At 72.1% G+C, this 57115-nt stretch carries 50 protein-coding genes, 2 pseudogenes and 1 riboswitch (2 of these 53 running past the window's edge); of the genes and pseudogenes, 35 read left to right on the top strand and 17 right to left on the bottom strand.

Annotated elements, in window-relative coordinates:
• Positions 1 to 520: the beginning of a leucyl aminopeptidase gene (locus HTV45_RS08525; protein WP_215205038.1), read on the bottom strand. It extends 1025 nt beyond the left edge of the window; the window shows 520 of its 1545 coding nt (coding positions 1-520); its start codon is at positions 518 to 520; the stop codon falls past the left edge of the window.
• Between the two features lie 895 nt (positions 521 to 1415).
• Between HTV45_RS08525 and ctaD (HTV45_RS08530) the strand changes: the two genes are divergently transcribed.
• Together ctaD (HTV45_RS08530) and HTV45_RS08535 are read left to right on the top strand one after the other, a co-directional pair.
• A complete protein-coding gene (gene ctaD, locus HTV45_RS08530; RefSeq protein ID WP_215205039.1) occupies positions 1416 to 3143 on the top strand; it encodes a cytochrome c oxidase subunit I in 1728 nt (575 codons plus the stop codon).
• Between the two features lie 28 nt (positions 3144 to 3171).
• Positions 3172 to 3513 carry a hypothetical protein gene (locus tag HTV45_RS08535; RefSeq protein WP_215205040.1) on the top strand — a complete coding sequence of 114 codons (342 nt, stop codon included), beginning with the start codon at positions 3172 to 3174 and terminating at the stop codon, positions 3511 to 3513.
• 21 nt (positions 3514 to 3534) lie between these two features.
• Here HTV45_RS08535 and HTV45_RS08540 read toward each other — a convergent pair whose 3' ends face one another.
• On the bottom strand, positions 3535 to 4341 hold the full coding sequence (locus HTV45_RS08540; RefSeq protein WP_215205041.1) for an adenosylcobinamide-GDP ribazoletransferase: 807 nt from the start codon (positions 4339 to 4341) through the stop codon (positions 3535 to 3537).
• Between the two features lie 69 nt (positions 4342 to 4410).
• Here HTV45_RS08540 and HTV45_RS08545 point away from each other — a divergent pair, with 69 nt between their 5' ends.
• The gene (locus HTV45_RS08545) at positions 4411 to 5169 is read left to right on the top strand and encodes a hypothetical protein (protein ID WP_215205042.1); all 759 of its coding nucleotides are present in this window, start codon (positions 4411 to 4413) and stop codon (positions 5167 to 5169) included.
• Positions 5170 to 5324: 155 nt separating this feature from the next.
• Here the strand turns inward: HTV45_RS08545 and cobT are convergent, their stop codons facing one another.
• Entirely contained in the window at positions 5325 to 6428 is a 1104-nt protein-coding gene (gene cobT / locus HTV45_RS08550; RefSeq protein WP_215205043.1) for a nicotinate-nucleotide--dimethylbenzimidazole phosphoribosyltransferase, read from the bottom strand.
• A 242-nt stretch (positions 6429 to 6670) separates the two neighbouring features.
• Between cobT and HTV45_RS08555 the strand changes: the two genes are divergently transcribed.
• The gene (locus HTV45_RS08555) at positions 6671 to 7720 is read left to right on the top strand and encodes a class I SAM-dependent methyltransferase (protein ID WP_215205044.1); all 1050 of its coding nucleotides are present in this window, start codon (positions 6671 to 6673) and stop codon (positions 7718 to 7720) included.
• Between the two features lie 51 nt (positions 7721 to 7771).
• Here the strand turns inward: HTV45_RS08555 and HTV45_RS08560 are convergent, their stop codons facing one another.
• Positions 7772 to 8971, bottom strand: a complete 1200-nt coding sequence (locus HTV45_RS08560) for a bifunctional adenosylcobinamide kinase/adenosylcobinamide-phosphate guanylyltransferase (RefSeq protein WP_215205045.1) — start codon at positions 8969 to 8971, stop codon at positions 7772 to 7774.
• A 126-nt stretch (positions 8972 to 9097) separates the two neighbouring features.
• Between HTV45_RS08560 and HTV45_RS08565 the strand changes: the two genes are divergently transcribed.
• Entirely contained in the window at positions 9098 to 9340 is a 243-nt protein-coding gene (locus tag HTV45_RS08565; protein WP_215205046.1) for a hypothetical protein, read from the top strand.
• A 196-nt stretch (positions 9341 to 9536) separates the two neighbouring features.
• Here the strand turns inward: HTV45_RS08565 and HTV45_RS08570 are convergent, their stop codons facing one another.
• Together HTV45_RS08570 and HTV45_RS08575 are read right to left on the bottom strand one after the other, a co-directional pair.
• The gene (locus tag HTV45_RS08570) at positions 9537 to 10205 is read right to left on the bottom strand and encodes a methyltransferase domain-containing protein (protein WP_215205047.1); all 669 of its coding nucleotides are present in this window, start codon (positions 10203 to 10205) and stop codon (positions 9537 to 9539) included.
• 83 nt (positions 10206 to 10288) lie between these two features.
• On the bottom strand, positions 10289 to 10966 hold the full coding sequence (locus HTV45_RS08575; protein WP_215205048.1) for a DUF3043 domain-containing protein: 678 nt from the start codon (positions 10964 to 10966) through the stop codon (positions 10289 to 10291).
• Between the two features lie 238 nt (positions 10967 to 11204).
• On the opposite strand from HTV45_RS08575, the gene HTV45_RS08580 reads away from it, so the two are divergent.
• The 5 genes and pseudogenes from HTV45_RS08580 to HTV45_RS08600 form a co-directional block, all read left to right on the top strand.
• Positions 11205 to 11981: a PspA/IM30 family protein gene (locus HTV45_RS08580; protein ID WP_215205098.1), complete on the top strand. Its 777-nt coding sequence runs from the start codon at positions 11205 to 11207 to the stop codon at positions 11979 to 11981.
• A 20-nt stretch (positions 11982 to 12001) separates the two neighbouring features.
• Complete coding sequence (locus tag HTV45_RS08585; protein ID WP_215205049.1) at positions 12002 to 12283, top strand: hypothetical protein; 282 nt, start codon at positions 12002 to 12004, stop codon at positions 12281 to 12283.
• A 131-nt stretch (positions 12284 to 12414) separates the two neighbouring features.
• The gene (locus tag HTV45_RS08590; protein WP_215205050.1) at positions 12415 to 13638 is read left to right on the top strand and encodes a sensor histidine kinase; all 1224 of its coding nucleotides are present in this window, start codon (positions 12415 to 12417) and stop codon (positions 13636 to 13638) included.
• 59 nt (positions 13639 to 13697) lie between these two features.
• Positions 13698 to 14384: a response regulator transcription factor gene (locus HTV45_RS08595; protein ID WP_215205051.1), complete on the top strand. Its 687-nt coding sequence runs from the start codon at positions 13698 to 13700 to the stop codon at positions 14382 to 14384.
• Positions 14347 to 14715, top strand: a pseudogene (locus HTV45_RS08600) (hypothetical protein); the annotation flags it as partial. The gene HTV45_RS08595 and the pseudogene HTV45_RS08600, both read left to right, overlap by 38 nt.
• A gap of 75 nt (positions 14716 to 14790) precedes the next feature.
• Here the strand turns inward: HTV45_RS08600 and nadA are convergent.
• Positions 14791 to 15987 (bottom strand): quinolinate synthase NadA, encoded by a 1197-nt coding sequence (nadA, locus tag HTV45_RS08605; RefSeq protein WP_215205052.1) that lies wholly within the window; start codon positions 15985 to 15987, stop codon positions 14791 to 14793.
• A 285-nt stretch (positions 15988 to 16272) separates the two neighbouring features.
• On the opposite strand from nadA, the gene erpA reads away from it, so the two are divergent.
• Positions 16273 to 16629 carry an iron-sulfur cluster insertion protein ErpA gene (gene erpA, locus HTV45_RS08610; protein WP_030859125.1) on the top strand — a complete coding sequence of 119 codons (357 nt, stop codon included), beginning with the start codon at positions 16273 to 16275 and terminating at the stop codon, positions 16627 to 16629.
• An 83-nt stretch (positions 16630 to 16712) separates the two neighbouring features.
• On the opposite strand, the gene HTV45_RS08615 is transcribed toward erpA, so the two are convergent.
• Together HTV45_RS08615 and HTV45_RS08620 are read right to left on the bottom strand one after the other, a co-directional pair.
• The gene (locus HTV45_RS08615; RefSeq protein WP_215205053.1) at positions 16713 to 18608 is read right to left on the bottom strand and encodes a hypothetical protein; all 1896 of its coding nucleotides are present in this window, start codon (positions 18606 to 18608) and stop codon (positions 16713 to 16715) included.
• A gap of 142 nt (positions 18609 to 18750) precedes the next feature.
• Positions 18751 to 18960, bottom strand: coding sequence for a hypothetical protein (locus tag HTV45_RS08620; RefSeq protein WP_215205054.1), 210 nt, complete (start codon positions 18958 to 18960; stop codon positions 18751 to 18753).
• A 129-nt stretch (positions 18961 to 19089) separates the two neighbouring features.
• On the opposite strand from HTV45_RS08620, the gene HTV45_RS08625 reads away from it, so the two are divergent.
• Entirely contained in the window at positions 19090 to 20064 is a 975-nt protein-coding gene (locus HTV45_RS08625) for a carbohydrate kinase family protein (RefSeq protein ID WP_215205055.1), read from the top strand.
• 267 nt (positions 20065 to 20331) lie between these two features.
• Here the strand turns inward: HTV45_RS08625 and HTV45_RS08630 are convergent, their stop codons facing one another.
• Positions 20332 to 21723, bottom strand: coding sequence for a cysteine desulfurase/sulfurtransferase TusA family protein (locus tag HTV45_RS08630; RefSeq protein WP_215205056.1), 1392 nt, complete (start codon positions 21721 to 21723; stop codon positions 20332 to 20334).
• A 367-nt stretch (positions 21724 to 22090) separates the two neighbouring features.
• On the opposite strand from HTV45_RS08630, the gene coxB reads away from it, so the two are divergent.
• From coxB to HTV45_RS08650, 4 genes are all read left to right on the top strand, one after another.
• On the top strand, positions 22091 to 23011 hold the full coding sequence (gene coxB / locus HTV45_RS08635; RefSeq protein ID WP_215205099.1) for a cytochrome c oxidase subunit II: 921 nt from the start codon (positions 22091 to 22093) through the stop codon (positions 23009 to 23011).
• Positions 23008 to 24744 carry a cytochrome c oxidase subunit I gene (ctaD, locus tag HTV45_RS08640; RefSeq protein ID WP_215205057.1) on the top strand — a complete coding sequence of 579 codons (1737 nt, stop codon included), beginning with the start codon at positions 23008 to 23010 and terminating at the stop codon, positions 24742 to 24744. The genes coxB and ctaD (HTV45_RS08640) overlap by 4 nt, the downstream gene beginning before the upstream one ends.
• Positions 24741 to 25139 (top strand): cytochrome c oxidase subunit 4, encoded by a 399-nt coding sequence (locus HTV45_RS08645; RefSeq protein ID WP_215205058.1) that lies wholly within the window; start codon positions 24741 to 24743, stop codon positions 25137 to 25139. The genes ctaD (HTV45_RS08640) and HTV45_RS08645 overlap by 4 nt, the downstream gene beginning before the upstream one ends.
• Before the next feature lie 128 nt (positions 25140 to 25267).
• Complete coding sequence (locus tag HTV45_RS08650; RefSeq protein ID WP_215205059.1) at positions 25268 to 26548, top strand: Ig-like domain-containing protein; 1281 nt, start codon at positions 25268 to 25270, stop codon at positions 26546 to 26548.
• 83 nt (positions 26549 to 26631) lie between these two features.
• Here the strand turns inward: HTV45_RS08650 and HTV45_RS08655 are convergent, their stop codons facing one another.
• Positions 26632 to 27033, bottom strand: coding sequence for a hypothetical protein (locus tag HTV45_RS08655; RefSeq protein WP_215205060.1), 402 nt, complete (start codon positions 27031 to 27033; stop codon positions 26632 to 26634).
• Positions 27034 to 27281: 248 nt separating this feature from the next.
• On the opposite strand from HTV45_RS08655, the gene HTV45_RS08660 reads away from it, so the two are divergent.
• From HTV45_RS08660 to HTV45_RS08685, 6 genes are all read left to right on the top strand, one after another.
• Complete coding sequence (locus tag HTV45_RS08660) at positions 27282 to 27893, top strand: heme-copper oxidase subunit III (RefSeq protein ID WP_215205061.1); 612 nt, start codon at positions 27282 to 27284, stop codon at positions 27891 to 27893.
• 79 nt (positions 27894 to 27972) lie between these two features.
• The gene (locus HTV45_RS08665; RefSeq protein WP_215205062.1) at positions 27973 to 28785 is read left to right on the top strand and encodes a c-type cytochrome; all 813 of its coding nucleotides are present in this window, start codon (positions 27973 to 27975) and stop codon (positions 28783 to 28785) included.
• Positions 28782 to 29840, top strand: coding sequence for a ubiquinol-cytochrome c reductase iron-sulfur subunit (locus HTV45_RS08670; protein WP_215205063.1), 1059 nt, complete (start codon positions 28782 to 28784; stop codon positions 29838 to 29840). The genes HTV45_RS08665 and HTV45_RS08670 overlap by 4 nt, the downstream gene beginning before the upstream one ends.
• Positions 29837 to 31474 (top strand): ubiquinol-cytochrome c reductase cytochrome b subunit, encoded by a 1638-nt coding sequence (locus tag HTV45_RS08675; protein ID WP_215205064.1) that lies wholly within the window; start codon positions 29837 to 29839, stop codon positions 31472 to 31474. Before HTV45_RS08670 ends, HTV45_RS08675 begins: the two co-directional genes overlap by 4 nt.
• Before the next feature lie 156 nt (positions 31475 to 31630).
• Positions 31631 to 32695, top strand: a complete 1065-nt coding sequence (gene trpD / locus HTV45_RS08680; RefSeq protein ID WP_215205065.1) for an anthranilate phosphoribosyltransferase — start codon at positions 31631 to 31633, stop codon at positions 32693 to 32695.
• A 78-nt stretch (positions 32696 to 32773) separates the two neighbouring features.
• A riboswitch (SAM riboswitch) is annotated at positions 32774 to 32890 on the top strand.
• Between the two features lie 180 nt (positions 32891 to 33070).
• Positions 33071 to 34444 carry an aminotransferase class V-fold PLP-dependent enzyme gene (locus tag HTV45_RS08685; RefSeq protein ID WP_215205066.1) on the top strand — a complete coding sequence of 458 codons (1374 nt, stop codon included), beginning with the start codon at positions 33071 to 33073 and terminating at the stop codon, positions 34442 to 34444.
• A 169-nt stretch (positions 34445 to 34613) separates the two neighbouring features.
• On the opposite strand, the gene HTV45_RS08690 is transcribed toward HTV45_RS08685, so the two are convergent.
• Positions 34614 to 34895, bottom strand: a complete 282-nt coding sequence (locus tag HTV45_RS08690; protein WP_215205067.1) for an Lrp/AsnC family transcriptional regulator — start codon at positions 34893 to 34895, stop codon at positions 34614 to 34616.
• Entirely contained in the window at positions 34892 to 35626 is a 735-nt protein-coding gene (locus HTV45_RS08695) for a rhomboid family intramembrane serine protease (protein ID WP_215205068.1), read from the bottom strand. The genes HTV45_RS08690 and HTV45_RS08695 overlap by 4 nt, the downstream gene beginning before the upstream one ends.
• Positions 35627 to 35782: 156 nt before the next feature.
• Here HTV45_RS08695 and HTV45_RS08700 point away from each other — a divergent pair, with 156 nt between their 5' ends.
• The 5 genes from HTV45_RS08700 (at position 35783) to HTV45_RS08720 (ending at position 41188) form a co-directional block, all read left to right on the top strand.
• Complete coding sequence (locus HTV45_RS08700) at positions 35783 to 36022, top strand: hypothetical protein (protein WP_215205069.1); 240 nt, start codon at positions 35783 to 35785, stop codon at positions 36020 to 36022.
• A 104-nt stretch (positions 36023 to 36126) separates the two neighbouring features.
• On the top strand, positions 36127 to 37470 hold the full coding sequence (locus tag HTV45_RS08705; RefSeq protein WP_215205070.1) for an NYN domain-containing protein: 1344 nt from the start codon (positions 36127 to 36129) through the stop codon (positions 37468 to 37470).
• 230 nt (positions 37471 to 37700) lie between these two features.
• Positions 37701 to 38741, top strand: a complete 1041-nt coding sequence (locus HTV45_RS08710; protein ID WP_215205071.1) for a C40 family peptidase — start codon at positions 37701 to 37703, stop codon at positions 38739 to 38741.
• Between the two features lie 203 nt (positions 38742 to 38944).
• On the top strand, positions 38945 to 39964 hold the full coding sequence (locus HTV45_RS08715; protein WP_215205072.1) for an NlpC/P60 family protein: 1020 nt from the start codon (positions 38945 to 38947) through the stop codon (positions 39962 to 39964).
• 33 nt (positions 39965 to 39997) lie between these two features.
• Positions 39998 to 41188: a hypothetical protein gene (locus HTV45_RS08720; RefSeq protein WP_215205073.1), complete on the top strand. Its 1191-nt coding sequence runs from the start codon at positions 39998 to 40000 to the stop codon at positions 41186 to 41188.
• A gap of 21 nt (positions 41189 to 41209) precedes the next feature.
• On the opposite strand, the pseudogene HTV45_RS34165 reads toward HTV45_RS08720, so the two are convergent.
• Positions 41210 to 42358, bottom strand: a pseudogene (locus HTV45_RS34165) (SWIM zinc finger family protein); the annotation flags it as partial.
• Positions 42359 to 42490: 132 nt separating this feature from the next.
• Between HTV45_RS34165 and HTV45_RS08730 the strand changes: the two are divergent.
• The 5 genes from HTV45_RS08730 (at position 42491) to sucD (ending at position 49987) form a co-directional block, all read left to right on the top strand.
• Positions 42491 to 43732 carry an AAA family ATPase gene (locus HTV45_RS08730; protein ID WP_215205075.1) on the top strand — a complete coding sequence of 414 codons (1242 nt, stop codon included), beginning with the start codon at positions 42491 to 42493 and terminating at the stop codon, positions 43730 to 43732.
• Positions 43729 to 46083 (top strand): DUF5682 family protein, encoded by a 2355-nt coding sequence (locus tag HTV45_RS08735; RefSeq protein ID WP_215205076.1) that lies wholly within the window; start codon positions 43729 to 43731, stop codon positions 46081 to 46083. The genes HTV45_RS08730 and HTV45_RS08735 overlap by 4 nt, the downstream gene beginning before the upstream one ends.
• A 29-nt stretch (positions 46084 to 46112) precedes the next feature.
• Positions 46113 to 47276, top strand: a complete 1164-nt coding sequence (locus HTV45_RS08740; protein WP_251691787.1) for a VWA domain-containing protein — start codon at positions 46113 to 46115, stop codon at positions 47274 to 47276.
• A gap of 626 nt (positions 47277 to 47902) precedes the next feature.
• Entirely contained in the window at positions 47903 to 49081 is a 1179-nt protein-coding gene (sucC, locus tag HTV45_RS08745; protein WP_215205078.1) for an ADP-forming succinate--CoA ligase subunit beta, read from the top strand.
• Positions 49082 to 49102: 21 nt separating this feature from the next.
• Positions 49103 to 49987 (top strand): succinate--CoA ligase subunit alpha, encoded by an 885-nt coding sequence (gene sucD, locus HTV45_RS08750; protein WP_215205079.1) that lies wholly within the window; start codon positions 49103 to 49105, stop codon positions 49985 to 49987.
• A gap of 170 nt (positions 49988 to 50157) precedes the next feature.
• Here sucD and HTV45_RS08755 read toward each other — a convergent pair whose 3' ends face one another.
• The gene (locus tag HTV45_RS08755) at positions 50158 to 51450 is read right to left on the bottom strand and encodes a helix-turn-helix domain-containing protein (protein WP_215205080.1); all 1293 of its coding nucleotides are present in this window, start codon (positions 51448 to 51450) and stop codon (positions 50158 to 50160) included.
• 96 nt (positions 51451 to 51546) lie between these two features.
• Here HTV45_RS08755 and HTV45_RS08760 point away from each other — a divergent pair, with 96 nt between their 5' ends.
• Positions 51547 to 53262, top strand: coding sequence for a DUF6350 family protein (locus HTV45_RS08760; RefSeq protein WP_215205081.1), 1716 nt, complete (start codon positions 51547 to 51549; stop codon positions 53260 to 53262).
• Between the two features lie 115 nt (positions 53263 to 53377).
• On the opposite strand, the gene HTV45_RS08765 is transcribed toward HTV45_RS08760, so the two are convergent.
• Positions 53378 to 54175: a hypothetical protein gene (locus tag HTV45_RS08765; protein WP_215205082.1), complete on the bottom strand. Its 798-nt coding sequence runs from the start codon at positions 54173 to 54175 to the stop codon at positions 53378 to 53380.
• A gap of 389 nt (positions 54176 to 54564) precedes the next feature.
• Here HTV45_RS08765 and purN point away from each other — a divergent pair, with 389 nt between their 5' ends.
• Together purN and purH are read left to right on the top strand one after the other, a co-directional pair.
• On the top strand, positions 54565 to 55203 hold the full coding sequence (purN, locus tag HTV45_RS08770; RefSeq protein WP_215205083.1) for a phosphoribosylglycinamide formyltransferase: 639 nt from the start codon (positions 54565 to 54567) through the stop codon (positions 55201 to 55203).
• Positions 55200 to 56786, top strand: coding sequence for a bifunctional phosphoribosylaminoimidazolecarboxamide formyltransferase/IMP cyclohydrolase (gene purH, locus HTV45_RS08775; RefSeq protein WP_215205084.1), 1587 nt, complete (start codon positions 55200 to 55202; stop codon positions 56784 to 56786). The genes purN and purH overlap by 4 nt, the downstream gene beginning before the upstream one ends.
• Before the next feature lie 117 nt (positions 56787 to 56903).
• Here purH and HTV45_RS08780 read toward each other — a convergent pair whose 3' ends face one another.
• Positions 56904 to 57115, bottom strand: the 3' end of a protein-coding gene (locus HTV45_RS08780) for a peptidoglycan-binding protein (RefSeq protein ID WP_215205085.1). It continues 220 nt past the right edge of the window; only the last 212 of its 432 coding nucleotides appear in the window; its start codon lies beyond the right edge, outside the window; it ends in the stop codon at positions 56904 to 56906.

Below are 57115 nucleotides of genomic sequence, written 5' to 3' on the forward strand. Positions count from 1 at the left end.
TGCCGCCGAGCAGTACGGCCTCGGCGAGCGGCGCCTTGCCGCTCTTCGCGTCCTTGCCGCCGTTCTTGGCGGTGTCCTTGTAGGCGTCGAAGGAGTACGCGCCCAGCAGCACGCCCTCGGCGGCCGCGCCGGCGTCGTCGGCGTCCGTCAGGGGCAGGGCGAACGCGGCCTTCTTGGAACCGGCGAGGGCGCGGGCGGCCACACCGGCCGCCTTGCGCAGCGCCTCGGTGCCGTAGCCGGATCCCTTCTCCGGCTGGGCGCCGAGGCCCACCGCCACCACGAGCGGTGCCTTGAAACCGGCCGGCGCGGGGAGCTTCGTCACCTCGCCCTCGGCGCCGGACGCGCCGAGGGTCTCCAGGACGCCGGCGAGCCTGCCGTCGTACGCCTGGTCCACGGACTCGGCGCCCGGTGCGACGACGGGACCCTGGGACTTCGCGGCAGAGCCCTTGGCGACACCGATGACGATCGCGTCGGCCCGCAGGCCGGGGACCGCGGCGGTGCTGAGAGTGAGAGCAGTCACGGTGGTGAAATCTCGCTTCCGATGTGAAGTTGCGGTGGCCGAAAGGTGTGGGTCGACCGGGCCCGGCAGCCGACCCTAGTTGCGCTGTGCGGGTGCGGTCCCGTCGGGGCCTTTCCCGGTGCGGCGGACACTCGGGACGAGCCTACGCGCGTATGCGCGTTCACTCGTTCACGCGGGTGTTCACCTTTCGGTGACGTCGCGGCCGTCTCCGGGCCCCGCCACCGGAACCACCGGACGGTGACGATCATCCCTGGTAGTGCACGGTGGTCCCGCGTCGTGCCGCATGGTCCCGCGCCGTCCCGTGCGCCCGCCCCGCCGCCCGCCCGCCCCAGGAGACCGCCGGTGAGACGCCCGTTCCCGCTCGTCCCGCTGCTCGTCCTGCTGTCGGCGGCCTGCGCCACCGCGCCCGGACCCGGCCAGGAGCCCTCGTCCGGGGACCGCTGGCGGCCCCGGCCGGGGACGCGCGGGGTGACCCGCAGCCCGGTCACGCCCTTGCCGACGGTGCGTCCGGCCAGGACGAGACACCCCCACCGGTGGAGGAACGTCGCGACGACCAGCAGCCCGAAGGCGTGTTCGGCGTAGAGCGGGGTGAGCGCCGTGAGCGCCGCGGCCGGCGTCACCACCAGAGCGCAGCCGATGACCCAGGCCATGGCCGAACGCGGTCCCGGCATCAACGTCCCCCGTTGCCGCAGCGGTTCGGCCGACCACGGCAGCGGGCAGGACCCGCGCGGCCACCGGGAGCCCCCGCGACCACACACACGTACGAGACAAGTCGGACGTCACCCGAATGCCGAGTGGGAAAGCGCGCCACGGTGCCCGGCTTCGGACCCAGCCGGTCGTCGCCCCGCCATGCTGATCCGGGGACTCTCCCCGAGCCCGTAGGAGGACGTGGACAGTGGTGGACAAGAGCACGGTGGACTCACTCGATCAGGAGTCCTACGAGGACGAGCTGCCGGTACGGCGCAAGAGTCCCGGCAACGTCGTGATCAAGTGGCTGACGACCACCGACCACAAGACGATCGGCACGCTCTATCTCTGTACCTCGTTCGCGTTCTTCGTGTTCGGCGGGATCCTGGCGCTGGTGATGCGTGCCGAGCTGGCCCGGCCGGGTCTGCAGATCGTGTCGAACGAGCAGTTCAACCAGGCGTTCACGATGCACGGCACGATCATGCTGCTGATGTTCGCCACGCCGCTGTTCATCGGCTTCGCGAACTGGATCATGCCGCTGCAGATCGGCGCGCCCGACGTGGCGTTCCCGCGGCTGAACATGTTCTCCTACTGGTTGTTCCTGTTCGGCTCGCTGATCGCGGTCGGTGGCTTCCTCACCCCGGACGGGGCGGCGAGCTTCGGCTGGTTCGCCTACACCCCGCTGTCGGACGCGACCCGCACGCCGGGCCTCGGCGGTGACCTGTGGGTGATGGGTCTGGCCTTCTCCGGCTTCGGCACGATCCTCGGCTCGGTCAACTTCATCACCACGATCATCTGCATGCGCGCGCCCGGCATGACGATGTTCCGCATGCCGATCTTCACCTGGAACGTGCTGCTGACCGGTGTGCTGGTCCTGCTCGCCTTCCCGGTGCTGGCCGCCGCCCTGCTCGCGCTGGCCGCGGACCGCAAGTTCGGGGCACACATCTACGACGCGGCCAACGGCGGGCCACTGCTGTGGCAGCACATGTTCTGGTTCTTCGGCCATCCGGAGGTGTACATCATCGCGCTGCCGTTCTTCGGCATCGTCTCCGAGATCATCCCGGTCTTCTCCCGCAAGCCGATCTTCGGCTACATGGGACTGATCGCCGCCACGATCGCGATCGCCGGTCTGTCGGCGACGGTGTGGGCGCACCACATGTACGCCACCGGCGGTGCGCTGCTGCCGTTCTTCTCCTTCATGACCTTCCTGATCGCGGTGCCGACCGGGGTGAAGTTCTTCAACTGGATCGGCACCATGTGGAAGGGCAGCCTCTCCTTCGAGACACCGATGCTCTGGGCCACCGGCTTCCTGGTCACCTTCCTCTTCGGCGGTCTGACCGGTGTGGTCCTGGCGTCGCCGCCGCTGGACTTCCACGTCACGGACTCGTATTTCGTGGTGGCGCACTTCCACTACGTGGTCTTCGGCACCGTCGTCTTCGCGATGTTCGCCGGCTTCCACTTCTGGTGGCCGAAGTTCACCGGCAAGCTGCTCGACGAACGCCTCGGCAAGATCACCTTCTGGACGCTGTTCCTCGGCTTCCACGGCACCTTCCTCGTCCAGCACTGGCTGGGCGCCGAGGGCATGCCCCGCCGGTACCCGGACTACCTCGCCGCGGACGGCTTCACCGCGCTGAACACGGTCGCCTCGATCGCCTCGTTCCTGCTCGGTCTGTCGCTCCTGCCGTTCTTCTACAACATCTGGAAGACGGCCAGGTACGGCAAGCCGGTCGGCGTCGACGACCCCTGGGGCTACGGCCGTTCGCTGGAGTGGGCGACCTCGTGCCCGCCTCCGCGGCACAACTTCCTCACCCTGCCGAAGATCCGCAGTGAATCCCCGGCGTTCGACCTGCACCACCCGGACGTCGCCGCGATCGACGACCGCGAGAACCGTCCCGAGACCTCCGAGACCATCGCTCCCGGTGACAAGCAGCGCTGAGAGCACGCCCCGGAACCGGGAGGAGCGCATGAACCCCCATGAGGACAGCGCCGTCGGTCTCAACCGGCTCGAGGGCCATCTCCTGTGGGCCGCCGAGGTCGAGGAGGCCCGGCGGCGGGCCGACCTGTTCACCAGGGAACTGCCGTGGCTGACGACCGCGCAGCGCGAGGAGGTGGAGCGCGTGTACCGGGCCGACCGGATCGCCGCCTCCCGGGCCGCACTGGTACGGATCCGCGACCGGGCGGCCGAACTGCGGGCCGAGTACGAGGCCCGCTACCGGCAACTGCGGGCGCGCTGTGTCGCCCTGGCGGTCGTGGCGCTGACGAGCGGCGTGGGCACGGCGGTCACCGTCCTCCTCAGCCGGCCGTGACCGTCCGGTTCCGGTGGGGCCTCAGCCCAGCACGGACACGACGAGCGCGGTCGTCGCCGCCGTCTCCGCGAGCCCGCCGAACACATCGCCGGTGACCCCGCCGAAACGGCGGACACAGTGGCGCAGCAGCAGTTCGGCGACGGCGACGGCCGCCACCACCGCGAGCACGGCACGCAGGACGTCGTACGCCCCCAGGAACGCCCCTCCGGCCGCGGCGAGGGCGGCGACCGTGAGCGCGGCGCCCACCGCACCCGGTACCGGCACCACCCCCGCGACCGCCGCGCCCAGCCCCTCCGGCCTGGCGGGCGGCACACCCCGGCGGGCGGCCAGGGTGAGCGCGAGCCGCGCGGCGACCGCCGACAGGACGGCGGCGAGCGCGCCCCGCGCCCAGCCCTGGCCGTAGGCCTGCGCCAGCGCGGCCACCTGCGCCAGCAGCACGAGGACCAGGGTGAGCACTCCGAACGGGCCGATGTCGGACTGCTTCATGATCCGCAACGCGTCCCCGGCGGGCCGGGCACTGCCGAGCCCGTCCGCGGTGTCGGCCAGCCCGTCGAGATGCAGACCCCGGGTGAGGGCGGCCGGTACGGCGACGCTCGCGACCGCGGCGAGCAGGGCGCCCGCGCCGAGGAGCAGCAGGAGGAGACCGGCCCCGGCGGCCAGGGCGCCGGCCACCAGGCCCACCGCCGGGGCGCACAGCATCCCGGCGCGCGCGGCCGGCCGGTCCCAGCGGGTGACCGTGACCGGAAGCGCGGTCAGCGTGCCGAAGGCGAAGCGGAGGCCGTCGGAGGCGGAGGCGGAGGCGGGGGTCTCGGGGGAGGGTGCGGGCACCGGCGCAGATTACCCGCCCCACGCCCTGCTGGGCCGGGCACCCTCGACGGCTGTGGATAAAGTGCCCATATGGGACATTGGTTGGACCGGAACATCATCGAACCGGGCAAGCTCCCGCTGCTCCTCGCACTGGCCGCCTTCGTCCTCACCTTCCTGATCACCCGGGTCATCACCCGTCTGATCCGGGCCGGCAAGGGGCCCTTCGGCAACGTCAAGGCGGGTTCCCTGCACGTCCATCACGTGGTGCCCGGTGTCGTGCTCACCGTGATCGGCGGGTTCGGCGCGGTGGCGGGCGGACGGCACGGCTTCGGTTCGGCGTTCAGCGCGGTGGTCTTCGGCATCGGGGCGGGGCTGGTCCTCGACGAGTTCGCGCTCATCCTGCACCTCGACGACGTGTACTGGAGCGAGGCCGGACGCAAGAGCGTGGAGATGGTCGTCCTCACCGCCGCGCTGGTCGGGCTGCTGCTGGCCGGCTTCGCGCCGTTCGGCGTCAACGACCTCTCCGAGGAAGAGCTCCAGAATCGCGCGGGCGCCGTCGCGAGTATCAGCGTGAACTTCCTCTTCGCCCTGATCGCGCTGAGCAAGGGCAAGGCGCGGACCGCGGTGTTCGGCGTGATCATCCCGGTGGTGGCGCTGATCGGGACGCTGCGGCTGGCCCGGCCGGGGTCGCCCTGGGCGCGGCGCCTGTACCGGCGGCGGCCCCGGGCGCGGGCCCGGGCGACCCTGCGGGCCTACCACCACGACCGCAGGTGGTCCGGCCCCCGCCGCGCCATCAGCGACTGGCTCGGCGGCAAACCGGATCCCCCGCACGCCCTGGAACGCGACTGAGCCCCGCCGCCCCTGAAGGGGCGCGGGGAACTGCGCGAGCAACCCCCACCCACCCGCACGTCCGGGGTCAAAGGGGCGGAGCCCTTTTGAGGAAGGGACGGGAAGGGACGGGAAGGGGCGGCGGGGACGAGGTGAGGAGGCAGGTGCCCCCTGTGTCACTCCGCGTCCGCGGCGTCCTTGACGTCCTTGACGTCCGCCGCCTCCGCCCCACCCCCCGGCCGCTCCGGCAGCTCCGCTGCCAGCGCCGCCGCCGCCTGCACCAGGGGCAGGGCAAGCAGCGCCCCCGCACCCTCACCCACGGTCACCCCTTGCGGCAGCAGCGGTTCCAGGGCCATCCGGTCCAGCGCCTTCGCCTGCCCCGGCTCACCGCTCGCGTGCGCGGCCACCCACCAGTCCGGTGCCCGGAACGCCACCCGCTGCGCCACCAGCGCGCACGCCGCCGTCACCACCCCGTCCAGCACGACCGGCAGCTTCCGCACCGCCGCCTGCAACAGGAAACCCGTCATCGCGGTCAGGTCGGCCCCGCCCACCGTCGCCAGCAGACGCAGCTGATCGCCCAGTACCGGCCGCGCCCGCCGCAGCGCGTCGCGGATCGCCGCACACTTGCGCATCCACGCCAGGTCGTCGATCGCCAGCCCTCCGCGCCCGGTCACCACCGACGCGTCCGTCCCGCACAGCGCCGCCACCAGCACGCCCGCCGCGGTGGTCCCGCCCACGCTCACATCGCCCAGCACCACCAGATCCGTACCGGAGTCGGCCTCCTCGTCGGCCACGGCCATCCCCGCGCGGAACGCCGCCTCGGCCTCCTCCGCGCTCAGCGCGTCCTCGATGTCGATGCGCCCGCTGCCCCGCCGCACCCGGTGCCGCACGACGTCCTCGGGGAGGGACTCGGGGTCGCAGTCCAGGGCCATGTCGACCACCCGCACCGGCACCGCCAGCCGCCGCGCCAGCACGGACACCGGGCGTCCGCCGTCCAGCACCTCCCGCACCAGCTCCACGGCGCTGCCCGCGGCCCGCGCGGAGACATCCAGCCCGGCGATCCCGTGATCACCCGCGAACAGCACCACCCGCGGCCGTTCGATCGGCCGCACCGGCACCGCGGACTGCGCCGCCGCCAGCCACTCACCCAGGTCGTCGAGCCGGCCCAGTGACCCGGGCGGCACAGCCAGGCGTTCTCGCCGGGCCTCCGCGTCACGGCGTACCCCGCCGTCCGGACGCTCGATCAGATCGGTGAAGTCGTCGAGATTAAGCGAGCTCATTCGCCGAACAGTACCGGCCCTGATCGAACACCACGCGGGCCCGGTGAGTCGCCGCGCGCACGGCCTCGGCCCCACCACGCCACCCCGGTGGCGTTGCACCCCGGAAGGCCTTCCCGTCCGTAACGTTTTGCCGTGTATCGACGGACATCCATCATTCCGTCCTGTCTGCGCTGTCCATCCCGTCCGCCCCGTACCTCCCCCCGCCTCCACGCCGTACGCCCTCACGCAGGGAGCAGCCGCCCATGTCCGCACCCACCCCAGACACCGCGATCCCCCACCCCCACGGCTCCGCGCGGGTGCACGAGCCGCGCCGCGCGGACTGCCCCTGGTGCGGCTCCGCGCGGCTGCGCAACCGGCTGAGAACCGGTGACCTGCGGCGGCACCGGCCCGGCCTGTTCACCGTCGACGCGTGCCGGGACTGCGGCCACACCTTCCAGAATCCCCGTCTCACCGCCGAGGGCCTCGCCTTCTACCGGCGGGCCGTACGCGGCGCTCCCCGGGACCCCGCCACCGAGCGCGTCCTCGCCCTGCACGCGGTGCACCGCCGCCGCCGCGCCGCCGCCCGGGCAATGCTCCCCTTCGGTGAACCGGAGAGCTGGCTGGACGTCGGCACCGGACTCGCCCGCTTCCCGCAGACCGCGCGGGAGTTCTTCCCGTACACCGCCTTCGACGGCACCGACCTCACCGCGCGGGTCGAGCAGGCCCGTACGCTCGAACGTGTCGAGGAGGCTCACGTCGGCCCGCTGACCGATCCGGGGATCAGGGCCCGGCTGGCCGGCCGTTACGACGTGGTCAGCCTGCTGCACCACCTGGAACACACCACCGACCCCCGCGCGGAGCTCCACGCGGCCCTCGACGCCCTGCGCCCCGGCGGCCATCTGCTCATCGAGACACTGGACCCGCGCTGCGCCTTCGCCGCCCTGTTCGGCCGCTGGTGGCTGCCCTACGACCAGCCCCGCCGGCTGCACCTGATGCCCCGGCACAACCTCCGCGCCGAGCTCAGGGCTCGCGGCTGCACCCTGGTCACCGCGGGGCACCGCGCCGCGCACGTACCGCAGGACCTGGCGGGACTGACCGCCCTCGCCCTCTCCCACGCCCTGCCCGCGCCCGACACGCCCTGGCGCGCCATCCCCCCGACCCCCTTCCAGCGGCACCTGCGCGCGGTGCTGCTCCGCGCGGGCGCCCCCCTGGTGGTCGCCGCGGCGGCGGCCGACGCGGCCCTGGCCCCGCTGCTGCGCCACACCCCGTTCGCCAACGCCTACCGCATCATCGCCCGCACACCGCAGCCGTGACGCGCGGCACGCCACCGCGCGGGGGCCCCCGCGGGCTCGTCGCTCCGGGGCTCAACCGCGCAGGACGACCGCCTGGCCCGCCACCACCAGCAGCATCTGCTCGCACTCCTGTGCGAACGCGGCGTTGAGGCGCCCCAGCTCGTCCCGGTACCGGCGGCCGGACGCGGTGGCGGGCACGATGCCCGAGCCCACCTCGTTGGACACGGCGACCAGCGTCCGGCGGGTGTCGCGCACCGCCTCCGTGAGAGCCCGTACCCGCTCCCGCAGGGCCCGCTCCCCGCCGTCCGCCCATTCCGCGTCGTCCCACGCCCCGACGGCGTCCATCGCGTCCGTCAGCCACAGCGACAGACAGTCCACCAGCAGGGGCGGCCCGTCGTCCTTCAGCAGCGGCACCAGATCGCAGGTCTCGACGGTCCGCCACGACCCCGGCCGCCGCTGCTGGTGCACCGAGACCCGCCCCGCCCACTCGGTGTCCCCGCCCCGGGACCCGCCGGTCGCCACGTACAGCACCTCGGGGAACGACTCCAGCCGCCGTTCGGCCTCCACCGACTTGCCCGAGCGCGCCCCGCCCAGCACCAGGGTGCGGCGGGGTACGTCGGGCACGTCCTCGTAGGCTCCGACCTCCAGCGTGGTCCCGTCCGGTACGGCGCGGGCGCCGGCCGCCGCGAGCCGGCGCCGCGTCTCGGGGCCCGGCGGCACGCCGTGGTCCAGATGGACGGCGACTACATCCGTGGTCGGGCCGACCGCGCCCACCCCCCGCAGCCGCGCCAGCGCGTCCGGGCGCCCCACCACGTCCAGCAGCACCATGGCGTACGACTCGGCCGGCTCCTCCAGCCCGGCCGGCGCTCCGCCCGGCGGCAGGTACAGCAGCCGCTGCCCGCCGGGTCCGGTCACCGCGTACCCGGTGCCGGGGGCGTCCAGCGCCACCGCCCGTACCCGGTGGCCCGTCAGCAGCGCCAGCTCCCGTCCGTCGGGCACCCGTCCCGGCTGTGGAAGCCCGGCCGGCACCTCCACCGCGGGGCCGTCGTGCGGATGCGACAGCAGCACCTGGCGCACGCCGCCCAGTGAACGGCCCGCGCGGGCCGCCGCGAACGCCGCGCCCGGGGTGAGGTCGAGCAGCAGCGCCCCGTCCACGAGCAGCGAGGTGGCCGCCCGCGCGTCCGCGCCGAACGCGGAGGCGCACGCGGCGCAGGGACAGTCGGGGCGGGGCAGTCCCGCGGGGGCACCGGTGCCGAGCAGAGTCAGTTCCACGGACCCGATTTTCTCCTGTCCCCACGACCCGTGCCCGTCCGGCTAGGCTTCCGGCAGGAGCCGGACCAAGATCCGGCTTCTGTCGTGACAGTGTGCTCAGCGTGCTCACACCCATGGGAGGCGTACATGGCGGCATGGACGTGGCGGTTCGAGAAGGCCGACGGGACGCAGGTCGAGCCCGCGGTGCCGCCGGAGGAGTTCCCCACACAGGGGGACGCCGAGTCCTGGATCGGGGAGAACTGGAAGGCGCTCGCGGAGGGTGGCGCCGACCAGGTACGGCTGCTGGAGGACACCACGGAGATCTACGGCCCGATGAGCCTCCACGCGGAGGAGGCGGAGGAGGCGGAGGCGGGCGCGGAAGAGGCGTAGTCCCTGAGGGATGCGCCCCCGGACTCCCTTCGTGCCGTTCCCCGCGCCCTTTCAGGGGCGCGGGGAACCGCGCGAACAACCCCCACCCGCCTGCGCGTTCGGGGTGAAAGGGGCAGCGTCCCTCAACGACGGGAGGGACGGGAAGGGGCGGCGGGGGCGAGAAAAAGGCTTCGCCGTACCGGGCGGGCCCGAGGCCTCAGCCCCGTACCCCGCACAGATGCAGCAGCGAGGCGACGCCCCGATAGGGATCGGTCCGACCGGCCCGGTCCTCGACCGCGAGCAGCGTGTCCAGATCGGACGGGAGAACCGCGTCGTCCGCCACACTGTCCGTGAAGACCCGCACGCCGTACCAGGTGTGCAGCGGCGCCCCGATCCCCGCGAGCGTCGACGTCAGCCTCTTCAGCCCGTACGCCGCCGTGCAGAAGCCCGCCAGAGCCCCGGCCCAGTCGCCGGACAGCCCCGCCCGCATCGCCGGCGCGTCGCCGTTGCGTATCAGCAGGGACAGCAGCCCGCTGGGCGCCAGCATCCGGGCCACACCGGCCAGCAACGCGTCCGGTTCCTCGACGTACATGAGCTCGCCATGACACAACACCACGTCGAAGCTGCCCGGCAGGAAGTGCACACCGGTGTCCCCGGCCTGGCCCTCGATGATCCGCATCCGGTCCCGGATGCCCTCGGGCTGCCCGGCCAGGGCCTCGCGCGCGGCGGAGATCATCGCCGCGTCCTGCTCGACCCCGGTCACCTGGTGGCCGGCCCGGGCCAGCCGGAGCGCCTGTGCGCCCCGGCCCATGCCCACGTCGAGCACCCGCAGCCGCCGTCCGACGGGGAAGCGGCCGACTATCTGCTCCTCCAGCTGGCGGGCCACCAGCTCCTGGCGCACGACATCGCGCAGACCGCCCGGCTCACCTCGCCGGTCCGCTGTCGCGCCGTCGGCGAACGGCGTGGTGGTCAGGGCCGCTCCCCGCGCTTGACCTGGGGCTTGGGCAGCCGCAGCCGGCGCATCTGGAGCGAGCGCATCAGGGCGTAGGCCACCGCGCCGCGCCGGTTGTCGTCGGGGAAGCGCTCGGCGAGCTGCTTCTTCAGCCGGACCCAGTTCACGATCGAGTCGAGCACGATCATCACGATGATCAGCAGCCACAGCAGCAGCGCGACATTCTGCAACTGGGGCACCTGGACCATGCTCAGCACCAGGATGATCACGGCCATCGGCAGGAAGTACTCCGCGATGTTGAACCGCGAGTCCACGAAGTCGCGAGCGAACCGGCGCACCGGCCCCTTGTCGCGAGCGGGCAGATAACGCTCGTCGCCGCTGGCCAGAGCCTTGCGCTGGCGCTCCAGCGCACTGCGGCGCTCCTCGCGCTGCCGCTTGGCCGCGTCCTTGCGCGACATCGACGTGTTGGCCACGCTGCGGCGCTGGCTCTGGGCCTGACTTCGCTTGGGCGTGGGACGGCCCTTGGGGGCCTCCGGGTGACGGGTCTGCTGGGAGTCGGTCAGCGTCGCCTTGTCGGCGGCGGGTGCCTTCTCTTCCTTGGCGCGGCTACGGAACACAAAACCCAAGGGTACGGGGTGCCGGGGGTTGGGTCCCAGCCAGGTGGGGAACGATCCGGCAACACCGGACGTCTCCAAAAGGACAGGAGGGGACGTAGTGCGGCTCTCCGGCAGGCCCCTCGGGGCCTACCCCGGGAACCACCTACTCCCTACGCCGGAGCGGGAGGGTACGCACTCGTCCTTGGGGATGAGCGCATCCGTCCCCGAACAGTGCGGTAATGGATGCAGGGCCCGTACTGTGGGTTCTGACGCAGGTGCTGAGCTGGAGTCGGTCAGAAGGGGGCGCGCGAAGCCCATGAGCGGTGTCATGAAGCGTATGGGGATGATCTTCCGCGCGAAGGCGAACAAGGCCCTTGACCGGGCCGAGGACCCTCGCGAAACCCTCGATTACTCGTACCAGAAACAGCTGGAGCTGCTCCAGAAGGTCCGCCGGGGCGTCGCCGACGTGGCGACCTCGCGCAAGCGGCTGGAGCTCCAGCTCAACCAGCTCCAGTCCCAGTCGGGCAAGCTGGAGGACCAGGGCCGCAAGGCGCTCGCGCTCGGCCGTGAGGACCTGGCGCGCGAGGCGCTCTCCCGCCGCGCCGCGCTGCAGCAGCAGGTGACGGACCTGGAGACCCAGCACGCCACCCTCCAGGGCGAGGAGGAGAAGCTCACCCTCGCGGCCCAGCGTCTCCAGGCCAAGGTGGACGCCTTCCGCACCAAGAAGGAGACCATCAAGGCCACCTACACCGCCGCCCAGGCGCAGACCCGGATCGGCGAGGCCTTCTCCGGCATCTCCGAGGAGATGGGCGACGTCGGCATGGCCATCCAGCGGGCCGAGGACAAGACGGCGCAGCTCCAGGCGCGGGCCGGCGCGATCGACGAGCTCCTCGCCTCCGGTGCTCTGGACGACCAGTCCGGGATGCAGAAGGACGACATCCAGGCCGAGCTGGACCGGCTCTCCGGTGGTACGGATGTGGAGCTGGAGCTGCAGCGTATGAAGGCCGAGCTGGCCGGAGGCGGCAGCGGTGACCGGCAGGCCATCGAGGGCGGCGACGGGGCGCAGCAGGCACAGCAGCAGCCGCAGGACACCCCGCGCTTCGACAAGCAGTAGCGCACGCCGAGGAGGGCGACATGATCGTACGGATCATGGGGGAGGGGCAGGTGACGCTGGACGGGAGCCGGCTCGCCGAGCTGGACGCACTGGACGAGGAACTGCTCACCGAGATGGAGAACGGCGACGGGCCCGGCTTCCGCGCCACCCTCAAGGCGCTGCTGGCCAAGGTCCACGAACTGGGTGAGCCCCTGCCGGAGGACTCCCTGGAGCCCTCCGACCTGATCCTGCCGTCCCCCGAGGCGACCCTGGAAGAGGTCAGGGAACTGCTGAGCGACGACGGTCTCATCCCGGGCACATGACGCGCGCCGTCCGGACCGCGGTGCCGTCCGGGGGTGGCGGCCCTGGGGGAGTCTGAGGTCGGCGCACGTTCGGTCCGGTGGGCGCCGTGGGGGTCCGGCTCACCCGCGGAGCCCGGCTACGGTGACACTCCGTGAGTACCCTGACGCGCGCCCGGTGCCGGGCGAAGGCGCATCCCGTCGCCATGGACGCGGGTCTCGCGGCCGGCGTCCTCGTCTGCATGGTCGCCGGCTCCCTCGCCTCCCCGCACGGACCCGAGGGCATCAGCTGGGAACTGCGCACCCCCGACCCGCTCAGCCTCGTCCTGGTGATCCTCGGCGCCGCCGCGCTCGTCTTCCGCCGCCGCGCCCCCCGTACGGTGCTCGCGCTGGCCGGCGGCCTCTCCGTGGCCGAGTCCGTCACCGGGGACCCCCGCGCTCCCGTCGTCATGTGCGCCGTCGTCGCCCTCTACACCGTCGCCTCCGCCACCGACCGCCCCACCACCTGGCGGATCGGTCTGCTCACCATGACCGTCCTCACCGGCAGCGCGATGGCCGTCGGCCCGCTGCCCTGGTACGCCCAGGAGAACCTGGCGATCTTCGCCTGGACCGGCATCGGCGCCACCGCCGGGGACGCCGTCCGCAGCCGCCGCGCCTTCGTCCAGGCCATCCGGGAGCGTGCGGAGCGCGCCGAGCGCACCCGTGAGGAGGAGGCCCGCCGCCGGGTCGCCGAGGAGCGCCTGCGCATCGCCCGCGATCTGCACGACGTGGTCGCCCACCACATCGCCCTGGTCAACGTGCAGGCCGGAGTCGCCGCCCATGTCATGGACAAGCGGCCCGACCAGGCCAAGGAGGCCCTCGCCCACGTCCGCGAGGCCAGCCGCTCCGCGCTGGGCGAACTGCGTGCCACCGTCGGCCTGCTGCGCCAGTCCGGTGACCCCGAGGCGCCCACCGAGCCGGCTCCCGGTCTGGACCGCCTCGACGAACTGGCCGGCACCTTCCGCAACGCCGGACTGCGCGTCGAGGTCGCCCGCACCGACGAGGGCACCGACCTCCCCGCCGCTGTCGACCTGGCCGCCTACCGGATCGTCCAGGAGGCCCTGACCAACGTGCAGAAGCACGCCGGTACGGAGGCGTGCGCCGAGGTCAGCGTCGTGCGCGTGGGACCCCACATCGAGATCACCGTCCTCGACGACGGCAGCGGAGAGGACCAGGAGCAGGCGCCCGGCGGCGGACACGGACTGCTCGGGATGCGCGAGCGGGTCACCGCCCTGCGGGGCACCCTCACCACCGGTCCCCGCTACGGCGGCGGCTTCCGCGTCCATGCGATCCTTCCCGTCAAGACCCGCACGTCCGCGGCCGGGGACGGCCTTCCCTGACCGCCCCCCGCGGCCCCCGGCCGCCCCGCCCGCCCATCCACCGCGCCGCTGGAGCCCGTATGACGATCCGTGTCCTGCTCGCCGACGACCAGACACTGCTGCGCAGCGCCTTCCGCGTGCTGGTCGACTCCGAGCCCGACATGGAGGTGGTGGGGGAGGCGTCCGACGGTGCGGAGGCGGTCCGGCTGGCGCGGGAGGAACGCGCCGACGTCGTCCTCATGGACATCCGGATGCCCGGCACCGACGGGCTGGCCGCCACCCGCCTGATCAGCGCCGATCCGGAGCTCGCCGGGGTACGTGTGGTGATACTGACGACCTTCGAGGTCGACGACTACGTGGTGCAGTCGCTGCGGGCCGGCGCCTCCGGGTTCCTCGGCAAGGGCTCCGAACCCGACGAGATGCTGAACGCCATCCGGATCGCCGCCGAGGGGGAGGCGCTGCTGTCCCCGTTGGCCACCAAGGGCCTGATCGCCCGCTTCCTCGCCCAGGAGGGCCCGTCCGACCCCGACCGTGACCCGGACCGGGCGGAGAAGCTGCAGTCGCTCACCGTGCGTGAACGCGAGGTGCTGGTCCAGGTGGCCGGCGGCCACTCCAACGACGAGATCGCCGAACGCCTCGAGGTCAGTCCGCTGACCGTGAAGACCCACGTCAACCGGGCCATGTCCAAGCTGGGCGCCCGCGACCGGGCCCAGCTGGTGGTCGTCGCCTACGAGTCGGGACTGGTGCGTCCGAGAGGCGACCAGTAGTACGCGGATGGAGCAGCCGAAGAACCTGCCGCTGGGCCCGGTGAAGCTGAGCGAGGTCGCCACCGTCGAGGTGGTGGACGGCCCGGTCTCCATGACCCGGATCGACGGCCGGCGTTCGGTCACGGTCACGGCCAGGCCGACCGGTGACAACACGGGCGCGGTGGGTGTGGACCTTCGGACGAAGATCGACGCGCTGACCCCGCTCCTCGTCCCGACGCTCTACGCGATGCCGGAGCTCCGCAAGGAGCGCCGCGCGAAGAAGCGGGCGGCGAAGAAGGGCGGGGCGGCGCAGGCGGAGGCTTCGCGGGAGCCCGTGCCCGCGCAGGTCTGAGGCACCCGGAACGCCGCAGGGCCCCGTCCGGTCACGAAGGTGACCGGACGGGGCCCTGCGCCATGGAACCCGCGGTTACGGCAGCGCCAGCATCCGCTCCAGCGCCAGCTTCGCGAACGCCTCCGTCTCCCTGTCCACCTCGATGCGGTTGACCAGGTTGCCCTCGGCGAGGGATTCGAGCGCCCACACCAGGTGAGGGAGGTCGATGCGGTTCATGGTGGAGCAGAAGCAGACGGTCTTGTCGAGGAAGACGATCTCCTTGTCCTCGGACGCGAACCGGTTCGCCAGGCGCCGCACCAGGTTGAGCTCGGTGCCGATGGCCCACTTGGAGCCGGCCGGGGCCGCCTCCAGCGTCCTGATGATGTACTCGGTCGAGCCGACGTAGTCCGCGGCGGACACGACCTCGTGCCGGCACTCGGGGTGCACCAGCACGTTCACCCCCGGTATGCGCTCGCGCACGTCGTTGACCGAGTCCAGGCTGAACCGGCCGTGCACCGAGCAGTGACCGCGCCACAGGATCATCTTCGCGCCGCGCAGTTCCTCCGCCGTCAGCCCGCCGTTCGGCTTGTGCGGGTTGTAGAGGACGCAGTCCTCCAGGGACATCCCCATGTCCCGCACCGCCGTGTTGCGGCCCAGGTGCTGGTCGGGCAGGAAGAGGACCTTCGTTGCCGAGGGCTCCCCCTGCTCGAAGGCCCAGTCCAGGGCCCGCTTCGCGTTGGAGGAGGTGCAGATGGTGCCGCCGTGCTTGCCGGTGAAGGCCTTGATGTCGGCGGAGGAGTTCATGTACGAGACGGGGACGACCTGTTCGGCCACGCCGGCCTCGGTCAGGACGTCCCAGCACTCGGCAACCTGCTCGGCGGTGGCCATGTCGGCCATGGAGCAGCCGGCCGCGAGGTCGGGCAGGACCACCTTCTGCTCGTCACCGGTGAGGATGTCCGCCGACTCGGCCATGAAGTGCACACCGCAGAAGACGATGTACTCGGCCTGCGGCCGCGCGGCGGCGTCCCGGGCCAGCTTGAAGGAGTCGCCCGTGACGTCGGCGAACTGGATGACCTCGTCGCGCTGGTAGTGGTGGCCGAGCACGAAGACCTTGTCCCCGAGCTTCTCCTTGGCGGCGCGGGCGCGCTCCACCAGGTCCGGGTCGGACGGCGAGGGGAGGTCGCCGGGACACTCCACACCGCGCTCGCTCCTGGGGTCGGCCTCACGGCCGAGGAGCAGCAGGGCGAGGGGCGTCGGCTGTACGTCGAGCTCCTGGGTCTGGGCGGTGGTCACGGCACGCACCCTTTCTGTTCTGGCGACTTCTCGTCGAAATGACGCTATCTATCATAACCGGTTCACGTCACTTTGACGACGGCCATAGCGTCCGTGTGACGTGAATCCCGGCCGGCGCCGATCCATTCCCGCGACGCCCCACAAGGGCCGGTTTCCGCTCCGCATCGCGTGTGCGAGCATGAGGAGGGAGGCGAGGAACAGACGCGCCCGGCCCGGAATGAATCCGCGGTCCCGCCGGTTGCAACCGTCGGCAAGCAGTCTCCGTACAACCCGGGAGAGATGTAGATGTCCGTATCGGACGAGACCACCACCGTCACCGACGGCATCGTCCTGACCGACGCCGCCGCGTCCAAGGTCAAGGCCCTGCTCGACCAGGAAGGCCGTGACGACCTCGCCCTGCGTGTCGCCGTCCAGCCCGGCGGCTGCTCCGGCCTGCGCTACCAGCTCTTCTTCGACGAGCGCTCGCTCGACGGCGACGTCCTGAAGGACTTCGACGGTGTGAAGGTCGTCACCGACCGCATGAGCGCCCCGTACCTGGGCGGCGCCACCATCGACTTCGTCGACACCATCGAGAAGCAGGGCTTCACGATCGACAACCCCAACGCCACGGGCTCCTGCGCCTGCGGTGACTCCTTCAGCTGAACCGGGTACCACCCCGTGCAGCACATGACGAAGGCGGCGGCCCCTGGTGAGGGGGCCGCCGCCTTCGTCATGTCCGCCGGCCGCTACCGGGAGGGCGGCGCCGGCAGCCGGGCACCGGCCTTGTGCAGCGGCACCGGCTCGCCGTCGGTGCCCACCACCTCGCGGTCACCGAGCGGCGCGTCCAGCCGCACCGTCTCCTGGTACTGCTTGGCGATCAGGATGCACACCTTGTCCGGCCAGGGCGTCTCGGTCACCCGCACCGTCACCCGGCCGTCGCCCTCGCTCGCGGTCACCTCGTAGTCGGCGCACACACCGCCCGTGAAGACCACGGTCAGCTCCGCGCCCTCGGCCGTGTAGCCCTCCACCTCGGCCTCCCCGGCGGGCACCGTCGCGGTCGGCTCGTCACCGGGCGGCGTCGGCGACCCACTGGCCTCACCGGAGCGCGCCGCGGGGGCCAGGAACTCCGGGTCGACCGCCGGATACGTCACCGTGGACGCCTCCCGCGCACCCTCCGGACGCACCTCGAACAGCCACGCCGGTACGAGCGCGGGCCGCCCGTCCACGGAGTGCGAGGCCAGCCCGAACTCCGCGTCGTCGACCGTGACGGTCTCCCCGGCCGGCTTCGTTCCCGGAGCGCAGTCCTCCTGCTGCCGGTCCTCCTCCAGGGGTACGGACGTGGCGCAGCCGCCGATGCCCGCGCGGGGACTGTCGCCCGCGGCCGCGTTCATCAGGTCCAGCGCCTCCTGGGCGCTCACCGTCGGATAGGTGTCACCCTTCACCGGTTCGGTGAGCCTGCCGTTGCCGCCGACCACCTCGCCCGTGGCGCCGACGACCACACCGGTGGTCCACCCGTACGTCGGCAGCCCGCCCACCTCCGGATCGGCGTTCACCACGCGCCGGTCGCCCATGATGTGACTCGCGTCGAGCTTCGCGTCGTCCTGGCCCACGGCCTTCAGCACGGGCGCGGCGGCCTTCGCGGCTGCGGCCTCGCTGACCACCTTGCCGTCGCCGGCGGACGGGACCCTGCACGTGGCCCCCTTGCAGTTGTCGGTGCCCGGGGTGTTCCGGCTGAACGTCCAGGATCCGGGCGCCGCCCGGTCCACTCGCAGCGTCGGTCCGGTGCCGTCCTGCCCGCCGATCCGCCAGGCGCCGCCCTCGGCGACCGGTTTCCCCTCGAGCTCCAGCGCCTTCGCCAGCGTGACCACCTGCTGTTCGGTCACCTCCCCGTGGGCGCGGTACACCGGCGCCGAGCCGGGCCCGGACGGGAGCGAGCCGTCGGCGCGGTAGGCGGCGCCGTACGGGTCGGGCTCGCCCGGCGCGATGCCGTTCTCCGGGCCCTCGGGGGCGCCGTCGAGGGCGAGCGGCGGGGGAGTGGTGTCACCGTTCGCCCCCGGCGTCGAACCGCTGCCGGAGTCCCCGGCGGCGCCGGTGGCCAGATAGGCCCCGCCGCCCCCGACGAGCAGCACGGCGGCGGCGACGGAGGCGATGAGCAGGGGCGACCGCCGCCGCGCCGGACCACCGGCGGCCCCGTCGTCCCCGGGGCGCCGTGCGCCGTCCCCGGTCGTGCCCACGACGGTCTCGTCCGCGGCGGCTTCCGGTTCCGGCCGGGGGGCCGTGGCACCGGCCCCGCCGGCGGGGGTGGTGGTGTCCGGGGCGGGTTGCGGGCCGTGCTCCGGGGTGCCTTCCTCGGCTTCGGCTCCCGCTTCGGCTGTGTCCGTGCCCGCGTCGTCCGCGGCGGCGGCGGATTCGTCCGGGCCGCTGCCCTGCTCGGCCCCGGAGGCTCCGGCTTCCGCGGCAGGGGCGGGGCCGGTGCCGTCGGCCGGCTGATCCGTGCCCGGCCCGGGGGCGGCGGTCGAACCGTCCCGCCGGTCCGCGGCGTCCGCCGCCCCGTCGTTGCCCGAAGCGCCCCCGGTGCCGCCCGTGCTGCCGGCGGCGCTGCGCGCCTCGGCGTCGTCGTTGTCGGGTCGCTCGGTGTTCACCGCATCGCTCCTTCGGCTGCCCAACTGTCCCTGTGACCCTGCCCGGTCGCACCGGGACTGCTGAGGGGTCGTATCCCGCATCCCCTGTACGGGGGACAGCGATGGGACGCAGCGGGGGAGCGCGCGGTTCCCCTGTGTCGGATCAGTCGCCGTACTCCGACATCGCGTCCAGCAGCCGGGCGGAGGCCGGCGGCACGCTCACGCCGTGGATCAGGGACGGGGACACCGGCCGGGCGGCCGCCCGGTCCGGCACCGACCAGTGGGGAACCATCCGGGCGCAGTCGCCGCGCAGCGACGCCAGGTCGCCCTCGAGGTCGACCGGGGTGGAGCCGTGGGTCTTGATGTTCGTCATGTCCGCACCGTATGCACAGCGAAGGTCGCGAAGAAAGAGCTACTATCGGGTAGTTTTGGCTGCTTCTCCGGGCCGTTCCCACCCGGTAGCGTGAAGTGTCAATCCACCTCCCCCAGGAGAATCCACGCCGTGCGCATCGCAGTCACCGGCTCCATCGCCACCGACCACCTCATGACCTTCCCCGGCCGCTTCGCCGACCAGTTCGTCGCGGACCAGCTGCACACGGTCTCCCTCTCCTTCCTGGTCGACAACCTCGACGTGCGCAGGGGCGGTGTGGCCGCGAACATCGCCTTCGGGATGGGCCAGCTCGGCACCCGTCCGATCCTCGTCGGAGCGGCCGGGTTCGACTTCGACGAGTACCGGGCCTGGCTGGACCGGCACGGCGTCGACACCGAGTCCGTCCGGATCTCCGACACCCTGCACACCGCCCGCTTCGTGTGCACCACGGACGCCGACCACAACCAGATCGGCTCCTTCTACACGGGCGCGATGAGCGAGGCCCGCCTGATCGAGCTGAAGACCGTCGCCGATCGCGTGGGCGGCCTCGACCTCGTCTCCATCGGCGCCGACGACCCGGAGGGGATGCTGCGGCACACCGAGGAGTGCCGCTCCCGGAACATCCCGTTCGCCGCCGACTTCTCCCAGCAGATCGCCCGGATGAACGGCGAGGAGATCCGGATACTGCTGGAAGGGGCGACCTACCTCTTCTCCAACGAGTACGAGAAGGGGCTCATCGAGACGAAGACCGGCTGGAGCGACGCGGAGATCCTCGAGCGGGTCGGGCACCGCGTCACCACCCTCGGCGCACGCGGCGTCCGCATCGAGCGGGCCGGCGAGGAGACGATCGAGGTCGGCTGCCCGGACGAGGAGCGCAAAGCCGACCCGACGGGTGTCGGCGACGCGTTCCGGGCGGGGTTCCTGTCGGGGCTCGCGTGGGGTGTACCGCTGGAGCGGGCGGCTCAGGTGGGCTGCATGCTCGCCACGCTGGTCATCGAGACGGTGGGTACGCAGGAGTACCAGCTGCGGCGGGGGCACTTCATGGAGCGGTTCATGAAGGCGTACGGGGACGAGGCGGCGGAAGAGGTCCGGGTGCACCTGGGCTGAGCCCTGCCGGGCGAGGGCGGGGGTTGTGTGCGTGCGGGGTGGGCAGCCCCGGCCCCGTAGGTGCGCAGTTCCCCGCGCCCCTGGGGGGTGGGGTGGTCTCCGTGCCCTGGGGGGTGGGCCGTGTTGCCGTGGGGGTGTGCGGTTCCCCGCGCCCCTGGGGGGTGGGGTGGTCTCCGTGCCTTGGGGGGTGGGCCGTGTTGCCCTGGGGGTGTGCGGTTCCCCGCGCCCCTGGGGGTGAGGCGGTCTCCGTGCCCTGGGGGGTGGGGGTCAGTTGAGGCGGCGGATTGTGTAGGTGGTGCCTTCGGGGGCGGGTTCTTCGCCCAGGTACTGCTGGCCGCGCATGTCGCACCAGGCGGGGATGTCCAGGCGGGCCGCCTCGTCGTCGGCGAGGACGCGGACCGTGCCGCCCACCGGGACGTCCCCGATCACCTTGGCCAGCTCGATCACCGGGATCGGGCACCGCCGGCCCAGCGCGTTAACGACCAGGACGGCGTCCTCGTCCCGCCGGCCCACGGCCTCCCCCGTGGACGCCGGCGCGCCCAGTTTCTCCCGCACCCCCGCCACCAGCTCCGGCAGCACGGTGAGGAAGCGCTCGACGTCCTCCTCCCGTGTCCCCGGCGGCAGCGAGACGCGGAGGTTGCCCTCGCTCAGCACTCCCATCGCCTTGAGCACATGGCTCGGCGTCAGCGTGCTGCTCGTACAGGACGAGCCGGAGGAGACGGAGAACTCGGCACGGTCCAGCTCGTGCAGCAGTGTCTCCCCGTCGACATAGAGACAGGAGAAGGTGACGATCCCCGGCAGCCGCCGCTCCGGGTCGCCGACCACCTCCACGTCCGGCACCAGCTCCGGCACCCGCGCCCGGATCCGCTCCGTCAGCTCCCGCAGCCGTACCGCCTCCTCGGCCGCCTCCGCCCTCACCGCCCGCAGGGACGCCGCCGCGGCCACGATCGCCGGGAGGTTCTCGAACCCGGCCGACCGCCCCGACTCCCGTTCGTCCCGCGGCCCCTGGGGCGCGAACCGCACACCCTTGCGTACGACGAGCAGCCCCACCCCGGCAGGCCCGCCCCACTTGTGGGCGCTCGCCGCGAGCAGCGACCAGTCACCCTCCACCGGCCCCCAGCCCAGCGACTGGGCGGCGTCCACCAGCAGCGGCACACCCGCCGCCCGGCACACCTCGGCCACCTCGGCCACCGGCTGCACCGTCCCCACCTCGTGGTTGGCCGACTGCAGACACGCGAGCGCGGTGTCCGGCCGCAGGGCCCCGGCGTACCCGGACGGGCTCACCGCTCCCGTGCGCCCCACCGCGACCTCGGTCACCGACCCTCCACCGGCCCGGTGAACTTCCGCCGCGTGGAGTACAGAAGAGTGTTCGACCGCGGACGCGATCAGGTGATGCCCGGCGCGCCGCCGGCCGGCCAGCGCGCCCGCGATCCCCGAGTGCACCGCCGAGGTGCCGGACGGGGTGAACACCAGCTCGTCCGTCCTGCACCCCACCGCCTCCGCGGCGGCCTCCCGCGCGGCGTCCAGCAGCATCCGGGCCCGCCGTCCCTCCCGGTAGAGCCGGGCGGGATCCGCCCACCCCTCGTCGAGAGAGGCCGTCAGGGCCTGCCGTGCAACGGGATGAAGGGGAGCGGCGGAAGCGGCGTCGAAGTAGGGCACACCCCCACGCTAAGCGTTCCGGGCGCGGGTCCGTATCGGTGTGCGGCTGCGCCGCGGGGCACAGCAGGCCACGGAGCCGCCGCGGCCGCGGAACAACCCGTACCCCGACCGATGAGGCGCTCGGCGTAACCCGCGGCGCGTATGGCACCCCTCCTCGCGAAGCCCCGAAACGCGTCGGCTAGGGTTTGGTCCGCATAAACATCCAAACCCCTGCCCGACGCAGGGCGGCGACCGACCCGGGAGAAGGCCAGGCCGCAGCCGTACAGCGCGGGCGAGACTCTCGGGAAGGCGCTACGTGAGTCCCAACGGCTCCGACCTCCCCCACGGCCTGAAGGGCGTGGGCGGTACCCCCAAGCCGCGGCGCCCCATGCGGCGGAAGCTGCTGCAGGCACTGACCGCGGGGCTGGTCCTGGCGACCGCCACCGGCTGCACATGGGAGGACTTCCCCCGCCTCGGTATGCCCACCCCTACATCGGAAGAGGCTCCGCGGATCCTCTCCCTGTGGCAGGGATCCTGGGCTGCCGCGCTCGCTATCGGTGCGCTGGTGTGGGGCTTGATCCTGTGGAGTGCATTCTTCCACCGGCGCAGTCGCACCAAGGTGGAGGTCCCTCCGCAGACCCGGTACAACATGCCCATCGAGGCGCTGTACACGGTCGTTCCGCTCGTCATCGTTTCGGTGTTCTTCTTCTTCACCGCGCGTGACGAGTCGGAGCTGCTGAAGCTCGAGAAGAATCCCGACGTCACGGTCAATGTGGTCGGCTTCCAGTGGAGCTGGTGCTTCAACTACGTCGAGAACGTGGACGGTTCCACGGGCGACGCCAAGAAGTCCAGGGAACTGGACGCGATTCCGGACCGCTACAGGGAAGCCTTCCCGGCCGACGCCGGCGGTGTCCACGACTGCGGTGTCCCCGGAACCAGGAACCCGCAGACCAACAACCCGGGCCCCACCCTGTGGCTGCCCGAGGGCAAGCGGGTCCGCTTCGTGCTGACCTCGCGTGATGTCATCCACTCCTTCTGGGTGGTGCCGTTCCTGATGAAGCAGGACGTCATTCCGGGCCACACCAACGCCTTCGAGGTGACCCCCAGCCGTGAGGGCACCTTCCTCGGCAAGTGCGCCGAACTCTGCGGTGTGGACCACTCCCGGATGCTGTTCAACGTGAAGGTCGTCTCCCCGGAGCGTTACGAGCAGCACCTGAAGGACCTCGTGAAGAAGGGCCAGTCCGGTTACGTGCCCGCCGGCATCGGACAGACGGGCCCTGAGAAGAACCGGGAGTCGAACATCCTGTGAGCATCCTCAATCAACCTCAGGGTGCCGAAGCAGCGGGGTCCCACTACGAGGACGAGCTGCCGGTGCGGCGCCAGAACCGTGGCAGCGTGGTCGTCAAGTGGCTGACGACCACGGACCACAAGACGATCGGCACGCTGTACCTGGTGACGTCGTTCGCCTTCTTCGTCATCGGCGGCGTCATGGCGCTGGTGATGCGTGCCGAGCTGGCCCGGCCCGGTCTGCAGATCGTGTCGAACGAGCAGTTCAACCAGGCGTTCACGATGCACGGCACGATCATGCTGCTGATGTTCGCGACGCCCCTGTTCGCCGGTTTCGCGAACTGGATCATGCCGCTGCAGATCGGCGCGCCCGACGTGGCGTTCCCGCGGCTGAACATGTTCGCCTACTGGCTGTACCTGTTCGGCTCGCTGATCGCGGTGGCCGGTTTCCTCACCCCGGACGGCGCGGCCAGCTTCGGCTGGTTCGCCTACTCCCCGCTGTCGGACGCGATCCGTTCGCCCGGTGTCGGTGCCGACATGTGGATCATGGGTCTGGCCTTCTCCGGCTTCGGCACGATCCTCGGCTCGGTCAACTTCATCACCACGATCATCTGCATGCGCGCGCCCGGCATGACGATGTTCCGCATGCCGATCTTCACCTGGAACGTGCTGCTGACCGGTGTGCTGGTCCTGCTGGCCTTCCCGGTGCTGGCCGCCGCGCTGTTCGCCCTGGAGGCGGACCGCAAGTTCGGGGCACACATCTTCGACTCGGCCAACGGCGGGGCGTTGCTCTGGCAACACCTGTTCTGGTTCTTCGGCCATCCGGAGGTGTACATCATCGCGCTGCCGTTCTTCGGCATCGTCTCCGAGATCATCCCGGTCTTCTCCCGCAAGCCGATCTTCGGCTACATGGGACTGATCGCCGCCACGATCGCGATCGCCGGTCTGTCGATCACGGTGTGGGCGCACCACATGTACGTCACGGGCGGTGTGCTCCTGCCGTTCTTCTCCTTCATGACCTTCCTGATCGCGGTGCCGACCGGTGTGAAGTTCTTCAACTGGCTGGGCACGATGTGGAAGGGGTCCCTGAGCTTCGAGACACCGATGCTCTGGTCCATCGGCTTCCTGGTCACCTTCCTCTTCGGCGGTCTGACCGGTGTGATCCTCGCGTCGCCGCCGCTGGACTTCCACGTGTCCGACAGCTACTTCGTGGTGGCGCACTTCCACTACGTGGTCTTCGGCACCGTCGTCTTCGCGATGTTCGCCGGCTTCCACTTCTGGTGGCCGAAGTTCACCGGCAAGATCCTCGACGAGCGCCTCGGCAAGATCACCTTCTGGACGCTGTTCATCGGCTTCCACGGCACCTTCCTCGTCCAGCACTGGCTGGGTGTCGAGGGCATGCCCCGCCGGTACCCGGACTACCTCGCCGCGGACGGCTTCACCGCGCTGAACACGGTTTCCACGATCGCCTCGTTCCTGCTCGGTCTGTCGATCCTGCCGTTCTTCTACAACATCTGGAAGACGGCCAGGTACGGCAAGCCGGTCGGCGTCGACGACCCCTGGGGCTACGGCCGCTCTCTGGAGTGGGCGACCTCGTGCCCGCCTCCGCGGCACAACTTCCTCACCCTGCCGAAGATCCGCAGTGAATCCCCGGCGTTCGACCTGCACCACCCGGAGATCGCCGCTCTCGACCAGCTCGAGAACGCCGGTCACGGGGAGAAGGCCCTCGCTGGTGGCAAGGAGGCCGGCAAGTGAAGATCCAGGGCAACCTGTTCATGTGGCTGAGTCTCTTCTTCCTGATCGTCGCCGGTGTCTACGGCGTCTGGTCGAAGGAGCCGGTCGGCACCACCGCCCTTTTCCTGGCGTTCGGCCTGAGCATCATGATCGGCTTCTACCTGGGCTTCACCGCCCGGCGGGTCGACGTGGGCGCGCAGGACGACAAGGAAGCGGACGTCGCGGACGACTCCGGCGAGGTCGGGTTCTTCAGCCCGCACAGCTGGCAGCCGCTGGCCCTCGCCGTGGGTGGCGCCTTCGCCTTCCTGGGCATCGCGGTCGGCTGGTGGCTGATGTACTTCTCCGCGCCGCTGCTCCTCATCGGTCTGTGGGGCTGGGTCTTCGAGTACTACCGCGGTGAGAACCGCACCCAGTAGCACGCGCCACGGCACTTCGGGGCCCGGACACTCCGTCAGGAGTGTCCGGGCCCCCGCCTGTGTCGCCCGCCTCACTCGTTCGGGTCGTCCAGTGCGCCAACGCGGGCCCGGCTTCCTAGCGTGAGGTCATGAGACACGCAGAGTCCCTTCGTGACGCGGGCACGGGCCGCCGGAGCCGCGTCGCCGGCTGCGCGCTGCTGGTGATCGCCCTCGGCGCGGGCGTCGCCGGCTGCTCCTCCGACGGCAGCCCGCTGTCCGCCGAGCCCTACGACGCCGCGGACCAGATCTCCTTCAGCGGGTCCGTCACCTCCGGCGGACCGGCCGATCCCGACAAGCCCCTGGAAGTCGTCGCCGGGGACTCCGGCGGACGCATCACGGACGTCACCGCCGTTGACGTCTCAGGGCGCTACGTGGCGGGCGAACTGGCCGCCGACGGCAGCCGCTGGCACAGCACCTCCCCGCTGGCCGCCCATGCCCAGTACACGGTCCGGGTGAGCACCGAGGACGAGGACGGGGCCCCCGGCCGCAAGGTACTCACCTTCACCACCGGCAAGGCGGCGGCCACCAAGCGCCTGGCCGTCACCTTCGGCCCCGAGGCGGGCACGTACGGCGTCGGCCAGCCCGTCACCGCCGAGCTGAACGCACCGGTCAGGGACCGGGCCCAGCGGGCCGTCGTGGAACGCGCCCTCAAGGTCGACTCCACGCCCGCCGTGAGCGGCACCTGGCACTGGGTCGACGACAAGAAGCTGCACTACCGCCCCAAGGAGTACTGGCCCGCCAACGCCACCGTCCGGGTGCGCAGCACCCTGGAGGGCGTCAGGGTCGGCGACCGCCTCCGGGGCGGCACCTCCGAGCCGCTGACCATCCGCACGGGCGACCGGGTGACAGCGCTCACCGACGCCGCCGAACACCGGCTGACGGTCTACCGGAATGGCGAGGAGATCAAGCAGATCCCCGTCACCACCGGCAAGCCCGGCTTCGAGACCCGCAACGGCGTCAAGGTGGTCCTCGCCAAGGAACCCTTCGTACGCATGCGCAGCACCACCGTGGGCATCGCCGAGGGCTCCTCGGAGTCGTACGACCTCGATGTCCGCTACGCCACCCGGGTGACCTGGAGCGGCGAATACGTGCACGCCGCCCCGTGGTCCGTCGGCTCCCAGGGCTACGCCAACGTCAGCCACGGCTGTGTGGGCATGAGCACCGACAACGCCAAGTGGTTCTTCGACACCGTCCGCCAGGGCGACCTCGTGGAGGTCGTCAACTCGGCCGGGGACACGATGGAACCCTTCGGCAACGGCTACGGCGACTGGAACCTCGACTGGACCAAATGGCGCGCCGGCAGCGCCCTGACCGTCAACAGGTCCCCGAACACCCAGGACGCCCCGCGCCTGCGTCCCACGGCCGTGTAGCGCCCCCCAAGGGGCGCGGGGAACTACGCCACCGCCCCCCCCACCGGGCGCGAGGCCGCCGAACCACGGACCGGTCCGACCCCCTACGCGCTCTGCAGCCGCTTCTGCCGCAGCAGCGAGGCCAGCGCCGACGCGAACTCCACCGGCTCCACCGGCAGGGTCACCGCGGCCTCCGCCCGGCTCCACGTCGCCAGCCAGGCATCCTGTGGCCGTCCGATCAGCAGCAGCACCGGCGGGCAGTCGAACACCTCGTCCTTGATCTGACGGCACAGCCCCATGCCTCCCATCGGCACGGCCTCGCCGTCGAACACGCACACGTCGATGCCGCCCCGGTCCAGCTCGGTGAGCACGGCGGCCTGGGTCGCACACTCCACGAACTCCACTACGGGCACGTCCGGAGCCGGCCGGCGCCCGGTGGCGAGGCGCACCTGCTCCCGGGTGTTGGCGTCGTCGCTGTAGACCAGCACCGTGGCGGTCGCCTGCATTGTTCCTCCACGCGTAAGAGAGAGGGCACGGCTCTGTCGGGAACTTCGGGTACCGATGGCGCGGATGCTACCCCCTCGGGCCACCGGTCAGTACTGGTTCGGACAGGCCTTCGACGCGGCTTCGACGCGGCTTCGGCGGGGCTTCGAGGCCCCTCCGGGTGGGCCATCCGGGCAGTCCAGGAGGGGGGAACACACCGAACGGCACCCCCGGGAGTGAGGGCGGGATAAGCGACCGACATAATGTCGGCGTGGCGACAGCAACGACAGTAGACACCGGGCACGCGCACCCGTCGGTCAACCGACCGAACCTCACCAGCGTCGGAACCATCATCTGGCTGAGTTCCGAGCTGATGTTCTTCGCGGCCCTCTTCGCGATGTACTTCACCCTGCGATCGGTGACCGGACCCGACTTCTGGTCGGAGAAGGCCGACGCCCTGAACTTCCCGTTCGCGGCGACGAACACCACGATCCTGGTGCTCTCCTCCCTCACCTGCCAGCTCGGCGTGTTCGCGGCCGAGCGCGGTGATGTGAAGAAGCTCCGGATGTGGTTCGTCGTCACGTTCATCATGGGCTCGATCTTCATGGGCGGGCAGATCCTCGAATACACCGAACTGGTCAAGCACGAGGGCCTGTCCCTCTCCTCCGACGCGTACGGCTCGGCGTTCTACCTGACCACCGGGTTCCACGGCCTGCACGTGACAGGCGGTCTGATCGCCTTCCTGCTGGTCCTGGGCCGGACCTACGCGGCACGGAGGTTCACTCACGACCAGGCGACCGCGGCCATCGTCGTGTCCTATTACTGGCACTTCGTCGATGTCGTCTGGATCGGCCTCTTTGCCACGATCTACATGATCAAGTAGCAGAGGGCGCAGCCGCGCGCTCCAAGCAGCGCACCAACCAGAAGCATCGACGCAGAAGATCCTGACACCGGGGTAATCCGTGAAAAAGCTCTCCGCACGACGACGCCACCCGCTGGCGGCGCTCGTCGTCCTACTCCTCGCGCTGGCATGCACCGGGGGGCTCTACGCCGTGTTCGCACCCGCGGACAAGGCGCAGGCCGACGAAACCGCCCAGTCCCTCACCATCGAGGAGGGCAAGAAGCTCTACGCGGTCGGCTGCGCCAGCTGCCACGGCACCGGCGGTCAGGGCTCCTCCGACGGTCCGAGCCTGGTGGGCGTGGGCGCTGCCGCGGTCGACTTCCAGGTGAGCACCGGCCGCATGCCGGCCGCCACCTCGCAGGGCGCGCAGCTCCCCGACAAGCCGGCCGTCTACTCGCAGGCCGAGATCGACCAGCTCGCGGCGTACATCGCCTCCCTGGGCGCCGGCCCGGCCGTCCCCACCGCGGAGCAGTACGGCCCCGAGGGTGCCGACATCGCCAAGGGCGGTGAACTGTTCCGCAACAACTGCGCCCAGTGCCACAACTTCACCGGCAAGGGCGGTGCGCTCACGAACGGCAAGTACGCCCCGAACCTCGAGGACGTCGCGCCGAAGCACATCTACCAGGCCATGCTCACCGGCCCGCAGAACATGCCCTCCTTCCCCGACAGCACGCTGTCGGAGCAGAACAAGAAGGACATCATCGCGTACCTGCACGAGGTCAACAGCGATGACTCCAAGAGCCCCGGTGGACTCGCGCTCGGCGGACTCGGCCCGGTCTCCGAGGGCCTGTTCGCATGGGTCTTCGGACTCGGCGCGCTGATCGTGGTCGCCGTCTGGGTCGCCGCTCGGACCGCAAAGGCCAAGAAGTCATGAGTAGCCAAGACATTCCAGAAGAGAACCTGCCCACGGCGCAGGACACCGCCCCCGGCCAGGTGAAGCTCGCGGACGAGAAGAACCCGTTCGCCGACCCGGGCCTGCCCCCCCACGAGCCCCGGATCCAGGACCTCGACGAGCGGGCCGCCAAGCGCTCCGAGCGCACGGTCGCCCTGCTGTTCACGCTGTCGATGCTGGCCACCGTCGGCTTCATCGCCTCCTACGTGACGATCCCGGTCGACAAGTCCGTCTACATCTTCACGCTCGGTCACATCAGCGCGCTGAACTTCGCGCTCGGTATGACCCTCGGTATCGCCCTGTTCGCCATCGGCGCCGGCGCGGTCCACTGGGCCCGCACGCTGATGTCGGACCACGAGATCGCCGACGAGCGGCACCCGGTCGAGGCCTCCCCCGAGGTCAAGGCGAAGGTCATGGACGACTTCCGCCAGGGTGCCAAGGAGTCGGTGCTCGGGCGCCGCAAGCTGATCCGCAACACGATGTTCGGCGCGCTGGCCCTGTTCCCGCTCTCCGGCGTGGTGCTGCTGCGCGACCTCGGGCCGCTGCCCGGGACCAAGCTGCGCGAGACCGCGTGGTCCAGGGGCAAGCTGCTGGTCAACATGAACACGAACGAGCCGATGCGGCCGTCCGACATCATCGTGGGCTCGCTGGCCTTCGCCCAGCCCGAGGATCTCGACCCGCACGAGCACGGCTACATGACCGAGATCGCCAAGGCCGCCCTGATGCTCGTCCGCATCCAGCCGGAGAACATCAAGGACAAGCAGTCGCTTGAGTGGTCGCACGAGGGGATCCTCGCCTACTCGAAGATCTGCACCCACGTCGGTTGCCCGATCTCGCTGTACGAGCAGCAGACGCATCACGCGCTGTGCCCCTGTCACCAGTCCACCTTCGACCTCTCCGACGGTGCCAAGGTGATCTTCGGTCCCGCCGGTCACGCCCTGCCGCAGCTGCGCATCGGTGTGAACGACGAGGGCTACCTCGAAGCGCTCGGCGACTTCGACGAGCCCGTCGGTCCTTCCTTCTGGGAGCGCGGATGAGTACTGCAACCACGCCCGAGTCCCGCTCGCGCGGGAAGGCGCCGGCCGGTGAAAAGGTCGCCGACTGGGCCGACGGCCGGCTGGGGATCTACTCCCTGGCCAAGGCCAACATGCGGAAGATCTTCCCCGACCACTGGTCGTTCATGCTGGGTGAGATCTGCCTCTACAGCTTCATCATCATCATCCTCACGGGTGTGTACCTGACGCTGTTCTTCCACCCGTCGATGAACGAGGTGGAGTACCACGGCTCGTACGTGCCCATGCAGGGCCAGCTGATGAGTGAGGCGTACAAGTCGACGCTGGACATCAGCTTCGACGTCCGTGGCGGTCTGCTGATCCGGCAGATCCACCACTGGGCCGCGCTGGTCTTCCTGGCCGGCATGTTCGTGCACATGATGCGTGTGTTCTTCACCGGCGCGTTCCGCAAGCCGCGTGAGATCAACTGGCTGTTCGGCTTCCTGCTGTTCGTCCTGGGCATGTTCACCGGATTCACCGGCTACTCGCTCCCGGACGACCTGCTCTCCGGCACCGGCATCCGCTTCATGGAGGGCGCGGTCCTGTCCGTGCCGATCGTCGGCACGTACCTGGCGTTCTTCATCTTCGGCGGCGAGTTCCCCGGCGACGACTTCATCGCCCGGTTCTTCTCGGTCCACGTCCTGCTGTTGCCGGGCATCATGCTCGGGCTCGTGGTGGCGCACCTGATCCTGGTCTTCTACCACAAGCACACGCAGTTCGCGGGCCCCGGCAAGACCAACAAGAACGTCGTGGGCATGCCGCTGATGCCGGTGTACATGGCCAAGGCCGGAGGCTTCTTCTTCCTGGTCTTCGGTGTGCTCGCGATCGTCTCGGCGATCGCCACGGTCAACCCGATCTGGAACATCGGCCCCTACCGGCCGGACATGGTCTCCACGAACGCCCAGCCCGACTGGTACATGGGCTTCTCCGAGGGCCTGATCCGTGTGATGCCGGGCTGGGAGATCAACTTCTGGGGCCACACGCTCGCCCTGGGTGTGTTCGTCCCGCTGATGATCTTCCCGCTGGTCCTGGTGTCGATCGCGGTGTACCCGTTCATCGAGTCCTGGGTCACCGGTGACAAGCGCGAGCACCACATCCTGGACCGCCCGCGCAACGCCCCGACACGCACGGCCTTCGGTGTCGCCTGGATCACGCTGTACTTCGTGCTCCTCGTCGGTGGCGGCAACGACCTGTGGGCCACCCACTTCCACCTGTCGATCAACGCCATCACCTGGTTCGTACGGGTCGCGTTCTTCGCGGGGCCGGTCGTGGCGTTCATCGTCACCAAGCGGATCTGCCTCGGCCTCCAGCGCCGGGACAAGGAGAAGGTGCTGCACGGCCGCGAGTCGGGCATCATCAAGCGCCTGCCGCACGGCGAGTTCATCGAGGTGCACGAGCCGCTCAGCCAGGAGCAGCTGCACACCCTCACCGCGCACGAGCAGTACAAGCCGCTCGAGCTCGGCCCGGAGGTCGACGAGAACGGCGTCCGGCGCAAGGTGAAGATGACCGACAGACTGCGTGCCAAGCTCAGCAAGGGCTACTACGGCGGGGAATCCCAGATTCCGAAGCCGACCGTCGAGGAGTACAAGGAGATCTCGAGCGGCCACGGCCACCACTGATCCCCTCAGCACCTCGATACCAGTCGCCACACGACGGCGAAGGGCCCCCGTCCGTTCTGCGGACGGGGGCCCTTCGGCGTCCCCGGAGCTGGATAGGGTGGAGCCCGGGACCGCTCACGGTTCCCGGTACCTCTTCTACGACCATCAGGAGCTGCCATGAGCGCTGTGACCCCCGCTGGAGGCGACACCGCGGCGGGCCGCTCCTGGCCCGCCCTGCTGAACGGACTGCTGGACGGGCGGGACCTGTCGGCCGACGACACCGCCTGGGCGATGGACCTGATCATGCGCGGCGAGGCGACCGACGCGCAGATCGCCGGGTTCGCCGTCTCGCTGCGCGCCAAGGGCGAGACCGTCGAGGAGATCACCGGCTGCGTACGCGCCCTCTACGCCCACGCCCATGTGATCGAGGTGCCGGGCGCCACGGTCGACATCGTCGGCACCGGCGGTGACGGCGCCAGGACGGTGAACATCTCCACGATGTCCTCGATCGTCGTGGCCGGCACCGGCGCGAAGGTCGTCAAGCACGGAAACCGGGCCGCCTCCTCCGCGTCCGGCGCCTCCGACGTCCTGGAGAAGCTCGGCGTCAATCTGGAGCTGACGCCGCGACGGGTCGCCGAGGTCGCCGAGGAGGCAGGGATCACCTTCTGCTTCGCGGTGAAGTTCCACCCGGCGCTGCGTCATGTCGCCGCCGCACGCGGTCAGCTGGGCATCCGCACGGTGTTCAACTTCCTCGGCCCGCTGGCCAACCCGGCGCAGGTCAAGGCCCAGGCGGTCGGGGTCGCCGACCCCCGGATGGCCCCCATCATGGCCGGGGTCTTCGCCGGGCGCGGACACTCCTCGCTGGTGTTCCGCGGCGACGACGGCCTGGACGAGCTGACCACCACCGCCACCTCCAAGGTGTGGGTGGTCCGCGACGGCAAGGTCGGCGAGGAGACCTTCGATCCGCGTGACGTCGGCGTCGACCTCGTCCCCGTGGAGGCCCTGCGCGGCGCCGACGCCTCCTACAACGCGGAGGTCGCCCGCCGGCTGCTGGACGGCGAACCGGGCCCGGTCCGGGACGCCGTGCTGCTGAACTCGGCGGCGGCGCTGGTGGCCCTGGAGCCCGGCACCGGCACCCTGACGGAGCAGATCCGCGCCGGGATGGAGAAGGCGGCCGAGGCGATCGACTCGGGGGCCGCCAAGCGGCGCCTGGAGCGCTGGGTGGCCGTCAGCAACGCGTGACGCCGGTCCGGCGGTGCGACGTCCCGCGATCCGGACACGGGTTGCGGGACGCCGATCACTTCAGTACGTTCCTCTCCAGGTCATGAGTGACAGCCATCAGGCCCCGGCCGGCTGTCCGGCAACCCTCCGTCCGTGGCGGGGTGCCCCGGGTGAAGACCAGGCTGTGGGCAGCGAGGTCCACGGCAAGCGCGGACCCCTCGACGCTTTTGCCTCACCGGTGAGGGCAGGGGTCCTGGTCGTCGAGGAGCCTCCCGTGAGCAAGCGAATGCGATAGGGCCGCCGAGCCCCGCCTCCGCGCACCCCTTTTCTTCCCCCTTACGCGCTCGAGCGCCGTCCGCTCGCGCGGGGATTCCGTCTGCCTCACGGGAGTTCCGCATGTCCGTCACCACCGTCACCGCTGTCACCACCGTCACCGCCGACCGGTCGGTCCGCGCCCCGCTGCCCGTGCTGGGCCGGGACGTCACCGTTCCGCTCGTCACCGGCGGCGAGGTCACCTACGCCGCCCTCGACTACGCCGCCAGCGCCCCCGCCCTCCAGCGGGTGTGGGACGACGTGGCCGCCTACGCGCCGTACTACGGCAGCGTCCACCGGGGCGCCGGGTACCTCTCCCAGCTCTCCACCGACCTGTTCGAGAACGCCCGCAGCACCGTCGCCGCCTTCCTGGACTGCCGTGCCGGCGACCAGGTGGTCTTCACCCGGTCCACCACCGACTCCCTCAACCTGCTCGCCACCGCGCTCCCCGACGGCCTTGAGGTCTTCGTCTTCGAGACCGAGCACCACGCCGCCCTGCTGCCCTGGCGGGGAGCCCGTGTCACCTGCCTGGACGCCCCCGACAGCCCCGGCCAGGCCGTGACCGCCCTGGAACGCGCCCTCGCCGGGCGCGATCCCCGCACCCCCGCCCTGGTCTGCGTCACCGGCGCCTCCAACGTCACCGGCGAACTGTGGCCGGTACGGGAACTCGCCGCCGCCGCACACGCCTACGGTGCCCGCATCGTGCTGGACGCCGCCCAGCTCGCCCCCCACCGCCCGGTGAGCCTGCGGGACCTGGACGTCGACTGGGTGGCCTTCTCCGGGCACAAGCTGTACGCCCCGTTCGGCTCCGGTGTGCTGGCCGGCCGCGCCGACTGGCTGCGGGCTGCCGAGCCCTACCTCGCCGGCGGCGGCGCCAGCCGCAAGGTCACCCGGCGCGCGGACGGGGGAGTGGACGTGGAGTGGCACGACGGCGCGGCCCGGCACGAGGCCGGTTCGCCCAACGTCATCGGCGTCCACGCCATCGCCTCCGCCTGCGAGGCGCTCACCGAGGCCGGGTTCGACGGGCTGGCCGCCCGCGAGGAGGAACTGATCCGGACGGTGCGCGACGGCCTCGCGGACGTGCCCGAGGTGCGGTTCCTGTCCCTGTTCGGGGACGACGCCCCGCGCGTCGGGGTGCTCTCCTTCGTCGTCGACGGATGGAACAGCTCCCACTTCGCCGCGGCCCTGTCCGCCGAGTACGGCATCGGCGTACGCGACGGGCTGTTCTGCGCGCACCCGCTGGTCCGCAGGCTGCTCGGAGGCGGGCCGGGGGCCCAGGGCGAGTGCGGCGCGCCCGAGTCCCTCGCCGCGATCCGGGTGAGCTTCGGGGCGGGTACGCCGGAGGAGCACGTGGAGCGCTTCGTCCGTGCGGTGCGCGAGCTCGTGCGCGACGGCGCCCGCTGGACCTACCGCACGGAGGACGGCCGCTGCGTCCCGGACACCTCCGTCCGGGGCTGACTCCTCCTCGCCCCCGTCCCGAAACCGGGGCTCCGCCCCACACCCCGCTCCTCGAACGCCGGAGGCGCTGAACTCAGCCCCTCCGGCGTTCGAGGAGCGGGGGTCCGGGGGCAGCGCCCCCGGGGACGGGACGGGAAGGGGCGGCGGGGGCGAAAGTCCCCGGCGGCCGTTAGCTGTCCAGCCCGATGGCGAACGCCGCCTCCAGATCGTGCTGCGAGTACGTACGGAACGCCACGTGCGTGTCGGTGCCCTCCACGCCCGGGATCCTGCTGATCCGGCCCGGGATGACCTCCGCCAGATCCTCGTGCTCCCGGACCCGCACCATCGCGATCAGGTCATAGGTACCGGTGACGGAGAAGACCTCACTGACACTCTCCAGCGCGGCGATCTGTTCCGCGATCTCGGGAATCCGGTCCACGCTGGTCTTGATGAGGACGATCGCGGTGATCACGGCTGGTTCTCTCCCTCGGGGGCCGGAGCTGGCGTGGACCTCACTGTAGTCGTCCTGCCGGAACACACCCACGCGCAGCCGAAGCCCAGCCCGAACCCCAGCAGGTGCGCGAGATAGGCCACCACCGGCCCGTCGGCCGCCCGTCCCGCCGCCGCCCACTGCAGCGCCGCCCAGCACGGCAGCACCACCCACGCGGGCAGGCGCACCGGCAGGAAGAACAGGAACGGCAGAAGACTGGTCACCCGCGCCCGCGGGAACAGGAAGAGGAACGCGCCGAGGACCGCGGAGATCGCCCCGGAGGCGCCGACCAGGGCCTGCCCGGAGTCCGCGTGGGCGGCGGCGTACCCCAGCAGCGCCAGGCAGCCGCAGCCGGCGTAGCAGAGGAGGAACCGCCCCCGGCCCATCCGTGCCTCGGTCATCGCTCCGAACACGTGGAGGAAGAGCATGTTGCCGAGCAGATGCACCCAGCCGCCGTGCACGAAGAGCGCCGTGGCGGGGGTGAGGAGGGCCCCGGGGGATCCTTCGAACAGGTCTGCGGGGATCACGCCCCAGCGCCGGAAGCAGGCCCGCTGCGCGGCGAGCAGTTCGTCCCCGGAGCCGTATGCCGGGTGGAGACCCGAGGCGGGCCCGGCCAGGAAGGCCAGGCAGGACAGGACGACGAGGGTGTGGGTCACCGGCGCGGAAGTGCCCCGGATCGCCGCGGCGGCCGGCGCACTCCAGTTGCGGATCATGGACACAGAGCATGACGCAACCGGACGCAACCGCACATACCGCCTCGCCGCCGTGGACGGGCGGGCGGCGGGGACCCGCCAGGCCGTAGGGTTACGTGCCACACGCACCGGGGATCCGGTGTGTCACGGACACTGGAAGGAAGGCGAACAGCCACGATGACGGTTCCTCTGCCGACGGCCTCGACGCGGTGGCGCTGCACCCTCTGCGGCAACCTCACCCGCTTCGACGTGACCCGCTCGTCGAAGGTGGTCGAGTACGTCCACCTCGACCTGGCCGGAGAGTCCAGGGTCGAGGAGCGCGAGGTACTCGATGAGACCATCGAGTCGGTGCGGTGCCGCTGGTGCAACGCCGTGGACCAGGTGGAACTCGTGGACAGGCCGGGCGCCGGCTCCTGAAGCGAAGGGGGTCCCTCCCGCTCGAGCGAAGTCGAGAGTGGGGGAGGGCCCCGCTGACGGCGACCCCGCGTGCGGGGCCGCACACAGGCATTGGGGTGTGACGGATGGCGAAGACCACGGACGGAGGGCCACAGGACGGCGCCGCCGAGGTGCTCGACCGCCCGCTGCCCGACGGGGTGCGCCGCCGGGTCGTCCGACTCGTCGCCGACGGCTTCGGCGGACTCACCGTCGCCGAGCTGCCCGCCCAGCTCCGGCAGTACGCCCGGTTCGCCCCGAACCGCCGCGCCAAGTTCGCGGGCAACGCGATGGCGGCGTCACTGGAGACCGATCCGCTGTTCCGCCAGCGCATCGGGGAGAAGCTCAGAGAGGCCCAGCCGGAACTGACCGGCGCCCTCGACTCCGGCTCCCCGCCCCCGGCCGCGGACCCGCTCGACGTGGCGGCCGCGGCCTATGTGCTCCGCCCGGCCGGCTGGGTCAAGCTGGTGACCGCCGCCGGCGAGGAGGCCCAGCGCGCCGACGCCGAGCGCGCCGACGAGGAGACCCGCGCCGAGCTGGAGCGGCTGCGCGCCGAGCTCGACCGGGCCCGTGAGCAGACCAGGTCCGAGACCGAGCGGCTGCGCGCCGAGCTGGACGCGGCGAAGAAGGACTCCGAGTCGCTGCACCGCAAACTGCGCTCGGCCCTCAGTGACGTCAAGCGCGGCGAGGCCGCCCTGCGCAAGCTGCGCGGCGAGATGGAGGCCGCGCGCGCCGAGAGCCACTCCCAGGTCTCGGCCGCCGAGAGCGAGAGCCGGCGCCTCAAGGCCCGCCTGGGCGAGACCGAGGCCGCCCTGGAAGCGGCCCGCAGGGCCGCCCGCGAGGGGCGCAGCGTCGAGGACATGCGGGTACGGCTGCTGCTCGACACCGTGCTGGACGCCGCCCAGGGGCTCCGCCGCGAGCTGGCACTGCCTCCCGTGTCCGTCCGGCCCGCCGAGACGGTGGACGCCGTGGAACCGGGCCGTATGACGCCGAAGGACATCGCCGCCCGCGCGCTGTCCGAGAACGACCCGGCCCTCGTCGACCAGTTGCTGGCGCTGCCGCAGGCCCATCTCGTCGTCGACGGCTACAACGTCACCAAGACCGGCTATCCCCAGATGCCCCTGGAGAAGCAGCGGTTGCGGCTGCTGGGCCAGCTCGCCCAGCTCGCCGCGCAGACCGGCGCCGAGGTCACCTGTGTCTTCGACGGCGCCGAACTGGCCGCGCCGGTGCTGCTGGCGCCGCCGCGCGGAGTGCGGGTGCTGTTCTCCAAGCCGGGCGTCACCGCCGACGAGCTCATCCGCCGGCTGGTGCGCGCGGAGCCGCCGGGGCGGCCCGTCATCGTCGCCTCCACCGACCGCGAGGTCGCCGACGGGGTCGCGCGCGCGGGTGCACGCCCCATCGCCTCGGCTCTCCTCCTCAAAAGGCTTTCCTAGTATCTGATGCACATCTGTCCCTCGTGCAACGTACAAAGCCTCTTGTCCTAATTGACGGATCCGTCACGCAACGTAGCGTCAGCGAGGCATCACTGCAGGTGAGTTGAGGCCAAATAAACACGCAGTAACGAAGATTTCGTGTCCGGGGATTTGAACTGATCACAAGAGAATCACTAGGGTCTCCTCGAACCCTCGCTCGCGCGATCACTCTCAAGAAGGAGCTCGTCTCCGTGGCGTCCCACCGTCGTCCCAAGCAGCCGAGCCGCGCACGTGTGACCGTGCTGACCACCGCTGCCGCAGCTGCTGTCGTCATGAGCTCCCAGGCGGCCAACGCCGCTCCCAGCGAGAAGCCGAGCAAGGACGAGGTCAAGGCCAAGGTCGACAAGCTCTACGAGCAGGCCGAGCAGGCCACCGAGAAGTACAACGGCGCCAAGGAGAAGCAGGAGAAGCTCCAGAAGGAGATCTCCACGATCCAGGACAACGTCGCCAAGGGCCAGCAGGAGCTCAACGAGATGCGCGACGGCCTCGGTTCGATGGCCAGCGCCCAGTACCGCAGTGGCGGCATAGACCCCTCCCTGCAGCTCTTCCTCTCCGCCGACCCGGACGACTACCTCGACAAGGCGTCCACCCTCGACCAGTTGAGCACCCAGCAGGTCGATGCGCTGAAGAAGATCCAGGAGAAGCAGCGCGAACTCGCCCAGCAGCGGTCCGAGGCGTCCGAGAAGCTCCAGGACCTCTCCGCCACCCGCACCGAACTGGGCAAGAAGAAGAAGGAAGTCCAGGGCAAGCTCTCCTCCGCGCAGAAGTTGCTCAACACCCTCACCGCCGAGCAGAAGGCGCAGCTCAACGAGGAGCAGAACCGCGCCACCCGCACCAGCGAGCGCGACGCCCTCTCCGTCAACGTCCCGGCCGGCTCCGGCCGCGCCGCCGCGGCCTTCGCCGCGGCCCAGAGCATGCTCGGCACCCCGTACGTCTACGGCGCCACCGGCCCGTCCTCCTTCGACTGCTCCGGCCTCACCTCCTGGGCGTACGCGCAGGCCGGCGTCGGCATCCCGCGCACCTCCGAGGCGCAGACCGGAGCGGGCACCAGGATCTACTCGGTCTCCGACCTCAAGGTCGGAGACCTGGTCTTCTTCTTCAACGACCTGCACCACGTGGGCCTCTGGGCGGGCAACGGCCAGATCATCCACGCCCCCCGCCCCGGCACCGTCGTGCGCTACGAGTCGATGGACACCATCGGCGGCCCGTTCATGTTCGGCGTCCGCGTCTGACACCTGAGCGCTTCTCCACCGGTCCGGTGCGCCCGTTAGAGGGAATCGCACCGGCACCGGCCGACCCCACGCCCCGCCTTCGACGCAGGTCACAGGCGGGGCGTCACCGTGTGTGCGTCCCCGGGCCGTTGGTCCGCCCGCCACCGCCGACGCTACTGTCTGCCGCGTTTCCCTGTCCGTCAGCGGAAGGAGCACGGCTTCCCGTGGGGTCCCATCGCCGTACCGCACCGTCCTCCGGTCCCGACCGGAGCACCGTCGTCGCCCTCGGCCTGCTGTCAGCGGCGGCCACCGCCCTCGGCGCGGCACCGACGTCCTCGGCGACTCCGTACGACGACACCCGGGCCGACGTGGACCGCCTCTACCAGGAGGCGGAGAAGGCCACCGAGGCGTACAACGCGGCCGACGAGCGCGCCGACGGCCTGCGCCGGCAGATCGCCGCGATGCAGGACGGCATCGCCCGCAAGCAGAGCCGCGTCAACACCATGCGGGAGTCGCTGGGTTCACTCGCCGGCGCCCAGTACCGCTCCGGCGGCCTCGAACCGACCCTCGCCCTGCTGCTCTCCGACGACCCGGAGGACTACCTCGAGAAGGCCTCCGTCCTCGACCGGATCACCGTCCACCAGGCCGGTGAGCTGAGCAGACTCCGCGGCGTCCTGCGCTCCCTCGCCCAGGACCGCGCGGAGGCGACCGGCCGGCTCGGCGCGCTGGAGAAGAGCCGCAAGGCCGTCGCCGCCCACAAGCGGACCGTCGAGAAGAAACTCGCCGAGGCGCGCCGGCTGCTGGGCTCCCTCCCGGCCGGCGAACGCGCCGCCTGGGACCGTGCCACCCGCTCCGCCCGCACGGACATCCTCCCCGGCCCCGGCGCCATGCCCTCCTCGGCCCGCGCGGCCGCCGCCGTCGCCGCCGCCCGCTCCGCCCTCGGCAGGCCCTACGTCTGGGGCGCCAACGGTCCCGCCGGCTTCGACTGCTCCGGGCTCACCCAGTGGTCGTACGCCCAGGCCGGGGTCGCGCTGCCGCGCACCTCCCAGGCCCAGCGGTACGCCGGCCGCCAGGTCCCGCTCTCCGAGGCCCGCCCCGGCGACCTGGTCGTCTACCGCTCCGACGCCTCCCACGTCGGGATGTACATGGGCAACGGCCAGGTGATCCACGCGCCCTACCCCGGCGCACCGGTGCGCTACGACCCGGTCGGGATGATGCCGGTCTCCTCGGTCACCAGGGTCTGACCGGGACGGCCCGCCCCCCGTACCCTCGGAGAGGTGGCTGGTCGAAAGCGGGTGCCGGGGGCGTCGGTGACGGCGCTGTGTCTGCTGCTGGTCGCCCTGGTGTCGTGCGGCGGCGGGCCGGTCGCCGACGCCGCCCGCACCCAGGTGCAGTCGCTGCTCGACCGGCGCGCGGAGGCAGTCCTCGACCGCGACGCCGCCGCCTTCGCCGGCACCGGCACCCGGGCCGGGTTCGACAACCTGCGCGCGGTACCGCTCGCGGACTGGTCCTACCGCGTCACCGCCCTGGACCGCACCGGCGACTCCGCCACCGCCTCCGCCGACCTGAGCTACCGAGTCGAGGGTCACGACCGGTCCCCGGTCGTCACCGCCCGCTCCCTGAGTCTCAGCCGGGACCGGGACGGCGACTGGTCCGTCGACTCCGACCGTCCCGCGCGCACGTCCGGACAGCAGTTGTGGGACCAGGGTCCGGCACGGGCCGTCCGGGGCGAGCGGAGCCTGGTGCTGGGCGTCGGGCAGCCCGCCGGGAAGCTGCGCGACTACGCCGAACTGGCGGACCGCGCGGTACCGGCCGTGTCCGACGCCTGGGGCCCGCGGTGGACCCGCCGGGTCGTCGTCATCGTCCCGGGGTCCCTGGAGGGCATGGCGGGCCTGCTGGGCTCTCCCGCCGCCTCCTACCGGGGGATCGCGGCGGTCACCACCGGCGCCACCGGCACGGACGGGAGGGCCCCGGCGGACCGCGTCATCGTCAACCCCGACGCCTTCGGGCTGCTCGGCGCCCCGGGCCGGCAGATCGTCCTCACCCATGAGACCGCCCACGTCGCCACCCGCGCCCACACCTCCGCGTCGACCCCGCTGTGGCTGTCCGAGGGGTTCGCCGACTGGGTCGGCTACCGCGGCGGCGACCGCGCCCCCGCCGCAATTGCACCGGAACTCGCCCACGCGGTGGGCCGGGGGGAGGTGCCCGGCGCGCTGCCGGAGGACGAGGACTTCGGCTTCTCGGGCGACGCGGACGGCCTGGCACGGGCCTACGAGGGCGGCTGGCTGGCCTGCCGCATGATCGCCGACCACTGGGGCGAGGAACACCTCCGCGCCTTCTACCGCACGGTGGGCGCCCACCCCTCCCGCGACGGCGCGGTCGAACACGCCCTGACCAAGGTCCTCGACACCACCCCGGAGGCCTTCACCCTCCAGTGGCACGACTACCTGCAAACCACCCTCACCTGACTCCCCGCCCCCGCCCCCGCCCGGGACGGGTATCACCTGGTCCAGCGTCACAGGGACCGACTCCAGCCACGGGTCGTCGCGCAGTGCCTCGCCGTAGCGGGCGAGAGCCCCGGCCGTCGTCGTGCCCGGCGGTCGCACGGTGGTCGGTGCGGGCGGTGCGAACCGTTCTCCCAGGGCCGCCCTCGGCTGCCCCGCCCCCGGGTAGGCGGTCAGCTCCGCGTCCAGGGCCACGCCGACCGGCAGCGTGAGCTCCGGGGTGCGGCCCGCCGCGCCGTAGGAAAGGAGCAGCGCCGTACGCCCCGAGCAGGTGCCGTACAGCCAGATGCGGCGGGTCGTCAGCCGGCTGTCCGCCGTGTCGTACCGGGCGAGGACCAGCCAGCGGTCCCGGACCGGCGGGCCGTCCGCCGAGGCGGGCAGGCCGATGCGCGAGCGGACGGTCGCGGCAAGATCCTCCGTGAGCCGGTCACGGCGCAGCCAGGCGCGGGCCAGCAGATGGAGCAGCGCACACTCCTCCAGCAGTCGCACCGGACGGCCCGGCCCGGTGCCCGGGAGCGCCCCCAGCTCCCGCACCCGGGCGGCCAGCCCCTGTGCCTGGGCGTCGACCATGCGGGCCGCGGTCTCCTCCCACAGGCCGGGCCCCGCCTGATCGGCCGCGGCCAGACCGCCCCGGAGCAGATCCGCCAGACGCTGCTCCAGCTCCTCGGCGCCCGCGGTGACCCGCTCGGCCCGGCGCTCCGCCCTGCGCCGCGCCGCCTCGGGGGCGGCGGGACCCGGGCCGTCCGCGGACCCTTCTCCCCCGGCGCTTCCCCCGGCGCGGGTGCGCCCGCCGGTGATCCACTGCTCGGCCCAGTCCGGCATCTCCGCCACCGGCACCGCTTCCCCTCCTTCCGCCCGGAGCAGCAGCAGGCCGAGCGCGTGCGCGCACGGGACGCGCACGCTCGGACAACTGCAGGTGAACGCGGGCCCGGAGGCCGCCGCGACGTCGACGACCGTCCGGTACGGCGCGCCGAGGCCGCCCTCGCACAGCCCCCACACCCCGCCCTCGCCGAAGCCGCCGACCGCCGACCACGACCCGGCCGCGCCGAGTTCGCCTCCCGCCATGCGTGACTCCGCGTCAGGCGCCAGTGCCAGCACCCGGTCAGCGGTCCAGCGCACCCCCTGCTCAGTCATGACACCGAAACTAGATCCCGCCACTGACAATCGGCCCGGAGAGCGCACCGGTGCAGCTCAGAGCGATTGTCAGTGGCGTGGTGCACGGTGGGTGGCAGATCCGAACCGGCCGAGCTGGAGGGGGACTCAGCCATGGCTGTGCCTGTTGAACCGACACCCGTCGACCCGAACCGGAACGGCTCCGCGCCCGCGAACACACCCGCGAACACGTCCGCGAACACGCTCAGCCCGCCCGCCGACATGCCCTCGGAACCGCCCCTGACCTCAGCCCCCGTAGGGACGGCGCACACCGACGCGGACGCGCTGCGGCCGCACGCCGAGGACGCCTTCGCCGCCGAACTCGTCGCGCTGGCCGCGCAGGACGACCGGCCGCGCCCGGCCCGCTGGCGGCTGTCGCCGTGGGCCGTCGCCACCTATCTGCTCGGCGGCACCCTGCCGGACGGCACGGTGATCACGCCGAAGTACGTCGGCCCGCGCCGGATCGTCGAGGTCGCGGTCACCACTCTCGCCACCGACCGGGCGCTGCTGCTGCTCGGGGTGCCCGGCACGGCGAAGACCTGGGTCTCCGAGCATCTGGCCGCCGCGGTCAGCGGGGACTCCACCCTGCTGGTGCAGGGCACGGCCGGCACGCCGGAGGAGGCCATCCGCTACGGCTGGAACTACGCCCGGCTGCTCGCCCACGGGCCCGGCCGGGACGCGCTCGTGCCCAGTCCGGTGATGCGGGCCATGGCCGAGGGCATGACGGCCCGTGTCGAGGAACTGACCCGGATCCCGGCCGACGTCCAGGACGCGCTGATCACGATCCTGTCGGAGAAGACGCTGCCGATACCGGAGCTCGGCCAGGAGGTGCAGGCGGTCCGCGGCTTCAACGTGATCGCCACGGCCAACGACCGCGACCGCGGGGTCAACGAGCTGTCCAGCGCCCTGCGCCGCCGGTTCAACACCGTGGTGCTGCCGCTGCCGGAGACCCCCGAGGCGGAGGTCGACATCGTCTCCCGCCGGGTCGGTCAGATCGGCCGTTCCCTCGACCTGCCGGCCGTGCCCGACGGTATCGACGAGATCCGCCGCGTCGTCACCGTCTTCCGCGAGCTGCGCGACGGGATCACGGCCGACGGCCGCACCAGGCTCAAGTCGCCCAGCGGCACGCTGTCGACGGCCGAGGCGATCTCCGTCGTCACGGGCGGGCTGGCGCTGGCCGCCCACTTCGGCGACGGCGTGCTGCGGGCCGGGGACGTCGCCGCGGGCATCCTCGGCGCGGTGGTCCGCGACCCGGCGGCGGACCGCGTCGTCTGGCAGGAGTACCTGGAGACCGTCGTCCGGGAGCGCGACGGCTGGAAGGACTTCTACCGGGCCTGCCGGGAGGCCGGCGCGTGAGCGGAGGGAACGCGGACGCCGCACGGCCACTGCTGCTCGGGGTGCGGCATCACGGCCCGGGGTCGGCGCGGGCGGTGCGGGCGGTGCTGGAGGAGGTCCGGCCGGGCATCGTGCTGATCGAGGGGCCGCCGGAGGCGGACGCGCTGGTCCCGCTGGCCGCCGAGGAGGACATGCGGCCGCCCGTCGCCCTGCTCGCCCATGCCGTGGACGAGCCCGGCCGCTCGGCTTTCTGGCCACTGGCCGAGTTCTCCCCGGAGTGGGTCGCCCTGCGCTGGGCGCTGGAGCACGGAGTCCCGGTCCGCTTCATCGACCTGCCGGCGGCACACACGCTGACCCGGGAGTGGGACGAGGAGCGCGAGGGGGAGGGTGGCGTGCCCTGGCCGGCAGCCGACGTGCGGGTCGACCCCCTCGGCGTGCTGGCGGCGACGGCCGGGTACGACGACGCCGAGCGGTGGTGGGAGGACGTCGTCGAGCACCGGGGCGTGGGGAAGGGGGACCCCCTCGCGCCGTTCACCGCGCTGGAGGAGGCCATGACCGCGCTGCGGGAGGAGTACGGCAGCGGGGGACACCACCGCGATCTCGTGCGCGAGGCCCATATGCGGCTGCGGATCCGCGCGGCGCGGCGGGAGACCGAGGACGGTGTGGCCGTGGTGTGCGGAGCCTGGCATGTGCCGGCCCTGCGGCAGGGGACCACGGTCGCCGCCGACCGGGCCCTGCTGAAAGGGCTGCCCAGGGTGAAGGCGGACATGACCTGGGTGCCGTGGACCCACCGCAGACTCTCCCGGGCGAGCGGCTACGGGGCGGGCATCGGCTCACCCGGCTGGTACGGGCACCTCTTCTCCGTCCCGGACCGGCCGGTGGAGCGGTGGCTGACCAAGGTGGCCGGGCTGCTGCGGGCGGAGGACCGTACCGTCTCGGCCGCGCATGTGATCGAGGCCGTGCGGCTGGCGGAGACCCTCGCCGCGATGCGCGGACGTCCGCTGGCTGGGCTGAGCGAGACGGCCGACGCGGTACGGGCGGTGATGTGTGAGGGCTCCGACGTGCCGTTGGCCCTGATCCACGACCGGCTGGTGGTCGGGGATGTCCTGGGGGAGGTGCCGGCCGCGGCGCCCGCCGTGCCGCTGCAGCGGGACCTCACGCGGATCCAGCGCCGCCTGCGGCTGAAACCGCAGGCGGCCGAGCGGGAACTGGAGCTCGACCTGCGCAAGGAGACCGACGCGGAGCGCGGCAGACTGCTGCACCGGCTGCGGCTGCTCGGCATCGGCTGGGGAGAGCCGGCCGTCTCGCGCGGCAGCACCGGGACCTTCCGCGAGACCTGGCGGTTGCGCTGGGAACCGGAGCTGTCCGTGCGGGTCGCTGAGGCGGGGGTGTGGGGGACGACCGTCCACGCTGCCGCGACCGCCAAGGCACGGACGGACGCCGTCGCCGCGCGGAACCTCGGCACGGTCACCGGGCTCGCCGAGCACTGCCTGCTGGCCGGGCTGTCCGAGGCGCTGCCCACGGTGATGCGGGTCCTCGCCGACCGCGCCGCCCTCGACACCGACGTCGGCCATCTCGCCCAGGCGCTGCCCGCCCTGGTCCGCTCGCTGCGCTACGGCGATGTGCGTGGCACGGACACCGTCGCGCTGGCCGAGGTCGCCGCCGGACTCGCCGAGCGGGTCTTCGTCGGGCTGCCCCCGGCCTGCGCCGCACTGGACGCGGACGCCGCGGAGGAGATGCGGGGCCATGTCGACGCGGTGCACGGAGCGGTCGGCCTGCTCGGCGACTCCCCTGCCCCGGGGGACGGGAGACTGCGCGTCCGCTGGCACTCGGTGCTGCGGACGCTCTGCGCCCGGGACGCCGTGCCGGGTGTCATACGGGGCCGGTCGGTGCGGCTGTTGCTGGACGCCGGGGAGCTGGCGGGGGAGGAGGCGGCGCGGCTGATGGGACTCGTGCTGTCGCCGGGCACACCGCCGGCGGACGCGGCCGCGTGGATCGAGGGGTTCGTCGGCCAGGGGTCCGGCGGCGGGTTGCTCCTGGTCCACGACGAACGGCTGTTCGGCCTGGTCGACGCCTGGCTGACGGGCGTGCAGGCGGAGGTGTTCGGGGACGTACTGCCACTGCTGCGGCGTACGTTCTCGGCGTACGAGCCGGGGGTGCGGCGCACCCTCGGCGAACTGGTCAGGCGCGGACCGCGCGCCCGGTGGAGCGTGACGGACGCCGGGGGACCCGGCACCGCGGGCTTCGCGACCGGGATCGACACGGCACGAGCCGACGCCGTACTGCCCGTCCTGCGACTGCTGCTGGGCCCGGACACGGACGGCGACGCGGCGAGTACCGGGCCGCCCGGAGCGGCCGGGGCGGCGCGATGACGGACGCACACCGGGAGGAGGAGACGGACATGCGGAACGCGACGACGGATCCGGCGCGGGAGCGGCTGCGCAGATGGCGGCTCGTGCTCGGCGGCGACCCGGCCGACGGCACCGGCTGCGAGCTCTCCGGGCGGGACGCCGCGATGGACGGGACACTCACCGCCCTCTACGGCAAGGACGACCGGCCGCGGACGGGCAGGGACCGTTCGGCGGGGCTCGGGGCCTCGGCGCCGTCGGTGGCCCGCTGGCTCGGGGACATCCGCGCCTACTTCCCCTCCTCCGTCGTCCAGGTCATGCAGCGCGACGCCATCGACCGGCTCGACCTCGCCGCGCTCCTGCTGGAACCGGAGATGCTGGAGGCGGTCGAGCCCGACGTCCACCTCGTAAGCACCCTGCTGTCGCTCGACAAGGCCATGCCGGAGACCACGAGGGAGACGGCACGGGCCGTCGTGCGCAAGGTCGTCCAGGACCTGGAGGAGCGGCTCGCCGCCCGCACCCGGGCCACCCTCACCGGCGCCCTCGACCGCAGCGCCCGCGTCAGCCGGCCACGCCACCGCGACATCGACTGGAACCGCACGATCGCGGCCAACCTCAAGCACTACCTCCCGGAGCACCGGACGATCGTGCCCGAACGGCTCGTCGGCTACGGGCACGCCGCGCGGTCGGTGGAGAAGGAGGTCGTCCTCTGCATCGACCAGTCCGGGTCGATGGCCGCGTCCGTCGTGTACGCGTCGGTGTTCGGGGCGGTGCTCGCGTCCATGCGGTCGGTCGGCACACGGCTGGTCGTCTTCGACACGGAGGTCGCCGACCTCACCGACCAGCTGGACGACCCCGTCGACGTGCTCTTCGGTACCCGGCTCGGCGGCGGTACGGACATCAACCGGGCGCTCGCGTACTGCCAGTCGCGGATCACCCGCCCGGCGGAGACGGTGGTCGTGCTGATCAGCGACCTCTACGAAGGGGGCATCCGCGACGAGATGCTCAAGCGGGTGGCGGCGATGAAGGCGTCGGGGGTGCAGTTCGTGGCGCTGCTCGCGCTGTCCGACGAAGGGACGCCCGCCTACGACAGGGAGCACGCCGCCGCCCTCGCCGCGCTGGGCACGCCGGCGTTCGCCTGCACACCCGATCTGTTCCCCGAGGTGATGGCGGCGGCGATCGGGAAACGGCCGCTGCCGATACCGGACGAGGGCTGACGGACGGGACGCGAGGCGCGCCCCGACGGCCCCTCCCTCGGCCTCCCGCCCCTCACCGCGGAGGGGTGCGGGGCGAGACCTGAGCTGCCACTTCCGTGCGGACAATCTCCCCGCCCGGGCGGAAACCGGGGCGGGCCGGCCCTCCGGAGGCCCGGTTGGCCGTACCCGCGTTCCACCCACTCCTGACTCCCGGGTAACAAAGACTCCGCGGAGGCGTCAGGACCCGGACAGCCGAAAGCCGTCGGCTCGTCCGGCCGCCTCCTCGCGGAAGGCGACCGGCCCCCCATTGGGGTGAGGGTCCGGTCACCTCACCACCCCGGAAGAGGGCGTCCGTCGCCCCTGCCGGGGCGCCGCAAAGGGCCTCACCGGGTCAACCCCAGCCCGGTGAGGCCCCTCACCTCCGGCACGCCGTGCCGGGGATGTCGGCACCATGTGACAGGTATCACCGCTCACGTGTGACCCGCGATTTAGAGAGGTCACCCCTGCGGCGATAACCTGCGAGACGGACATGCCGCGCGCTCGGACACCGTGTGCGCCTCCTTTGTGACACAGCGGACGTCACGTTGCCCTTCGCGGCACGCCCACGCACCCAACGACCGCGAGATCACTGATAGGGACGGAAGCGCGTGGACCTGTTCGAGTATCAGGCGAGGGACCTCTTCGCCAAGCACGATGTACCGGTGCTGGCCGGTGAAGTCATCGACACGCCTGAGGCGGCTCGCGCAGCCACTGAGCGTCTCGGTGGCAAGTCCGTCGTCAAGGCCCAGGTGAAGGTCGGCGGTCGTGGCAAGGCCGGCGGCGTCAAGCTCGCCGCGACCGCGGACGAGGCCGTCGCCCGCGCGACGGACATCCTCGGCATGGACATCAAGGGCCACACGGTCCACAAGGTGATGATCGCCGAGACGGCCCCGGAGATCCTGGAGGAGTACTACGTCTCCTTCCTCCTCGACCGTGCCAACCGCACCTTCCTCTCCATCGCCTCCGTCGAGGGCGGCATGGACATCGAGGAGGTGGCGGCCAACCGTCCGGAGGCCGTCGCCAAGACCCCGATCGACGCCAACGAGGGTGTGACCCCCGCCAAGGCCCGTGAGATCGTCGAGGCCGCGCACTTCCCGGCCGAGGTCGCCGACAAGGTCGCCGACGTCCTGGTCACCCTGTGGAAGACCTTCGTCGCCGAGGACGCGCTCCTCGTCGAGGTCAACCCGCTGGCCAAGGTCGCGTCCGGCGACGTCCTCGCCCTGGACGGCAAGGTCTCCCTGGACGAGAACGCCGAGTTCCGCCAGCCGGAGCACGAGGCCCTCCAGGACAAGGCCGCGGCCAACCCGCTCGAGGCCGCTGCCAAGGAGAAGAACCTCAACTACGTCAAGCTCGACGGTGAGGTCGGCATCATCGGCAACGGCGCGGGTCTCGTCATGAGCACCCTGGACGTCGTCGCCTACGCCGGTGAGGCGCACGGCGGCGTCAAGCCCGCCAACTTCCTCGACATCGGTGGCGGCGCCTCCGCCGCCGTCATGGCGAACGGCCTGGAGATCATCCTCGGCGACCCGGACGTCAAGTCCGTCTTCGTCAACGTCTTCGGCGGCATCACCGCCTGCGACGAGGTCGCCAACGGCATCGTGCAGGCGCTCCAGCTGCTCGCGGACAAGGGCGAGGAAGTCACCAAGCCCCTCGTCGTCCGCCTCGACGGCAACAACGCCGAGCTGGGTCGCAAGATCCTCTCCGACGCCAACCACCCGCTGGTGCAGCGCGTGGACACCATGGACGGCGCGGCCGACAAGGCCGCCGAGCTCGCGGCCGCGAAGTAAGGGACGAGGGACAGAACAGCCATGGCTATCTTCCTCAACAAGGAATCCAAGGTCATCGTCCAGGGCATGACCGGTGCCACGGGCATGAAGCACACCAAGCTCATGCTGGCCGACGGCACGAACATCGTCGGCGGCGTGAACCCCCGCAAGGCGGGCACGTCGGTCGACATCGACGGCAACGACATCCCGGTCTTCGGCACGGTCGCCGAGGCGATGGAGAAGACGGGCGCCAACGTGTCCGTGCTCTTCGTCCCGCCGGCCTTCGCCAAGTCCGCCGTCGTCGAGGCCATCGACGCGGCGATCCCGCTCGCGGTCGTCATCACCGAGGGCATCGCGGTGCACGACTCCGCGGCGTTCTACGCGTACGCGGTGGAGAAGGGCAACAAGACCCGGATCATCGGCCCGAACTGCCCGGGTCTGATCACCCCCGGCCAGTCGAACGCCGGCATCATCCCGGGCGACATCACCAAGCCGGGCCGTATCGGCCTGGTGTCGAAGTCCGGCACGCTGACGTACCAGATGATGTACGAGCTGCGTGACATCGGCTTCTCCTCGGCCGTGGGCATCGGCGGCGACCCGGTCATCGGCACCACGCACATCGACGCGCTCGCCGCGTTCGAGGCCGACCCCGACACCGACCTGATCGTGATGATCGGTGAGATCGGCGGCGACGCCGAGGAGCGGGCCGCGGCCTACATCGCGGAGAACGTGAAGAAGCCGGTCGTCGGCTACGTCGCGGGCTTCACCGCGCCCGAGGGCAAGACCATGGGCCACGCCGGCGCCATCGTCTCCGGCTCCTCCGGCACGGCCGCCGCGAAGAAGGAGGCCCTCGAGGCCGCCGGCGTCAAGGTCGGCAAGACGCCGACCGAGACGGCCAAGCTGGCGCGCGCGATCCTCGCCGGCTGAGTCCCCGGCGCGACGCACCGTACGGGTGGGCCCGTTCCCCGCACCCGGGGGCGGGCCCACCGTCGTTTCCCCGTCCGCGACGGACCCGCCGCGGCCCCCAGCTCCTGGGTCCCGCCGTCGTCGCCCTCGCGCGCAGGCGCTCCCGGGTGATCGCGCGGGCCGGGAGCGGCTCACCCCGCCCGTGGTGTCAGCCGCTGCGGTCCTCGCGGCAGCTCCTCACGCAGCCGGTCCCGCAGCTCACGCTGCTCGTCCGACAGTGAGCCGGGCGCCACGCGTGGCGGAACGCCCTGGACCTTCTCGCCCGGCGGCACCGGCGGCCGGTAGCCGGTGGGCGCCGTGTACAGGGTGAGGGTGGTGGCGCCGATCAGAACGGCCGTGAAGGTGATGGCGGCGTGGGTCCACAGGCGTGCCCGGCGTTCGCTGCCGCCGCGTACCTCCGGCGGCTCGGCCGCTCGCAGCCGCCCGGTGGAGGCCAGCTCGGCCAGCCGGTGGTGCAGCTCCCGCGGATCCGACAGGCCGGGCAGCCGGGCGGCGACGGTCTCCCGGGCGTGTGTCAGCCGACCGGCCGCCGCCCGGGTGCTGGCCTCCGTCTCCGCCGCCGTCTCCGGCAGGCCGAGGCCGATCCCGTCGTACAGCAACAGCGTGCGGCGGTAGGGCGGTGGCAGGCGCAGCAGTACCTCCATGAGCGCACGGGCGTCGTCATCGGGCGGCGGCGGTTCCGGCTGCCGGTGGCGGCGCCGGAAGCGGTGCCAGGGGGAGAGCGCCCACTCGTGCGCCGCGGCGCGTACCCAGCCGGCCGGGTCCGGGTCCCGGGCCACCTCGGGCCAGCGGTCCCAGGCCTGGTGGAAGGCGCGCTCCACCGCCTCGCGGGCGAGGTCGCGACGGCCGCTGAGCAGATACGTCTGCCGGACGAGGGCGGGGGCGCAGTAGGAGTACAGGGCATCGAAGGCCTGAGCGGGTGTCAGGCCTTCGCGGTCCGGCTCCTCCTCGGCGATCCGCGCGGGCGGGGGCGCCTGCGCGAACGCGCCGGGATCCGGCTCCACCGCCGCGGAGTCGTGGCCGCCACCGCCCGGCCCGTCCAGACACACCGTCACCACCGCGGTGGCCTCCTTCTGCTGACGACTGCTACGACTGCGACGACTGCGACTCGGGACAGAAACCTCAGCGTTCCCGGCACCGGCACCGGCACCGGCACCCGTACCCGTACCCGTACCCGTACCGGTCTCCGCCCCGGCCGGGTCGTCGGCCGGGGCTTCCGCCGGCGCGGCCAGGCCGGCCAGCAGCTTCGCGTACGCCTCCCGGTTCCGCCCGCGCGGTGTGCTGCGGCCGGACTCCCACGAACGCACGGTCTCCGGCCGTACGCCCATGCGTGCGGCGAGCTGAGCCCGCGTCAGGGCGCCCGCCTCGCGCAGGCGTCGGCGTTCCCCTGGGGGAGGGAGCGGGGTGGCGGGGCTCCGCGTCACCGGGCACCCCTCCGTATGAAAAAGTACATAAACATATATTGAGCGACACAGCCGGGCTTTGCCCGTTACGCCGGGAAAGCGCGTGTCGTTGGGAGCATGGCGGGTGTGATCCAGATGACCGCCCGCCCCACGACACCGGCCACCTTGCTCTCCCGGCTGCGTGACCGCACACCCGGGCTCGCCGCCGGCCTGCTCGGCGGAGCCCTCGCGGCCGTGCTCGGGCTCGCCGCGTTCACCGTGCTCGTGATGCTGTTGTGGGTCAGCTCCCCCTACCCGGACAGCGGTCCCGGCGGTGCCCTGCACATCGCCGCGGCGCTCTGGCTGCTCGCGCACGGCGCGGACCTGGTCCGCGCCGACACCCTCTCCGGCGTGCCCGCCCCCCTCGGCCTGTCCCCGTTGCTGCTGCTAGCGCTGCCGGTGTGGCTGCTGCACCGCGCGGCCCGTGACGCCGCGGACGGGGACGCGGGCGACGAGGCCCCGCTGGTCCCCGGCCGTACGGCGCTGTCGGGTGTCGTCCTCGGCTACCTCGCCGTCGCCGCGCCCACCGCGCTCTACGCCGCCGGCGGCGCACTGCGGCCCGCCTGGGTGTGGACCGGGGTGTGCGTGTCCCTGGTCGCCGTGCTGGCCGCCGGGGCGGGGGTGTGGTCCGCGTACGGCCGGCCGAGCGGACCCCTGGAGCGGTTGCTGGGCCGGGTGCTGCCGAGGCGGGTACGCCATCTGGTCCTCGGGCCCGACGGCCGCCCCGGCGTCGCGGCGCGCGCGGCGGTGGCCGGGGCGACGGTGCTCGCCGGCGGCGGGGCGCTGCTCCTCGCGGTGTCACTGGCCTGGCACGCGGGGGAGACCCGGACGGCGTTCCTGCGGCTGACCGAGGGCTGGTCGGGATGGCTGGCGGTGCTGCTGCTCTGCGCAGCGCTGGCGCCGAACGCCGCCGTATGGGCCGCGGCCTACGCCCTCGGGCCCGGCTTCCTCCTCGGCGACGGCATCCTGGTCACCCCGCTCGCCGCCGCCTCCGCGCCGCTGCTGCCGCCGTTCCCGTTGCTCGCGGCGGTCCCCGGCGCGGGGGCGGGGACGCCGGTGAACTGGGCGGCGGGGGTGGTGCCGCTGACGGCCGGGGTCGTGACGGGATGGTTCGTGGGCCGGGGCGCCACGATCAGCGGACGGGCGCCGGCCCCCGTATGGAGGCCGGGCCGGACGGCCGGCGCGGCGGCCCTGGCGGCCGTGCTCTGCGCCGCCCTGATGGCCGTCCTCGCCGCGCTCGCGGGCGGCCCGCTGGGCGTGGCGGCGCTCTCCCGGTTCGGCCCGGTGTGGTGGCAGGTGGGCGCCGCGGCACTGGTGTGGATCGGCGTGACGGCGATCGCGTCATCGCTGGCGGTACGGGCCTGGCGCGCCCGCCCGCTCGCCCGCACCCCGGTGGGACTCGTCCCGGGGCCAGGCGTCCCGGACGGCGGCGGGCTCCGGCCCTCCCGCTCCGGCACCGCGACCGGGAGGAAGACGACGCCCCGGACCGCGCCACGACAGCCGACGCCCCGCGACGAGCCGTTCCTGTTTCTCGACGGTGTCCGCGACGGCGAACCGGGCAGGGCACAGGCGGACCCCGCCCCGGACGAGCCCTTCCTGCTCCTCGACCACGACGTGCTCGGCATCACGCGTGACCACGTGCCCGACGCCGGACCGCCCGCTCAGCCCGGTCCTCCTGCCGCCCGGCCGGGGACGCCCTTCGCGGGCCGGGGCGACGCGGACCGGGCGCGTGCCGAAGACGCTGTCCCGTGGTGGGGACCGGAGGAAGGCGACGAGGGCTCCGGGCGCGGGTGACGGAGACGGGCCGGGCGCGGCTCGGGGGAGCCGGTGACCTGGCGGGCGTGCCGACGGGTCACCCCGCGCCGATCGGCCGCCCGACGGTTTCGGCGGCGGCCTCAGACACGGGCGGTCACTCGTCGCCCAGGAGGCCGCGGAGTTCCTCCGGGAGGAGGTCGGCGCAGCCCTGGCGGGCCTGCTGGGTGAGGGAGTCGTTTCTACAGGTGTAGTAGTCGCTGTAGACCAGCTGGGCCGTGAAGGACGCGGCGACCAGGGCCAGTGCCAGGGACGCCGTGACCAGGCCGCTCACCGCGGCCGTCGTCTGCGGGCGGCCCTTCTGCTCGGGCGCCGGGGAGTCCGGGTCCTGTCCGCGGGGCTTGGCGCGCAGGGCGCTGATGGACCAGTACATGGCGAGCGCGCCGAGCAGCAGCGCGACGTAGGGCCAGCTGAAGAGGGCGAAGAAGAAGGCCCACATGCCGCACAGCAGGGCATAACGCGCCCGGCGCTGGGACGGGTCCGTGGGGTCCCACCGGGGGCCCGGGGTCTGAGGACCGGGCCCCTGGCCGCCCTCGGGGCGCGGCCGGTCACCGAAGCCGCCGGAGGAGCGGCCCGGCTGACGGTCGCTCCAGTTCCCGCCCCAGGGAGAGCGGCCGCCGCCCTCCCCGCCCTCCCCGCCCGAGGGGTGCCTCGGCTGCCACGGCCGGTCCGGAGTCCCCTCCGGCGGCGGCGCGAACGGGTTGTCTTCCTGGGAGCCCTGGGAGCCCTGGGAGCCCTCGGAGTCGTGGGCGCCGCGTCCGTCGTCGCCGCTGCCCCCGCCCCTGGGGGCGCCGGGCGGTGAGGCGGGGCGCTCCCGCAGCAGCACGGCGCCACGCTCCCCTCCCTGGGCCGACTGCTGGGGGAACATGAGGAATCGCAGGCTGCGGTCCGGCATCAAGTGAGCGTCTTCCCCTTTATGAAGCACGGCGTGGTCCGGCGCGACCGCCTCGCACGACGTATACGACTACGACTGAGCTGTGAGCTGGCGCGTTCCCGCCGGCTCCGCGCGGCCGGGTCCGTCTTCCTGTGAACGTCCGGTGCGCGGTTCACGTTCCCGCTCCCACCCGGCGTCCCCAGTACCGGCTTACCCGGACCGGCTCGACCCAGACGCTACCTTCCGGCCACGCCCCCGTCCCGTGGGGGGCCGTCCGGTGTGCCGGTATCGTTGCTGACGGTCGGCCGCTTCGTAGGCTTCCCCGTATCCGGGGGCGCGAAGCATTCGTATGAATGTACAAAGCTCTGTGCCGCCGACCGTGCAGACGCTTCCCGAGAAAGGGCCCCACCGTGGCCGCCAAGCCCGTGGCCGAGCGCGCCAGGCGTCTCGTCGTGCTGGTCTCCGGATCCGGCACCAATCTCCAGGCGCTCCTCGACGAGATCGCCGCCACCGGCGCCGAGGCGTACGGCGCCGAGATCGTGGCCGTCGGCGCCGACCGTGAGGGCATCGAGGGGCTGGCCCGCGCCGAGCGTGCCGGGCTGCCGACCTTCGTGTGCAAGGTCAGGGACTACCCGACCCGACAGGCGTGGGACGCGGCGCTCGCCGAGGCCGTCGACGCCCACGGGCCCGACCTCGTGGTGTCCGCCGGGTTCATGAAGATCGTGGGCAAGGAGTTCCTCGCACGCTTCGGCGGGCGGTTCGTCAACACCCATCCCGCCCTGCTGCCCAGTTTCCCCGGAGCCCACGGCGTACGGGACGCGCTCGCGTACGGCGCGAGGGTCACCGGCTGCACCGTCCACTTCGTCGACGACGGCGTCGACACCGGGCCGATCATCGCGCAGGGCGTGGTGGAGGTCCGGGACGAGGACGACGAGAGCGCTCTGCACGAGCGCATCAAGGACGTCGAGCGAAGGCTGCTCGTCGAGGTCGTGGGGCGGCTCGCCCGCAACGGCTATCGCATTGAGGGACGAAAGGTAGTTATCCAGTGACCGCCGAGAGCAACAAGCGGGCCATCCGACGGGCGCTCGTCTCCGTCTACGACAAGACCGGCCTCGAGGACCTCGCGCGCGGACTGCACGAGGCCGGGGTGGAGCTCGTCTCCACCGGGTCCACCGCCGCGAAGATCGCCGCCGCGGGTGTCCCCGTCACCGGGGTCGAGGAACTCACCGGGTTCCCCGAGTGCCTGGACGGCCGCGTCAAGACCCTGCACCCGAAGGTCCACGCCGGCATCCTCGCCGACCTGCGCCTGGAGGACCACCGGCGTCAGCTGGCCGAGCTGGGCGTGGAGCCGTTCGACCTCGTCGTCGTCAACCTCTACCCGTTCCGGGAGACCGTCGCCTCGGGCGCGACGCCCGACGAGTGCGTGGAGCAGATCGACATCGGCGGACCTTCCATGGTGCGGGCCGCCGCCAAGAACCACCCGTCGGTCGCCGTCGTGACCAGCCCGGTGCGTTACGGCGACGTCCTCGCGGCCGTCCGTGACGGGGGCTTCGACCTCACCACCCGCAAGCGGCTCGCCGCGGAGGCCTTCCAGCACACGGCCGCGTACGACGTCGCCGTCGCGAACTGGTTCGCCTCCGAGTACGCCCCGGTGGACGCTGCGGCCGACAGCGGCTCCGCCGCGGGGCGGTTCCCCGACTTCCTCGGTGCCACCTGGGAACGCAAGAACACCCTCCGCTACGGCGAGAACCCGCACCAGCCCGCGGCCCTCTACGTCTCCGGCAGTGGCGGTCTCGCCGAGGCCGAGCAGCTGCACGGCAAGGAGATGTCGTACAACAACTACACGGACACGGACGCCGCCCTCCGTGCCGCGTACGACCACGACGCCCCGGCCGTCGCGATCATCAAGCACGCCAACCCGTGCGGTATCGCGGTCGGCGCGGACGTCGCCGAGGCGCACCGCAAGGCGCACGCCTGTGACCCGCTGTCGGCGTTCGGCGGTGTGATCGCCGTCAACCGGCCGGTGTCGAAGGAGATGGCGGAGCAGGTCGCGGAGATCTTCACCGAGGTCATCGTCGCGCCGGACTACGAGGAGGGCGCCCTCGACGCCCTCACCAGGAAGAAGAACATCCGCGTGCTGCGCGCCCCCGGGGCCCCGTCCGCACCCGTCGAGGTCAAGCCCATCGACGGCGGCGTCCTCCTCCAGGTCACCGACCGTCTCCAGGCCGAGGGCGACGACCCGGCGACCTGGACGCTGGCCACCGGCGAGGCGCTCGGCGAGTCCGAACTCGCCGCTCTGGCCTTCGCCTGGAAGGCCTGCCGCGCGGTGAAGTCCAACGCGATCCTGCTCGCCAAGGACGGCGCCTCCGTCGGCGTCGGCATGGGCCAGGTCAACCGCGTCGACTCCGCGAAGCTGGCGGTGGAGCGGGCGGGCGCCGAGCGGGCGGCCGGTTCCTACGCCGCCTCGGACGCGTTCTTCCCCTTCCCCGACGGACTGGAGATCCTCACCGCGGCCGGCGTCAGGGCCGTGGTCCAGCCCGGCGGTTCGGTCCGCGACGAGCTGGTCGTCGAGGCCGCGAAGAAGGCGGGCGTGACGATGTACTTCACGGGCACCCGGCACTTCTTCCACTGACGAACCGTTCCGCGCGGCCGCTCATGGGCGGCCGCGCGGAGGGCATCGCTGATGGCCACGGCCACAGAGCCGCCGGCTCCCGGGGGCGACCCGGTCGGCCACGTTGGACGGCGTCCCTCAGACGCCCAGCCTCACGCAGCCGTGCACCGAACCGCTGCCTCCCTTGTAGAGGGGCCATTTCATGGCCTTTCGGGTCACCGGTCCGTACACGCCGTCCACTCCCACGTCTGCGGCGTCCTGCACGGCCCGTACCGCCCGCCGGGTCTCGGGTCCGAAGATGCCGTCCCTCGAAATGTCCCGGTAACAGGTGTCGATGGCGATCTGAAGCG

The organism is Streptomyces sp. CHD11 (assembly GCF_018638295.1).
Classification (GTDB): domain Bacteria; phylum Actinomycetota; class Actinomycetes; order Streptomycetales; family Streptomycetaceae; genus Streptomyces.

What these genes read in the sequence shown, in the direction of transcription:
- HTV45_RS08535 (WP_215205040.1), top strand. Translation starts at nt 3,172, where the DNA reads ATGAACCCCCATGAGGACAGCGCCGTCGGTCTCAACCGGCTCGAGGGC.
- HTV45_RS08545 (WP_215205042.1), top strand. Translation starts at nt 4,411, where the DNA reads ATGGGACATTGGTTGGACCGGAACATCATCGAACCGGGCAAGCTCCCG.
- cobT (WP_215205043.1), bottom strand. Translation starts at nt 6,428, where the DNA reads ATGAGCTCGCTTAATCTCGACGACTTCACCGATCTGATCGAGCGTCCG.
- HTV45_RS08555 (WP_215205044.1), top strand. Translation starts at nt 6,671, where the DNA reads ATGTCCGCACCCACCCCAGACACCGCGATCCCCCACCCCCACGGCTCC.
- HTV45_RS08565 (WP_215205046.1), top strand. Translation starts at nt 9,098, where the DNA reads ATGGCGGCATGGACGTGGCGGTTCGAGAAGGCCGACGGGACGCAGGTC.
- HTV45_RS08580 (WP_215205098.1), top strand. Translation starts at nt 11,205, where the DNA reads ATGGGGATGATCTTCCGCGCGAAGGCGAACAAGGCCCTTGACCGGGCC.
- HTV45_RS08585 (WP_215205049.1), top strand. Translation starts at nt 12,002, where the DNA reads ATGATCGTACGGATCATGGGGGAGGGGCAGGTGACGCTGGACGGGAGC.
- HTV45_RS08595 (WP_215205051.1), top strand. Translation starts at nt 13,698, where the DNA reads ATGACGATCCGTGTCCTGCTCGCCGACGACCAGACACTGCTGCGCAGC.
- erpA (WP_030859125.1), top strand. Translation starts at nt 16,273, where the DNA reads ATGTCCGTATCGGACGAGACCACCACCGTCACCGACGGCATCGTCCTG.
- HTV45_RS08620 (WP_215205054.1), bottom strand. Translation starts at nt 18,960, where the DNA reads ATGACGAACATCAAGACCCACGGCTCCACCCCGGTCGACCTCGAGGGC.
- coxB (WP_215205099.1), top strand. Translation starts at nt 22,091, where the DNA reads ATGCGGCGGAAGCTGCTGCAGGCACTGACCGCGGGGCTGGTCCTGGCG.
- HTV45_RS08650 (WP_215205059.1), top strand. Translation starts at nt 25,268, where the DNA reads ATGAGACACGCAGAGTCCCTTCGTGACGCGGGCACGGGCCGCCGGAGC.
- HTV45_RS08655 (WP_215205060.1), bottom strand. Translation starts at nt 27,033, where the DNA reads ATGCAGGCGACCGCCACGGTGCTGGTCTACAGCGACGACGCCAACACC.
- HTV45_RS08670 (WP_215205063.1), top strand. Translation starts at nt 28,782, where the DNA reads ATGAGTAGCCAAGACATTCCAGAAGAGAACCTGCCCACGGCGCAGGAC.
- HTV45_RS08675 (WP_215205064.1), top strand. Translation starts at nt 29,837, where the DNA reads ATGAGTACTGCAACCACGCCCGAGTCCCGCTCGCGCGGGAAGGCGCCG.
- trpD (WP_215205065.1), top strand. Translation starts at nt 31,631, where the DNA reads ATGAGCGCTGTGACCCCCGCTGGAGGCGACACCGCGGCGGGCCGCTCC.
- HTV45_RS08685 (WP_215205066.1), top strand. Translation starts at nt 33,071, where the DNA reads ATGTCCGTCACCACCGTCACCGCTGTCACCACCGTCACCGCCGACCGG.
- HTV45_RS08695 (WP_215205068.1), bottom strand. Translation starts at nt 35,626, where the DNA reads ATGATCCGCAACTGGAGTGCGCCGGCCGCCGCGGCGATCCGGGGCACT.
- HTV45_RS08700 (WP_215205069.1), top strand. Translation starts at nt 35,783, where the DNA reads ATGACGGTTCCTCTGCCGACGGCCTCGACGCGGTGGCGCTGCACCCTC.
- HTV45_RS08705 (WP_215205070.1), top strand. Translation starts at nt 36,127, where the DNA reads ATGGCGAAGACCACGGACGGAGGGCCACAGGACGGCGCCGCCGAGGTG.
- HTV45_RS08730 (WP_215205075.1), top strand. Translation starts at nt 42,491, where the DNA reads ATGGCTGTGCCTGTTGAACCGACACCCGTCGACCCGAACCGGAACGGC.
- HTV45_RS08740 (WP_251691787.1), top strand. Translation starts at nt 46,113, where the DNA reads ATGCGGAACGCGACGACGGATCCGGCGCGGGAGCGGCTGCGCAGATGG.
- sucD (WP_215205079.1), top strand. Translation starts at nt 49,103, where the DNA reads ATGGCTATCTTCCTCAACAAGGAATCCAAGGTCATCGTCCAGGGCATG.
- HTV45_RS08760 (WP_215205081.1), top strand. Translation starts at nt 51,547, where the DNA reads ATGGCGGGTGTGATCCAGATGACCGCCCGCCCCACGACACCGGCCACC.
- HTV45_RS08765 (WP_215205082.1), bottom strand. Translation starts at nt 54,175, where the DNA reads ATGCCGGACCGCAGCCTGCGATTCCTCATGTTCCCCCAGCAGTCGGCC.